The sequence below is a fragment of the Streptomyces actinomycinicus genome (assembly GCF_016741775.1).
GTDB lineage: Bacteria > Actinomycetota > Actinomycetes > Streptomycetales > Streptomycetaceae > Streptomyces > Streptomyces actinomycinicus.
Genome location: NZ_JAERRK010000010.1, coordinates 57672 through 115342, shown reverse-complemented (window position 1 = coordinate 115342; position 57671 = coordinate 57672). Strand labels below are relative to the sequence as shown.

Below are 57671 nucleotides of genomic sequence, written 5' to 3'. Positions count from 1 at the left end.
TCGAGGGCGACGTCTGCGACGCCGCCCTGGTCGACAAGCTCATGGCCGACGCCGACCAGGTGGTGCACTTCGCCGCCGAGTCGCACGTGGACCGGTCCATCGAGGGGGCGGGAGAGTTCGTCCGCACCAACGTCCTCGGCACCCAGACCCTGCTGGACGCGGCCGTGCGGCACGGCACCGGCCCGTTCGTCCACGTCTCCACCGACGAGGTCTACGGCTCGACGGAGACCGGCTCCTGGCCCGAGACGCACCCGCTCGCCCCGAACTCCCCGTACTCCGCGTCCAAGGCCTCCGCCGACCTGCTCGCCCTCGCCCAGCACCGCACCCACGGGCTGGACGTCCGGATCACCCGCTGCTCCAACAACTACGGCCCGCACCAGTTCCCCGAGAAGCTGATCCCGCTCTTCGTCACCAACCTCCTCGACGGCCTGCCAGTCCCGCTGTACGGCGACGGACGCAACGTCCGCGACTGGCTGCACGTGGACGACCACTGCCGGGGCATCGACCTCGTGCGCACCGGGGGCCGCCCCGGCGAGGTCTACAACCTCGGCGGCGGAACGGAGTTGAGCAACAAGGAGCTGACCGGACTGCTCCTGGAGGCGTGCGGTGCGGACTGGGACGCGGTGGCGTACGTCCCCGACCGCAAGGGCCACGACCTGCGGTACTCGGTCGACTGGAGCAAGGCCCGCGACGAACTCGGATACCGCCCGCGCCACGACTTCGCCACCGGCCTCGTTGAGACGGTCGCCTGGTACCGCGACCACCGGGACTGGTGGGAGCCGCTGAAACGGCGCAGCGCGCGCTGAGACGCCCCGGTTTTGCCTGGCCGGCTGTCGGGTACTCGCCGGTCTTCGGACAGGGCAGCACGTCGGGAACTCGAGGAGCGCAGATGACCCCTCCGGACACGTCCGGCCTGGAGGCGGCCCTCCGCGCCGAGGTGGACGGCGAAGTCCGCTTCGACGCGGGCAGCCGCGGTGCCTACGCCACGGACGGTTCCAACTACCGTCAGGTCCCCCTCGGCGTCGTCGTGCCCCGCACCGTGGAGGCGGGCGCGCGGGCGCTGTCGGTGTGCGCGCGCTTCGCCGCACCCGTCCTGTCCCGGGGCGGCGGCACCAGCCTGGCCGGGCAGTCCACCAACACCGCGGTGGTGATCGACTGGAGCAAGTACTGCACCAGGGTGCTGTCCGTCGACCCGGAACAGCGCAGCTGCGTGGTGGAGCCCGGCATCGTCCTGGACGAACTCAACCGTCAACTCGCCCGACACAAGCTGCAGTTCGGGCCCAAGCCGTCCACTCACAGCCACTGCGCGCTGGGCGGCATGATCGGCAACAACTCCTGCGGGGCCTCCGCCCAGGCGTACGGCAAGACCGTCGACAACGTCCGCCGCCTGGAGATCCTCACCTACGACGGCCAGCGCGCCTGGGTCGGCCCCACCCCGCCCGACGAGCGCGCCCGGATCATCGCCGGCGGCGGCCGGCTCGCCGAGATCTACACCGGCCTGGACCGCATCGTCACCGAGTACCTCGCCGACATCCGCCACGGCTACCCCAGAATCCCGCGCAGGGTCTCCGGCTACAACCTCGACTCCCTGCTGCCCGAGAACGGTTTCGACGTCGCCAGGGCGCTCGTCGGCAGCGAGGGCACCCTGGTCACCGTCCTGCGCGCCGAACTCGACCTCGTGCCCGTGCCGCCGTACCAGTCGCTGCTCGTCCTCGGCTACGAGGACATCTGCGCCGCCGCCGACGACGTGCCCCGCCTCCTCGAGCACTGCTCGCCCAGCCAGCTGGAGGCCCTGGACGGGCGCATGGCCCAGCTGATGCGGGAGGAGGGCGCCTACCTCGACTCGCTCGACGTCCTGCCGTCGGGGGACAGCTGGCTCATGGTGCAGTACAGCGGCGACTCCCAGGACGCCGTCGACGAACAGGCGCACGCGCTGCTGCGGGCCGTCGGCCGTCACGAGAAGGACGACGACGTCGCCTTCTCCGACAACCCCGAACGCGAGCAGAAGATGCTCAGGGCACGGGAGGCCGGGCTCGGCGTGACCGCGCGTCCGCCGGACGACCGTGAGACCTGGGAGGGCTGGGAGGACTCCGCCGTACCGCCCGAGCGCCTCGGCGACTATCTGCGCGACCTCAGGAAGCTGTTCCAGGAGTTCGACTACGACCACCCGTCCCTGTACGGCCACTTCGGACAGGGCTGCGTCCACACCCGTATCCCCTTCGGGCTGAAGACCGCCGAGGGCGTGGCCGACTTCCGGCGGTTCGTGGAGCGCGCCGCCGACCTCGTCGCCTCCTACGGCGGCTCGCTCTCCGGCGAGCACGGGGACGGCCAGTCGCGCGGCGAGCTGCTGACCCGGATGTTCGGGGAGCGGCTCGTGACCGCCTTCGGCGAGCTGAAGGCGCTGTTCGACCCCGGCAACCGGATGAACCCCGGAAAGATCGTCCGTCCGAACCCCGTCGACGGGCAACTGCGGCTCGGCCCGGCCTGGCGGCCCACCACCCCCGCCACCCACTTCGGCTTCCCCGAGGACGACCACTCCTTCAACCGCGCGGTGATGCGCTGCGTCGGCATCGGCAACTGCCGCGCCCACTCCGGCGGCGTCATGTGCCCCTCCTACCGGGCCACCATGGAGGAGGAGCACTCCACCCGCGGCCGGGCCCGGCTGCTGTTCGAGATGCTCGACGGCCACGCGGACTCCGCCGTCCAGGACGGCTGGCGCTCCACCGCCGTGAACGACGCCCTCGACCTGTGCCTGGCCTGCAAGGGCTGCAAGTCGGACTGCCCCACCGGCGTCGACATGGCCACCCTCAAGGCCGAGTTCCTCTCCCACCACTACGAGGGCCGCATCCGCCCCGCCGCCCACTACTCCATGGGCTGGCTGCCGGTGTGGGCGCGGCTCTCCCGGCTCGCCCCCGCCCTGGTCAACTCCGCGCTGCACGCCCCCGGTCTGGCCGGCGCGGGCAAGCGGCTGGCCGGCATCGACGAGGCCCGCTCGGCACCCCTCTTCGCCGAGCGATCCTTCCTCCAGTGGTGGCGGGCCCGCGACCGGACGGAGCCCGACCCCGCCGACCCGCGCACCGTCGTCCTGTGGCCCGACACCTTCAGCACCTACTTCCACCCCGCGATCGCGGTCTCGGCCGTACGAGTCCTGGAGGACGCCGGCTTCCGGGTCGCCGTCCCCGACAAGCCGGTGTGCTGCGGCCTGACCTGGATCTCCACCGGCCAGCTCCCCGTCGCCAAGAAGGTGCTGCGCCGCACCCTCGACGCACTGCACCCCTACCTGGAGGCCGGCACCCCGGTCATCGGCCTGGAACCCTCCTGCACGGCCGTGTTCCGCTCCGACGCCCCCGAACTGCTGCCCGGCGACCAGGACGTGCAGCGGCTGGCCGGGCAGACGCGCACCTTCGCCGAACAGCTCGTCCACCACGCCCCGGACGACTGGCGGCCACCGCAGCTCGCCCGGCAGGCGACCGTGCAGACCCACTGCCACCAGCACGCCGTCATGAAGTTCGACGCCGACCGCGAACTGATGCGCCGCGCCCACCTGGACGCCGAGGTGCTCGACGAGGGCTGCTGCGGACTGGCCGGCAACTTCGGCTTCGAACGCGGCCACCACGACGTCTCCATGGCCGTCGCCGAACAGGGTGTCCTGCCCGCGGTCCGCGGGGCCGCACCGGACAGCCTGGTCCTCGCCGACGGCTTCAGCTGCCGTACCCAGATCGAGGAGGGCGGCACCGGCCGCCGCGCCCTGCACCTCGCCGAGGTCCTGGCCCTCGCCCTGGACGGCAACCTGCCCAGCGACCACCCCGAGCGCCTGGCCGACCGCCCGGCCGGGCCCTCCAGGACGGCCCGCTGGGCGACCACCGTGTCCGCCGCCGCCCTGACCGCGGGCGCCGTGTGCGGGCTGCGGCGGCTGAGGAGGAGGGCATGAGCGACCAGCCGGCCGTCGAAGCGGTCGGCACCGCCGTCTACACCGTGCCCACCGACGCCCCCGAGGCGGACGGCACCCTCGCCTGGGACAGGACCACCCTCGTCCTGGTCACCGTCCGCTCCGGCACCACCACCGGACTCGGCTACACCTACGCGCCCGCCGCCACCGCCCACGTCGTACGCGACCTGCTCGCCGGCACCGTCACCGGCCTTCCGGCGCACGACGTGCCACGCGCCAACGAGCGCATGTGCCGGGCCGTCCGCAACGCCGGACTGCCCGGCGTGGCCGCCCAGGCCATCGCCGCCGTCGACATCGCCCTGTGGGACTGCAAGGCCCGCCTGCTCGGCCTGCCCCTCGTCCGGCTCCTCGGCGCCGCCCGCGACGACGTGCCCGTCTACGGCAGCGGAGGCTTCACCACCTACGACGCGGACCGGCAGGACCGGCAGCTGCGCGGCTGGGCGGAGGAACAGGGCATCCCCCGCGTCAAGATCAAGATCGGGGAGTCCTGGGGCACCCGCGAGGACCGCGACCTGGAACGCGTCGCCCGCGCACGGGCCACCGTCGGCGACGGCACCGAGCTGTACGTGGACGCCAACGGCGGCTACACCGGCGGCCAGGCCGTACGCGTCGCCGGCCGGCTCGCCGGACACGGCGTCACCTGGTTCGAGGAGCCCGTCTCCTCCGACCACCTCACCACCCTCGCCGACGTCCGCGGCCGGGTCCCGATGGACGTCACGGCCGGCGAATACGGCTACACCCTCCCGTACTTCGAGCACATGCTGGCCGCCGGGGCCGTCGACTGCCTCCAGGCCGACGTCACCCGCTGCGGCGGCATCACCGTCTGGCTGCGCGCGGCCGCACTCGCCCACGCGCGCGGCACGGACGTCTCCGGGCACTGCGCACCCCACGCCCACGCGCACGTGGCCGCCGCGGTGCCCAACCTGCGCCACCTCGAGTGGTTCCACGACCACGTCCGCATCGAACGGCTCCTCTTCGACGGGGTCCTCGACCCCGCCGGCGGCAGCGTCACACCGGGCGCCGACGGAACACCGGGCCTGGGGCTGACCCTGGTGGAGGAGCGGGCGGCGCCGTACCGGGCGGGGTGAACCACCGCACGTTCAGCAGTCACGTCCCCGAGGCCTTCCGGAGGAGAGGACCATGCCCCCCACCGTCGTCATCACCGGTGCCAGCGCCGGCATCGGACGCGCCACCGCCCGCCTGTACGCCCGGCGCGGCGCCGACGTCGTCCTGGTCGCACGAGGCGAGGGCGGTCTGGAAGCGGCGGCCGACGAGGTCGCGGCGCTCGGCGGACGCCCGCTGGTCCACCCCGCCGACGTGGCCGACCCGGCCCAGACGGACGCCGTCGCCGAGGCCGCGGAGAAGGAGTTCGGCCCGGTCGACGTCTGGATCAACTGCGCCTTCGCCAGCGTGTTCGCGCCGTTCGAGGAGATCACGCCCGAGGAGTACCGGCGGATCACGGACGTGACCTACCTCGGCTTCGTCAACGGCACCCGCTCGGCCCTGAAGCGCATGCTGCCCCGCGACCGCGGCACGATCGTGCAGGTCGGCTCCGCACTCGGGGAACGGTCGATCCCGCTGCAGTCGGCGTACTGCGGCGCCAAGCACGCCATCAACGGCTTCACCTCGTCCCTGCGCACGGAACTGCTGCACCGCGGCAGCCACGTGCACGTCACCGTCGCCCAGATGCCCGCCGTGAACACGCCCCAGTTCGAGTGGGTCCGCTCCCGGCTGTCCCGGCACCCCATGCCGGTCCCGCCGATCTACCAGCCCGAGGTCGCCGCCCGGGGCGTGGTGTACGCCGCCGACCATCCGCGCCGCAAGCAGTACTACGTCGGGGCCACCACGGTGGCCACCATCTGGGCCAACCGGCTCGCCCCGGCCCCCCTCGACCGCTACCTGGCCCGCACCGGCTTCGACTCCCAGCAGACCGACCGCGTCCCGCCCGCCGGACTGGACAACCTCTTCGCACCGGCCGACCGGGACCCCGCGGACGACCAGGGCGCCCATGGCTCCTTCGACGACAGCGCGCACGCCCGCTCCTGGCAGGAGGTCCTGGTCCGGCACCCCGCCGCCACCGCCCTCGGCACCGGTGCCGCCCTGCTCGGCACCGTGGCCGGCCTGCGCCGCCTGACCTCGCGGGCCGCCTAGGGCCTCTCCTTCGGACCGTGCCGGGGTCGAAAGACCCTAGGCTGGCCACGTGCGCCTCCTGCTCATGTCCGACACGCACCTGCCCCGGCGTGCCAAGCGGCTCCCGGACCAGTTGCTCGCCGAAATCCCGCACGCCGACGTGGTGTTCCACGCCGGCGACTGGGTGGACACCGCCACCCTCGACCTGCTGGAGAGCCGCAGCCACCGGCTCGTCGGCGTGTACGGCAACAACGACGGCCCCGACCTGCGCGCCCGGCTCCCCGAGGTGGCCCGTGCCGAACTGGGCGGCCTGCGCTTCGGTGTCGTCCACGAGACCGGCCCCGCCCAGGGCCGCGAGGCCCGCTGCGCCGCCCGCTTCCCGGACCTCGACGTCCTGGTCTTCGGACACAGCCACATCCCCTGGGACACCACCGCCCCCGGCGGGCTGCGCCTGCTCAACCCCGGCTCCCCGACCGACCGCCGCCGCCAGCCGCACTGCACCTACCTCACGGTCACGGTCGCCGGCGGTGCGCTCACCGAGGTGACCCTGCACCGGCTGCCGCAGCGGCCGTGACATCATCCCTGGATGATCAACACTCCCGGCATACCCGCCGTCGTACCCGCCGGCCGCCTCGCCGACCACGACCAAGCCGTGCTGCCGCTGCCCGGCGGCCTCGAACTGCGGCCCTGGCGCCTGGACGACGCCGACGCCGACGCCCTGCACTCGGCAGGGCAGGACCCGGCGATCAGCCACTGGAACCTCTTCTCCGTCGGCAGCCGTGACGAGGCCCGCGCGCGGATCGGGCGCCTGCACGCGCGCCGGCAGGCCGAGACGGGGGTGATCTGGGCCGTCGCCCCGACCGGCGGCGCTGCCGTGGGGCTCGCCGGCCTCAACGACGTCGACCTGGCGGGCGGCACCGCCGAGGTCGTCTACTGGGTGCTGCCCGAGGCCCGCGGCGGCGGCCTCGCGGTCGCGGCGACCCGCCGGCTCAGCCGCTGGGCCCTGGACGACCTCGGCCTGCACCGCCTGACGCTGTGCCACTCCACGGCCAACCCCGCCTCCTGCCGGGTCGCAGAGAAGGCCGGCTACACCGCCGAGGGCACCCTGCGCAGCGCACTCCTGCACGCCGACGGCTGGCACGACCAGCATGTGCACGCGCGCGTGGCGGGTGATCCAGCGTAGCCACCGGGAGCCCGACGGGCTGCGCCGCCGGGCGTGTACGCGGCCCTGGTACGTGCCCGGCCCCCGGCCGGGCCGCCCGGTGGGCCGGCCCGCGCGCGGACCATCGGGCGGAGGCGGGCCGGAGGCCGCCGGCGGGGCCTGTGCCCGTCCTGGCGGGGCCGTGTCTCACACCGCGCCCCGAGGGTGGATCGCCCCGCTCGTGCTGCTGAGCGGTGTCCCGGTGCCGCCCCAGCGCACCGCAACGATCTCCGCCGCCACCGACACCGCCACCTCCTGCGGCGTACGGGCGCCGAGGTCCAGGCCGACCGGGGAGCGCAGGCGGGCCAGCTCCTCGTCCGTGAGGCCGGACTCGACCAGACGGCGCAGCCGGTCGTCGTGGGTACGGCGGCTGCCCATCGCCCCGATGTACGCCGCCGGGCGCCGCAGCGCCTCCCGCAGCAGCGGCACGTCGAACTTGGGGTCGTGGGTGAGGACACAGATCGCCGTGCGCTCGTCGGTGTGGGTGCCGCGCAGATACCGGTGCGGCCAGTCCACCACGACCTCGACGCCCTCCGGGAACCGGCGGGGCGTGGCGAACACCGGGCGGGCGTCGCACACGGTCACCCGGTAGCCGAGGAAGTCCCCGATCCGGGCCACCGCGGCGGCGTAGTCGATGGCCCCGAACACCAGCATGCGCGGCGGCGGCGCGAAGGACTGCAGGAACACCGTGACGGTGTCCTCGCGCCGCTCCCCGTGCGGCCCGTAGTGCCGCAGGCCCGTCGCGCCGAGGGCGAGTTCGCCGCGTGCGTCGGCGGCGACCGCCGCGTCGAGCCCCCGTGTGCCCAGACCGCCGGCCGCCGTGTCCGGCCACACCGCGAGGGTGGCTCCGCGCGGCGCCGGCCCGTCGATCACGGTGGCCACGGTGACCGGTTCTCCGCCCGCGACGGACGCGGCGACCGCCCCGAACGACGGATCCAGGGCCTGGGTCACCGGACGTACCAGCACGGTGATCTCACCGCCGCAGGTGAGCCCGGCCGCGAAGGCGTCCTCGTCGCTGTAGCCGAAGGTCTCCAGCCGGGCCGCGCCGCTCGCGACCGCCTCCTGGGCCAGCTCGAACACCGCGCCCTCCACGCAGCCCCCGGAGACGCTGCCGACCACCTCGCTGTCAGGGCCGACCGCCAGCGCGGCGCCGGGCCCGCGCGGCGCACTGCGGCTGACCGCTACGACCGTGGCCAGCCCGAACGGCACCCGGGCCGCGTACCAGCGGTCCAGCACGGCGAGAATCTCACGCATCGTCCGCTCCTCGGCTCACCCGGCACGGCACCTGGTTGAACGTTAATCCGTTGGTGCCGCGGTCGCCGGTCTGCTGCACTGCACCGGTCGAGTTCCCCAGAGCACCAGGAGTGATCATGCGCGCACCGTCCATGTCCCGCCCGGAAGGAATCGCCCGCTCTCTCAAGGACATGACGCTTCGTGCAATTGATCAACCTGGGAATCCTCGCGCACGTCGACGCAGGTAAGACCAGCCTGACCGAACGGCTGCTGCACACCGCCGGTGTGATTGACGAGGTCGGCAGCGTCGACGCCGGCAGCACCACCACCGACACCCTCGCGCTGGAGCGGCAGCGCGGCATCACCATCAAGTCCGCCGTCGTCTCGTTCCCGCTGGACGGCGTCACCGTCAACCTGATCGACACCCCCGGTCACCCCGACTTCATCGCCGAGGTGGAGCGGGTGCTCGGCGTCCTCGACGGTGCCGTCCTGGTCGTCTCCGCCGTCGAGGGCGTCCAGGCGCAGACCCGGGTGCTCATGCGGACCCTGCGCCGGCTGCGCATCCCCACCCTGGTCTTCGTGAACAAGATCGACCGGCGTGGGGCACGGGAGACGGCCGTGCTCCGCCAGATGGCCGAACGGCTGGCCGTACCGCTCGTCCCGATGGGCACGGCCACCGGCCTGGGCACCCGCAGCGCCCGCTTCCTGCCAGGCCTCGGCCCCGCCGCGCTGGAGGCACTGGCGGACCAGGACGACCGCCTGCTCGCCGCCTACCTCGACGGCCGTGTCCCCGAGGGCCGTCTGGACGCCGCCCTGGCCGACCTGACCCGGCGGGCAGCGGCCCATCCGGTCTACCTCGGCTCGGCCCTCACCGGTGCCGGGGTGCCCGAACTGATCGCCGGTGTCGAACGGCTGCTGCCCAGGGCCGCCGGCGACCCGGACGGCCCCCTGTCGGGCACGGTGTTCAAGGTCGAGCGGGGCCCGGCGGGGGAGAAGGTGGCCTACGCCCGGCTCTTCTCCGGCACCCTGCGCATCCGCGACCGCATCCCCTTCGGGGACGGCCGGGACACCGGCGGCGACGGCGGACGCCGGACCACGCACGGCCGTGTCACGGCGCTCACCGTCTTCGACCACGGCAGCGACACCCGGGCGGACAGCGCCCCGGCGGGCCGGATCGTCAGGATGTGGGGCCTCGGCGGCGTCCGGATCGGCGACGCGGTGGGCGCGCCGGCGCGCGCCTGCGAGCACCACTTCGCGCCGCCCACCCTGGAGACCGTCGTCGTGCCCGGCCCCGGGACGGACCGGCGCTCCCTGCACCTGGCGCTCACCCAGCTCGCCGAGCAGGACCCGCTCATCGGCGTCCGCCACGACGAGCGGCGCAGGGAGACTTCCGTGTCCCTCTACGGCGAGGTGCAGAAGGAGGTCGTCCAGGCCACCCTCGCCGACGAGTACGGCCTGGACGTCACCTTCCGCGAGACGACCACGCTGTGCATCGAACGGCCGGCCGGCACCGGGCACGCGGTGGAGTTCAACAAGAAGGAGCCCAACCCGTTCCTCGCCACCGTCGGCCTGCGCGTCGACCCGGCCCCGCCCGGCTCCGGCGTGGACTTCCGGCTGGAGGTGGAGCTGGGCTCGATGCCGTACGCCTTCTTCAAGGCGGTCGAGGACACCGTCCGGGAAGCGCTGGGCCAGGGGCTGCACGGCTGGCAGGTCACCGACTGCACGGTCACCATGACCCACTCGGGCTACTCGCCCCGGCAGAGTCACGCTCACCAGGGTTTCGACAAGAGCATGTCGAGCACTGGCTACGACTTCCGGGGCCTGACCCCGCTGGTCCTGACCGACGCGCTGCGCCGGGCCGGCACCCTGGTGCACGAGCCGGTGCACCGCTTCCGGCTGGAGGCACCGGCGGACACGCTCGGCGCGCTGCTGCCGGTGCTGGCCCGGCTCGGGGCGATCCCGGAGAGCACCGGCACGCACGCCACGGCCTGTCTGCTGGAGGGCACCGTGCCGGCCGGCCGGGTGCACGAGCTGGAGCAGCGGCTGCCGGGGCTCACCCGGGGCGAGGGGGAGCTGGAGTCGGCCTTCGACCACTACGCGCCGGTCACCCGGGGCGCGGTACCGGAACGGCCGCGCACCGACCACAACCCGCTGAACCGCAAGGAGTACCTGCTGAACGTGATGCGCCGCCGGGCGGAGTGACCAGTAGAGCTGACGCCAAGTCAACTTACTGTCGGGTCAGAAGGTATTGACGCTGTCCGGGCGCCGCCGGACTGTGGTGGACATGCCGAATATCCGGGTGCGTCTGCTGGCCGTCCTGGTCGTCCTGTGCGGATCCCTGACGGTGGCGGGCGCCCCTCCCGCCACCGCCGCCACCCCCTCCGACTCCCTCTGGTTCGACGGTGCTCCGCTCACCGTGCGGGACGGCCGGCTCACCGACGGCCAGGGCCGCGAGATCGTCCTGCGCGGCTACAACGTCTCCGGCGAGACCAAACTCGAGGAGAACGGCGGCCTGCCCTTCGCCTCGGTCGCCGACGCCCGCAAGTCCGCGACCGCGCTGCGCGCCCTCGGCGGCGGCAACGCGGTCCGCTTTCTGCTCTCCTGGGCGCACGCCGAACCCGTCCGGGGCCAGGCCGGCACCGCCTACCTGGCCGCCGTCACCGAGCAGATGCGCGCGTTCCTGGACGCCGGCATCCGCGTCCTGCCCGACTTCCACCAGGACCTGTACTCCCGCTACCTGTTCGGCAAGGACAGCTGGTACACCGGCGACGGCGCCCCCGGGTGGGCCGTCCAGGCCGGGAACTACCCGAAGGAGTCCTGCGGCATCTGCCTCTTCTGGGGCCAGAACATCACCCAGAACGCGGCCGTGCAGCAGGGCCAGTACGACTTCTGGCACAACGCCCACGGCCTCCAGGACGCGTTCCTCACCACCGCCGGGACCACCATGACCTACCTGCGCGAACACCTGACCGACGCGGAGTTCGCGGGTGTCGCCGGCTTCGATCCCTACAACGAGCCGTACGCGGGCCGCTACGACTCCGGACAGACCTCGCGCACCTGGGAGCGCGACCTGCTCTGGCCGTTCTACGTGAGGTTCCGGGCCCGCATGGACGCCGCCGGCTGGCAGGACAAGCCCGCCTTCGTCGAGCCGAACCTCTTCTGGAACGCCAACATCTCCACCCAGAGGCAGCAGGGCGGCCTGCTGGACGCGGGCGCGCTCGGCCCGGGGTACGTCCTCAACACGCACTTCTACGACCAGAAGGCCATCTCCGGCATCCTCATGTGGGGCAAGGCGGCCGACGGCCGGTACGCGGCCGACTTCGCCGCCGTCCGCGACCGCGCCGCGGCCGCCGGCACCACCGCCGTGGTCAGCGAGTTCGGCCACCCGCTGTCCGGCCTGGTGTCCGACAAGGCGCCGACAGTCCTGAAGGCCATGTACCAGGCCCTCGACTCCCGTCTGCCCGGAGCGCGTTGGTGGTCCGACCCGACCGCCTCCGGCCCGGTGCTGTCCGGCACCCAGTGGCAGTGGGACCTCTACAGCGGCCGGCACCACGAGCCGATGAACGGCGACCCCGGCAAGGTGCTCACCTCCGGCGACGCCTGGAACGACGAGGACCTCTCGGCGGTCCGGCTCGACGACGCCGGTGACGTCGTCCTGCGCCAGGACGCCCACCTCCTGGACCGCGTCCACCCGAGTGCCACGGCCGGCACCGCCCTCGCCTTCACCTACGAGGACCGCTCCCGCGACGGCTCCACCACCCTCACCTGGAATCCGGTGCCGGGTTCCCTGCCGCACGTGGCCGCCTTGGTGGGGGCGGGCCAGTACGGAGTGCTCGTATGGCGCTCCGGCAGCGGCACCGCGCCCACCGAACTGCACCTTCCGGCGTCCTTCCCCACCGCCTCCACCACGGTCGTCTCCGACCTGGGCACGGTGTACGCCCCGCCCGCCCGCACCCCGGTCGCCGTGGCACCGGAGCCGGGCGGCACGGGCAGCCGCCGGCTGCTGCTCACCGACTCGGACTCCGGCGTCCTGCACTACGCGCTGGTCACCAACGGGGCGACGGTGCCTTCGGCGGACCTGCTGGACGCGGCGCGGGCCGAGCTGGCCGCGTGGGTGACGGCCCGCTTCTGACGGTGAAGTGGCCTCCGGAGGGAGTGGGGTCACCCCGGAGGCCACGCCTGATGGACCATCAACTTCCTTCGGGAGCACTCCAGTCGGCCTGGACGTGGCCCAGCCGGACGCGCTGCGGGTGGTCGCCGACCGGTACCGACGTCACCTTCCGGCCGGTGGCGAAGTCGATCGCCGTCACCTGGTCGGCACCGCTCTCGGAGACGATGCAGTCCTTGCCGTCCCCGCTGACCGTCGCCCAGTACGGCTTGGACGCGGTGACCTGCGGGCCCTCCTGGAGCGTGGCACGGTCCACCACGGTCGCGTAGTCGTCCATGGTGCCGGCGACGCACAGCTTGGTGCCCGCGGGGTTCATGGAAATGCCGTGGTGACGCGAGTCGTTGACCCAGGTGGTGCGGTCCTCGCTGGTCGCCGGGTTCTTCGGCAGGGTCTTCATCCGGGTGATCTTGTCGGTGGCGACGTCGTACTCCAGGAAGCCGTTGAAGAACGACACCTGGAAGTACAGCTTGGACTCGTCTGGTGAGAACACGGCCGGGCGGACCGCGTCCGAGTAGTTGCGCAGCCCGAACGCGTCCAGCCGCTGCCGCATGTCGATGACCTTGACCTGCTTGTACGTGGTCGCGTCGACCACGGTGATGTGCCGGTCACCCTTGGTCCAGTCCCAGCCGGGATCGTCCAGGGCGGTGTTGACGTCACCGATGGACATGTTCCAGATGTACCTGCCGTCCGCGGTGAAGATGTTCTCGTGCGGCTTGTCGCCGGTCGCGAACGACCCCAGCTGCCTGCCGGTGCCGATGTCCAGCACGTGCACGGTGTTCGCGGTCGAGGCGGACACCGCCACCCGGGTGCCGTCGGGGGAGACGGCCATGTGATCGGCGCGGTATCCGGCAACCGGGAAGCGCCAGTTGACCTTCCCGCTGGCCAGGTCGAGGGAGACGACGTCCGCGAAACTGGGCCGGGACACCACGACCGACCGGCCGTCCGGGGTGGAGTACATGTCGTCGGTGAACTGGTCGTGGCCCTCGCCGACGCTGTTGCGGATCGCCTGGAAGTAGATCCACTTGATCGGATCGGCGTTGATCTCCGCCATCCGCGCGGCCTTGTCGGGAACGACGTCGATCCGGCCGATCCTGGCGAAGTCGCCGGAGGAGCGGATGACATCGGCGGTGCCGTCCCAGTTGTTGCCGACGAACAGCACCTCGCGCAGACCCTCGGGTGCGGCGGACGCCGGGGAGGCGGCGGTCGCCGACCCGGCCACGGCCAGGGCGAGGGCGGCGGCCAGGGAGCACAGGTGCCTGGTTCTGGAGGCGGCCATGACGGCTCTCTTTCCTCGGGGGAATCTGAACACGTGCGCATTCACAGTGAACTTACTGAAAAGTAAGGAGGGGGCCGCCTTCTCGACAAGATGTGTGCACGACAAGATTGGTGACCACCGGGGTGACCGGCGGGACGACGGAGGGGGAAGCGTGGGGGGCAGGCTCAGGGCGCCGACGGGACGCTACGGCGGCCGTACCGCCGAGGAACGGCAGGCCGAGCGGCGCAGCCGCTTCCTCGCCGCGGCGCTGCAGCTGTTCGGCGACGCCCCCGGCTACCGGGGCACCACGGTCGCCGCCCTCAGCCAGGCCGCCGGCCTGTCCACACGCCAGTTCTACGAGGAGTTCCGCACCCTCGAGGACGTCCTGGCCGCGCTGCACCTCCAGGTCAACGGCTGGGCCGAACAGGCCGTCCTGGACGCCCTCGGCGACGCCGACGGCCTGCCGCTGGCCGAACGGGCCACCGTGCTCTTCCGGGCCTACGCCCGCGGCATCACCGCCGACCCGCGCCGCATCCGCATCGCCTTCGTGGAGATCATCGGCGTCAGCCCCCGGCTGGAGGAGCAGCGCCTCGCCCGCCGCGCCCGCTGGGTCGACCTCATCCGAGCCGAGGCGGACGCGGCCGCGGCCCGCGGCGAGGCGGAGCCCCGCGACTACCGCCTCGCTGCCACGGCCTTCATCGGCAGTGTCAACGGCCTGCTGCACGACTGGACCGCCGGCTGGGTCGACGCCACGCTGGACGAGGTCGTGGACGAACTTGTCCGGCTGCTCCTCGGCATGCTGCGGCCGGAGGACTGGCGCCCCCCGAGCCGGTGAGCAACCGGTCCGCCCAGGTCAGTGGCGGCGCAGCCGGTTCGGCGCGCGGTTTCGGGCCGGAACTGGTCTGCTGGGGGAGGAGCCGCCGTACCTTTCTCCGGAGAGAGCCATGACTACCTACCGAGTCGCGCAGGTGACCGCCCCGAACGGCACCTTCGAGCTGGTCGAGCGGGAGGTCCCGCAACCCGGACGCGGTCACGTGAGGATCGCCGTCGAGGCGTGCGGCGTCTGCCACAGCGACGCTCTCTTCGTCAGCGGCGGAATGCCGGGCGTCACGTTCCCCGAAGTGCCCGGACACGAGATCGCCGGCCGCATCGAGGACATGGGCGAAGGCGTGGCGGAGCGCGGCTGGCAGGCCGGTGACCGGGTCGCCGTCGGCTGGTTCGGCGGCAGCTGCGGTCACTGCAAGCCCTGCCGCTCGGGCGACTTCATCGTGTGCGTGAACCTGAAGGTCCCCGGCTGGGCCTACGACGGCGGGTTCGGCGAGAAGGTGATCGCACCCGTCGACGCGCTGGCCCGGATCCCCGACGGACTCTCGGCGAGCGATGCCGGGCCGATGGCCTGCGCGGGCGTGACCGTGTTCAACGGGCTGCGGCGCAGCTCCGCCCGGCCGGGTGACCTGGTCGCGGTGCTCGGTCTCGGCGGCCTGGGACATCTCGGGGTGCAGTACGCGGTCGCGATGGGCTTCGAGACCGTGGGCATCGCCCGGGGTGCCGAGAAGGCCGACTTCGCCAAGCAACTGGGCGCCCACCACTACGTCGACAGCACCTCCGCCACCCCGGTCGCCGAGGCGCTGCAGTCCCTCGGCGGTGCCCGTGTCGTGCTGGCCACCGCGGGCAACTCCGAGGCCGTCACGGCCACCGTGGACGGTCTGGCCCCGCGCGGCGAACTGGTGGCCATCGGTGCGGACAGCGCGCCGCTCGGCATCAGCCCGACCCAGCTGCTGCTGTCCGGCCGGCTGGTGCGCGGCCACCCGTCCGGCACCTCGCAGGACGTCGAGGACACGATGGCCTTCAGCGTCCTGCACGGCATCCGTCCCATGACCGAGAGCGTGCCGCTGGACGGCGCGGACGAGGCGTACCGGAAGATGCTCTCCGGCAGGGCCCGCTTCCGGATGGTGCTCGACCACACCTGACGCGACGGCCGGCAGCGGCGCGGGTGCCCGCCCGCCGCCGGGCGCCGGTGTCTCAGCCGTCCAGCCGGTCCAGCACGGCGATCACCGGTGCCGCGCCGTCCTCGTCCCGGATGCGGGCCCCCAGGGCCTCGGCGCGCCGCCGGCAGGCCGGGTCCCGGGTGGCCCGTTCCAGTGCCGGGGCCAGCGCGTCCACGGTGAGCCGGCGCAGCGGTACGACGGCCGGGGCGACGCCCAGTGCGACCAGTCGGGCGGACCAGAAACCCGCGTCGAACTGCACCGGCACCGGCACGGCCGGCACCCCGGCGCGCAGCCCGGCCGCCGTGGTGCCGGCCCCCGCGTGGTGCACCACGGCGGCCATGCGCGGAAACAGCAGCGCGTGCGGCACCTCACCGATGGCCAGCATGTCGTCACCGTCGGCGGTGAGCCCGCCCCAGCCGCGCTGGATCACCCCGCGCAGACCCGCCCGCCGCAGCGCCGTCACCACTCGGGCGCTGAGCCGGCCCGCGTCGGGCACGGTGGCGCTGCCCAGCCCGACGAACACCGGAGGCGAACCCGCATCGAGGAACTGCCGCACCCGCTCGGGGAGTTGTGTGTCGGTGTCGTACGGCCACCAGTAGCCGCTCACCTCCAGACCCCGCCGCCAGTCGCCGGGCCGGGGCACCACCAAGGGGCTGAAGCCGTGCAGCACCGGCCAGTACCGGCGTTCCCGCGTCCGCCGCGCGGCACCGGCCGGCAGCGGGGGCAGACCGAGCCGCTCCCGCACGGCCGGGACGGTCCCCGCGAAGACGTGCTCGACGGCCATGCTCACCCCGTGCCCGGCCAGCCGGTTCACCGGCCCTCCCCACGAGCCGCCACCGAGCACCGCTGGGGCGAACTCCCGAGTGGCGGCCAGGGGTTGGAGATACACGCCCAGGCTCGGCAGCCGTAGCCCCTCGGCGATGGTGTGCCCGAGCGGGGCCAGCGAGGAGGACAGCAGCAGCGCGTCGCTGCCCCGCGCGGCGCCGAGCAGCCCCTCGGTCATCCGCCCCACCACGCGCCGGGCCAGCTCCACCACCCGCAGCAGCTTGCCGGCACCGCTGCTGCTGCGGTGCAGCGCCCGGCCGCGCGGCGACTGAAGCTCCGCCAGCGGATCGACCGGCAGCGCATGGAACCGCAGCCCGGAACCGGCCACCAGCGCCTCGAAGCGGCCGTGCGTGACCAGGGTGACCTCGTGCCCGGCCAGGCCGAGCCGCCGGCCCAGTCCCGTGTAGGGGGCGACGTCGCCCCGGGACCCCGCCGTCATGATCGCAACGCGCACGACGGCCAGTATGGCGGGCCGGCGCCCCGCGCGGACCCGCCGACCGGCGGCACGACCGGTTCCCGCCGGTCCCGGCCGCGGACTTCACCCGCGGCGGCACTCGTCGTCGAGCGGCCGTTCGCTGCGCGGACCCCGGTTCGGGCCGCGGGCGGTCCTGATACCGGCCGGCAGCGGCCCCCGTCCCCGCCCGGAGCACCCCGCACCCCTCGGCCCGGAGCACCCCGCACCCCTCGGCCCGGAGCACCCCGCACCCCTCGGCCCGAGCAGTCCCGCACCCCCCCAGGCCGAGTAGTCCCACGCCCCGCAGGCCGAGCAGTCCCGCACCGCGGACGGCCCCGTCCTACCCGCCGGCGGTCAGTACCAGCAGGGTCGCCGCCAGCACCGCGCACCCCAGCACACAGCAGGCCAGCAGCCGCCCGCGCAGTGCCCGGTAGCGCGACTCGTACGTCTGCCGCAGCTCCTCCGCCCGCTCGGCCGTGCGGTGCCACGAGAGGCGGGCCAGCGCCAGGTACTCGGTCTCGAACTGCCGCTCCAGGTCCTCGCGCTGGGTGTCGGTGAGCCAGCCCAGGCGGGAGCCGAGGCGGGCCGCGGCGGTGCGGCCCTCCTCGCGGGCGGCGGCCAGCAGCAGATGGCCCTCGATCTGCTGGACCAGGACCCGCTCGTCGTCGGCCGTCACCGGGCCGCCAACTCCCGCTCCGCGGCCGGCACCTCGGGGTGGTGCAGGTCGAACGCCGGGGACTCGCTGCGGATCCGCGGCAGGGCGAGGAAGTTGTGCCGCGGCGGCGGGCAGGAGGTGGCCCATTCCAGCGAGCGGCCGTAGCCCCACGGGTCGTCGACACCGACGGGCGTGCCGTACTTGGCCGTCTTCCAGACGTTGTAGAAGAAGGGGAGCAGGGAGGAGCCCAGCAGGAACGAGAAGACCGAGGAGACCGTGTTGAGCGTGGTGAGCCCCTCCGCCGCGAGATAGTCGGGGATGCGGCGCTGCATGCCTTCGGCGCCCAGCCAGTGCTGCACCAGGAAGGTCCCGTGGAAGCCGACGAACAGCGTCCAGAAGGTGATCTTGCCCAGGCGTTCGTCCAGCATCTTGCCCGTGAACTTCGGCCACCAGAAGTGGAATCCCGCGAACATCGCGAAGACGACCGTGCCGAACACCACGTAGTGGAAGTGCGCCACCACGAAGTACGAGTCGGAGACGTGGAAGTCGATGGGCGGCGAGGCGAGCATCACGCCCGTCAGCCCGCCGAAGACGAACGTGATCAGGAAGCCCATCACCCACAGCATGGGTGTCTCGAAGGACAGCGAGCCCTTCCACATCGTGCCGATCCAGTTGAAGAACTTCACGCCGGTCGGGACCGCGATCAGGAACGTCATGAAGGAGAAGAACGGCAGCAGCACACCGCCGGTGACGTACATGTGGTGCGCCCACACCGTCACGGACAGACCGGCGATCGCGATGGTGGCCGCGATCAGGCCCATGTAGCCGAACATCGGCTTGCGCGAGAAGACCGGGATGACCTCGCTCACGATGCCGAAGAACGGCAGCGCGATGATGTACACCTCCGGGTGGCCGAAGAACCAGAAGAGGTGCTGCCACAACAACGCTCCGCCGTTGGCGGCGTCGAAGACATGGGCGCCGAACTTGCGGTCCGCCTCCAGGGCGAACAGCGCGGCGGCCAGCACCGGGAAGGCCAGCAGGACCAGCACACCGGTCAGCAGCACGTTCCACACGAAGACCGGCATCCGGAACATGGTCATGCCGGGCGCGCGCATGCAGATGATCGTGGTGATGAAGTTGACCGCACCGAGGATCGTGCCGAAGCCGGACAAGGCCAGCCCCATGATCCACATGTCGGCGCCGACACCTGGACTGCGGACCGCGTCCGACAGCGGCGCATAGGCGAACCAGCCGAAGTCCGCGGCGCCCTGCGGGGTGAGGAAGCCGCCCACCGCAATGAGCGAGCCGAACAGGTAGAGCCAGTAGGCGAACATGTTCAGCCGCGGGAACGCCACGTCCGGGGCGCCGATCTGCAGCGGCATGATCCAGTTCGCGAACCCGGCGAACAGCGGGGTGGCGAACATCAGCAGCATCACCGTGCCGTGCATCGTGAACGCCTGGTTGAACTGCTCGTTCGACATGATCTGCAGACCCGGCCGGGCCAGCTCGGCGCGCATCAGCAGCGCCATCACGCCACCGGTCAAGAAGAACGCGAACGCGGTGACCAAGTAGAGCGTTCCGATGGTCTTGTGATCGGTGCTGGTGAGCCACTGCACGGCCCTGGTGTCTCTGATCCTCTTCACGCCCCGCCTGTGTCCGCACGTGGCCGGCACGTCACACTTCGACGACGCGAGGAACATCACGGAAGAAGGGTGTGACGATCCGGAAGGTGCCGGACACGAACCGAGCATGAGCAACGACGATCTCTTCGCCGCTGCCTATCGCGAGCACTACTGGGCGGTCAGCCGCTATGTCGCGAGGCGACTGCAGGGGCGGGCCGACGAGGTGGAGGAAGTGGTGGCGGAGGTGTTCACGGTCGCCTGGCGGCGCCGGGCCGACCTGCCGGCCACACCGCTGCCCTGGTTGTACGGGGTGGCCCGCAACTGCCTGGCGAACGCGGTACGCGGCTACGGCCGCCGGCGCCGGCTGGTGGACCGGCTCGGCAACGACGAGGCCGCGCACGGACGGCACATCGAGGCCGGCCCCGACACGGAGGCGCCCGGCGCCTGGGTGCACGAGGCCCTCGACCGGCTGTCCCCGGCCGACCGGGAGGTACTGCGCCTCGCCGCGTGGGAGGAGCTGGGCCCCGAGGAGATCGCGGTCGCCCTCGGATGCGGCAGCCGGGCGGCCGCCATGCGCCTGCACCGGGCCCGGCACCGTCTCAGGGCCGAGATCGACCGGATACGGCCCATGACGGCAGCCGAGCCCGCGAAGCACCCCGCCCCCGCCGTCGTCCCCGCCTCCGCCGACGCGGGCCTCTGCAAGGACCACCGACATGGCTGACGAACTCGAACTGCTGCGCCGCGCCAACCCGGTGCCGGCCGACAGCCCCGCTCTCGGCGACGGTCCGCTGGACCGGCGCGCCGAGCAGGGCCTCCAGCGGCTGCTGCACGGAGAACCCCCTCGGCCCCGCAGTGGGCTGTCGCCCGAAGCCGACTCTTCGCGGCCCCGCGGTGGGCTGTCGCCCGAAGGCGATCCTTCGCGGGCTCGTGGTGGGCTGTTGCCTGAGGGCGACTCTCCACGGGCTCGTGGTGGGCTGTTGCCCGAGTTCGACTCTCCGCGGCGCCGCACCCGGCTGTTGCCCGGGCGCCGTCCGGCGCTCCCGCTTCGGCGGCCGCACGTGGAGCGTCCACCGCGCCGGATCCGGCTGTTGCCGGCACCGCCCGGCCGTACCCCGCGCGCCCGGCTCCTCTGGGGCCTCGCCGCCACCGTCGTCGTCCTCGTGATCGCCGTCGACGCCGTGCTCGGCGGCCCGAGCACCTCACCGGCCGTCGCCGCGCCGCGGCCGCTGACCGTCCACCTCCAGTCCCGGCCCGTGCCGCTGGAGGAAATGATCGCGCTGGCCGACGCGGCCACGGCGGACCACGCGCCGGGCCTGCGCAAGGGCACGCACGTGCAGTCGTGGAGCGTCGCCCTGCGCGACGACGAGCGCCCCGTCACGCTTCCCGAGGAGCGCGTGGTGCGCTGGCGGGCGGACGGCAGCCACACGGAGCTGGTCATGGCCACCGACCCGCGCAGGCCCGGCCGCCCGGTCCTCACCGACGACGGCGACGAGCCGCGCGAGGTGGCGGACGGCCATGTCGTCAGCCGCACCACCTATCCGCCGATGTGGAGCGACGCCCCGCCCGAAGGGACCCCGCCGCACACCGCGGCGGCCCTGCGCGCCTACCTCACCGAAGTCGTCCGCCCCGGGAGGCACCGCGGCACGGCCCCGCTGAGCACCCCCGAACTCCTGGAGGCCGTGGGCGAACTGCTCGACCACTGGACCCTCGGTGCCCGCGAGTCGGCGGCCCTCGTCCGGCTGCTCGCCCGGGCCGACGGGCTGCGGCCGGCCGGCGAGGTGACCGACCGCCTCGGCCGCCCCGGCCACGCCTACGAGTACCAGAGGGCAGGCATCCGCCGCCTGCTGATCCTGGAACCGCGCACCGGTGCCGTGCTCGGCATGGAGGACACCGCCACCGAAGACGATCCCGAGTACGGTGTGCGGGCCGGGGACCTCATGCAGTACCGGGCCTGGATGCGCTGATCACACGCCGAGCTGCCGGGCGGCGGCCGCCACGGTCTGCTCCAGCAACGTCGCGATCGTCATCGGACCTACCCCGCCCGGCACCGGCGTGATCAGTGAAGCCCGCTCCACGGCCGAGTCGAAGTCGACGTCGCCGACGTTGCCCGCGTTGTACCCGGCGTCGATCACCACCGCGCCGGGCTTGAGGTCCTGCCCGTGGATCAGCCGGGGCCGGCCGACGGCGGCGACGACGATGTCCGCCTCGCGGACCGCCGCCGACAGGTCCCGGGTGCGCGAGTGGCAGTACGTCACCGTCGCGTCCCGGGCCAGCAGCAGCATCCCCACCGGCTTGCCGAGGATGGCGCTGCGGCCCACCACCACGGCCCGCTTTCCGGCCGGGTCGACGCCGTACTCGTCCAGCAGTCGCAGGATGCCGCCGGGCGTGCACGAGACGAAGCCCGGCAGTCCGAAGCTCATCGTCGCGAACGACGCGAAGGTGACGCCGTCGACGTCCTTCTCCGGGGCGATGGCCTCGAACGCGGCCCGTTCGTCGACGTGGTCGCCCACCGGGTGCTGCAACAGGATCCCGTGCACACCCGGATCGGCCGACAACTCCCGCAGGGTGCCCACGAGTTCGGCGGTGCTCGTGTGTGCGGGCAGGGCCACGCGGCGGGAGGCGATGCCGGCCGCGCGGCACCGGTTCTGCTTCATGCGGACGTAGGTCACGGACGCCGGGTCCTCGCCGACCAGCACGGTCGCGAGACATGGTGCCGTACCGGTGCGTTCGGTGATGCGGGCGGCCTGCTGCGCGGTCTCCCCGACGACGCGGCGGGCGAGCGCGGTGCCGTCCATGAGGCGGGCCTGGGTCATGCTGCACACTCCTGAGCTGGATCGACTCTCGCCCAGGCGCGCGGCAACCACCACGGACCGCTCCCCGGTGGTTCTCCACCTCAGCGCCAGTCACGGCCCGCGTACAGCGTAACCGAGCGCTCGCGGCACCATCCGGCCGGTCAACACCGTCCGGTCAGCACCGTCCGGCCGGTCAACACCGTCCGGTCAGCACCGTCCGGCCGGTCAGCGCCGCCTGGCCGCCCGGTCGCCCGGTTTCGTCCGGGAGGTCAGCGCCGCCCGGCCTGCCCCGCGGGCCGCACGCGCGCCAGCGCCGGACGGTGCCGTACCCGGCCGCGTCCTACCACCTGGCCGCGTCCTACTCGTCCCAGGCCTGGATGATCAGCTGGTCGACGATCTTGCCGTCCCGCAGCCTGACCATCGACTCGGCGAGCACCCGGGTGCCGTCCGCGTACTCGCAGGACTCGCTGTAGGCGGCGCGGTCTCCCTGTACGACGCACTGCTCCAGCTTGTGCGTCATGTCGCGGCGGTAGATGTCGTCCAGCAACTCCGCGATCTTGCCCCGGCCGCGCAGGACCGTGGGGTGACTGGGCTGGTTGTCATGGTCGACGATGCGGATCTCGGCGTCGTCGGCGTAGAGCGACAGCAGGTTGTTGCCGGTGTTGCCCTCGATGGCCCGGCGCAGTGTCTCGGTGCCGAAAACGGACCCCGTCGCGGTGCCCATGGTGACCTCCTTCAGGCCCGCGGCCCGGCGCGGAGCGGGCCGCACGGACCCCTCCTCCGAGGCTCCTCCGCCCGGGCGGTCCCGGCAAGCGCAGCCGGGCCGCTCCGCCTCACGGGTGAGCGCCGACCACAGCCCGTGTCCGGCCGGGGCCCGCCGCCGTTGCACGAAGCATGATTTCAACACGACGTATCGCCGCCGCCGTCGGTCTGGCCGCCGGGATCGCCGGCCTCGCCGTACCGTCGGCGAACGCGGCCGAGGCCGGCGCACCGCTCGTCGGCAAGCTCGGCGCGCCGACCATGCTCGACACGCTCGCCGTCAGCGGTATCCCCGAGTCGCAGCAGGGCCGGGTCCCGCGGGTCAGCGAACAGATGCAGTCGCTCGAGCACCTCAAGGAGCTGAACCAGCTCAGCCAGGTGGAGCAGGTCCTCGCGCCCGCCGCGCCCCTGCTCGGCCTCGTGGGCGCCGTTCACTGACCCGGCCCCGGCCATGAGGGCCGCCCCCGCCGGGGGCGGCCCTCACCGCTGCCCGGGCCGCCCGGCACCGCCCGGCACCGCCAGGGGCGCCCCCGGCACCGACCGGGCCACCCCGAGCAGGACGGCCTGTCGCGAACGGCACACCCCGCAGCGCGAGTTCGGCAGGCGCATCCCCGGTGGCCGCGTGGCCGGAAAGATCCACGATCACCGTCGTGGCCCGTCCCGCTACCGATCGGTCGCGCGTAGTGTCGGCCACGAAGGCAATCGAAGGAAGGGGCCAGAGCATGGCGCAGGAAGTCCGCGGCGTGATCGCACCGGGGAAGGACGAGCCCGTACGCATCGAGACGATCGTGGTGCCGGACCCCGGCCCCGGCGAAGCCGTCGTACAGATCCAGGCCTGCGGCGTCTGCCACACCGACCTGCACTACAAACAGGGCGGCATCTCCGACGACTTCCCCTTCCTGCTCGGTCACGAGGCCTCCGGAGTCGTCGAGTCGGTCGGCGAAGGCGTCACCGACCTCGCCCCCGGTGACTTCGTCGTCCTCAACTGGCGTGCGGTCTGCGGACAGTGCCGGGCGTGTCTGCGCGGCCGCCCCTGGTACTGCTTCGACACCCACAACGCCCGGCAGAAGATGACCCTCGCCGCCACCGGGCAGGAACTCTCCCCGGCCCTGGGCATCGGCGCCTTCGCCGAGAAGACGCTGGTCGCCGCCGGCCAGTGCACCAAGGTCGATCCGGCCGTCTCCCCGGCGGTCGCGGGACTGCTGGGCTGTGGAGTGATGGCCGGCATCGGCGCCGCGATCAACACCGGCGGCGTCGGCCGGGGCGACTCGGTCGCCGTCATCGGCTGCGGCGGCGTCGGCGGCGCGGCGATCGCCGGATCGAACCTGGCCGGCGCGGCGAAGATCATCGCCGTGGACATCGACGACCGCAAGCTGGAGACGGCCCGGACCCTGGGCGCCACCCACACCGTCAACTCCAAGGAGACCGACCCGGTCGCGGCGATCCGCGAGCTGACCGGCGGATTCGGTGCCGACGTCGTCGTCGAGGCCGTAGGCCGCCCCGAGACCTACCAGCAGGCCTTCTACGCCCGCGACCTCGCCGGCACCGTCGTCCTCGTGGGCGTCCCCACCCCCGAGATGAAACTCGAACTGCCCCTGCTCGACGTCTTCGGCCGCGGCGGCGCCCTGAAGTCCTCCTGGTACGGGGACTGCCTGCCCACCCGCGACTTCCCCATGCTCATCGACCTCCACCTCCAAGGCCGCCTGCCCCTCGACGCGTTCGTCACCGAGACGATCCGACTGGACCAGGTGGAAGAGGCCTTCGAGCGGATGCACCACGGCGACGTGCTGCGCTCGGTGGTGGTGTTCTGATGACCGTGCGCATCGAACGTCTCGTCACCGCCGGGCAGTTCACCCTCGACGGCGGCACCTGGGACGTGGAGAACAACGTGTGGATCGTCGGCGACGAGCGGGAGGTGATCGTCATCGACGCCGCCCACGACGCCCGGGCCATCGCCGACGCCGTCGACGACCGGCGCCTGATCGCCATCGTGTGCACGCACGCGCACAACGACCACGTCAACGCCGCGCCGGAACTGGCCGACCTCACCGGCGCCACCATCTGGCTGCACCCCGACGACCTGCCGCTGTGGAAGCAGACCCACCCGGACCGCGACCCCGACCGGCACCTCCTCGACGGCCAGGTCATCGAGGCGGCCGGGGCCGACCTCACCGTGCTGCACACCCCAGGGCACGCCCCGGGCGCCGTGTGCCTGTACGACCCCGGCCTCGGCACCGTCTTCTCCGGGGACACCCTCTTCCAGGGCGGCCCGGGCGCCACCGGTCGTTCCCACTCCCACTTCCCGACGATCATCGACTCCATCCGCGACCGGCTCCTCACCCTCCCGCCGGAGACCAAGGTCCTCACCGGCCACGGGGATTCCACGACCATCGGCGCCGAGGCACCCCACCTGGAGGAGTGGATCGCACGCGGCCACTGAGCCCCGCCCGCCCCCCGGCCACGCACGTTCCGCGCGCACGACACCTGAGACGACACCCGACGCGACACCTGAGACGACACCCGACGCGACACCTGAGACAACGCCCGACGCGACACCTGAAACGACACGCGGCACGACGCCCGGCACGACACGCGGTCTCGCGGGCAAAACCCGACAGAGGATGTCCGGCTTCCTGGGGACAGTGGAGAAGCACCGCACTCGTACCGCACAGGAGGCCGGACATGTCAGGACCGCTCGAAGGCAAGGTGGCGCTGGTCGCCGGGGCGACCCGGGGCGCCGGGCGGGGCATCGCCGTGGAACTCGGCGCGGCCGGCGCCACCGTCTACGTCACCGGCCGCAGCACCCGCGCCCACCGCTCCGAGTACGACCGCCCCGAGACCATCGAGGACACCGCCGACCTCGTCACCGCGGCCGGCGGACGCGGCATCGCCGTCCCCACCGACCACCTGGACAGGTCCGCCGTACGGGACCTGGTGGACCGCATCGCCGGAGAGCAGGACGGCCTGGACGTGCTCGTCAACGACATCTGGGGCGGCGAGAAGCTCTTCGCCTGGGACACCCCCGTGTGGGAGCACGACCTCGACAACGGGCTGAGACTGCTCCGGCTCGCCGTCGAGACGCACGCCGTCACCAGCCACCACGCCCTGCCGCTCCTGCTCCGCCGCCCCGGCGGCCTGGTTGTCGAGGTCACCGACGGCACCGCCGACTACAACCGTGACACCTACCGCGTGAACTTCTTCTACGACCTCGCCAAGGCGTCCGCCCTGCGCATGGCGTTCGCCCTCGGTCACGAACTGGGCCCGCGCGGCGCCACGGCCGTGGCCCTGACCCCCGGCTGGATGCGCTCGGAGATCATGCTCGAGGCGTACGGCGTCCGCGAGGACAACTGGCGGGACGCCCTGCGCCGGGAACCGCACTTCGCCATCTCCGAGACCCCGCGCTTCACCGGTCGTGCCGTCGCGGCCCTCGCCGCCGACCCGGACGTCGCCCGTTTCAACGGGCAGTCGCTGTCCAGCGGCGGGCTCGCCCAGGTGTACGGCTACACCGACCTCGACGGCAGCCGGCCGGACGCCTGGCGGTACCTGGTCGAGGTGCAGGACACGGGCAAGCCGGCGGACGTCACCGGGTACCGCTGAACGGGCGCCGAGCCACTTGTGCAGGCCGAAGTCGTCTGCATCCCGAGACAGCTCTTTGCTCGGGGGCCATGTACGGGGGTGTGCCCACGATGAAGCCGGTCTGGGTGAGGCGGTCCGCGGTCGAGTAGGGGTCGGCCGCCCTCGCGATGCCGAAGTCGAGGACCTTCACGTTGCCGGAAGATGAGGGTGTTGGAGGGCTTGATGTCCCGGTGCATGATTCCGGCGTTGTGCGCTTCAGCGAGCGCGTCGCATATCTGCGCACCCCATCGTGCGGCGTCGGACAAGGTGACTGCGCCTCGGCGCAGTATTGCGTCCATGCCTTCACCTCGGATCAGCTCCATCACCAGGAATGGGACTTTGCTGTCCTCTGCGCCGGTCTCGCCGAGGTCGTGGATGGTCACGATGTTGGGTGCTGCAGCTGAGCGGTGATCCGTGCCTCGCGCAGGAACCTGGCGCGCGCCTCATCGCCGCGGCTTCCGCCACCGGCGAGCAGCGAAATCACCTTGACTGCGACAGGTCGGCTCAGCGTTTCGTCCTGTGCCTCCCACACCTGCCCCATTCCGCCCTCACCGAGCTGCCGCACCAACCGGTAACGGCCCCCGAGAAGCTGGTCTCGCACTACTGTGCCCCCCGTTTCGAACATGCCTGTGTCTCCCGCTGGCGAGGTCCATGCGCCGCAGCGTGGACCGTAGGCCGGCTACGTCCTCGGAGGCGGGCGCCCTGCAGTCCTGACCCGGTCGCACAGTGAAAAAGTTCACCATTTCGTCACAGCCTGGCCGGAAACACAACCATGAGCCGCCGGGCCGGGTCTAGATGTCCGATACCGCGGGAATCGCGTCGGAGAACACCCGGGGAGGCCCTGGGCCGACAAGGGGAGAAGGGGAAGAGGCACTCATGGGGGTCATACGCAGACGAGGCGTCGTCGCGCTGGGCGTCACGGGACTGGTGGCGCCGCTGGCGCTCGCCGTGACCGCGGCGCCGGCACAGGCCGCAAGCTGCACCACACAGGCCGGGCCGTACCAGAAGCAGGTCGAGAAGTTCCTGGGGCGGCCCGTCGACGGCAAGCAGTCCGCCACGGACTGCAAGGCCATCCAGGCCTTCCAGAACAAGCACGGCATCACGCCCGCCATCGGCTACGCCGGACCCGTCACCTGGGGCGTGATGGACCTCATGAACAAGCAGAAGGCCGTCGGGAACAAGCCGAACAAGGACGGCAAGTGCCCGACGAACAAGGGCCGGATCGCCTGTGTGAACCTCACGCTCCAGCTCAGCTGGATCCAGGACGGCAACCGGCTCGTCTACGGCCCGGTGCCGGTGCGCACCGGACGTGACGGCTACGAGACCCGCACCGGTCTGAAGAAGATCTACTGGCGTGACATCGACCACGTCTCGGACATCTACGACGTGCCGATGCCCTACAGCCAGTTCTTCGACGGCGGCCAGGCCTTCCACTCGGTGGGCCTGAGCATGTGGAACCCGCCGGGCTCGCACGGCTGCGTCAACATGACCACCAAGGACGCCAAGAAGTACTGGTCGCTGCTGAAGACCGGCGACGACGTCTTCGTGTACGGCCGCAAGCCGGGCACCTGAGCCCTGCCGGTCCGGTCGTCCTTCGTCGGACGTCCGAAGTCCGGGACGGCCAGCCGCACCCCGCCCTGCCGTGCCGACTCGTGCGCGACGACGCCCGGCAGGGTGTAGCGGGGGCCACGCGCGCGTTGGCCGGCGGCGGTGTGCGCCGGGTCACGGCGGCCGGACCGAGGAATGAACTCCCGCCCCCGCTTGACACATTGACGTGATGAGTAACACGGTCCGAAATGTCCGTATTGGGGATGCTTACTCACGGCGCCTTCACTTCGCTCGGCATATGCTTCACAGCATGTCCACCACTGTTGCAGCCGCCTCCGAGCGATCGGCCGCGGAGGTCAACGAGGAGATCCGGGCGCTGTGGCGCCGGTCGGGCGGGACACTGACCACCGAGCAGCGCGCCGAGTACCAGCGCCTCGTGATGGAGTGGGCCGCCGCGGCCCCGCAGTCGCACCGGGCGGCCTGACCGACCCCGCGCACACCGCGCCGTGACCACCCCGGGCACCCGTGACCGCACGGGTGCCCTTTTCGTCGTACCGGAGGCCGTTCCCCCGGCGGCAAGCCGTCGCCTCGGTCAGCCCCACGACGCCGAGTAGTGCCGCTGATACGCCTTGCGGTCCTGCTCGGCCCGGATGTACCGGGTCCCGACCAGCGCGATCAGGCTGCCCGCGACGACCAGCAGACCCGGCCCGACGTTCCGGGTGTCCGTCAGCCGCGCCAGCAGGGTGCTCCCCTCCGACGCGCCCGTGACCGGAGCCGAGGAGCCGGGCGAGGCCGCGCTGGGAGCCATCGCACCCTGGTTCGCGGCGCCCGACGGCGCGGGGGAGGGCGCGCCGTTCTGGGCGCCGCCGGCGTTCTGCCCCGACACGATCAGCCGCACCCCCAGCGCCGACAGCGCCTTGGTCACCGGCTGGAAGAACGTCGTCCCGCCGGTTGTGCAGTCACCGTTGCCGCCGGAGGTGACACCGAGCGCGATCCCCTCCGAGAACAACGGCCCACCGCTGTCGCCCGGTTCGGCACAGACATCGGTCTCGATGAGCCCGGTGACCGTCCCCTCCGGATAGTTGACGGTCGCGTTCAGCGCCTTCACCTGTCCGTCGTGCAGACCACTGGTGCTGCCGCTGCGGAACACCCGCTGGCCCACCGCCGCATCGGCTGCCCCGGTGATCCGCACCCCCTTGCCGCCGCCGATCGCCACGACGTCGGCACCCGCACCGGCCTTGCCGCCGGCGTACTGCACGAGCGAGAAGTCACCGCCCGGGAACGAACTGTTCACCGTGCTGCCGAGCTGCCGATCGCCCTGGTTGTCGGCGAACCACGTGGCACCGGCGGGCCCGCAGTGGCCGGCCGTGAGGATGAAGTCGGACTGCCCGTTGGTGACGTTGAACCCGGCAGAACAGCGGCCCCCGGTCGACAGGATCGGCTGCGCGCCGTTCAACCGCGTGCTGAACGTGCCCTTCGTACGCTCCATGTGCACGAAACTGCCGATCCTCGCGGCGACCCCGGTCAGCCGGGACCAGTCACCGGCGGACACCGTACGGTCCGCCTGCACCATCACCCGGTTCGTCCGGTAGTCCACCGCCCACGCCGTGCCCGGCACCCGCGGCGCCGAACGCAGCGTCGCCGTCGCCGACTTCAGCTCGTTCATGCTGTGCGACACGACCTTCGCCTGCGCCCCGGCCCGCCGGACCACCTGCGCCGCCGCGTCATCGGTCACCGCCACCACCGTACGCCCGTCGGCGCCCACCCAGTTCCCCGCCGTACGGCCGGTGCCCAGCCGCGCCACCAGCGCGGAACCGGTGTCTCCGGCGGAACCGAGCGTTCTGGCGGAGGCCGGCGGAGCCTCGCTCGCGAGGGCCGCCTGGGCGACCATCCCGCCGCCCAGGAGGAGTCCGCCGACCGCCGCCAGCCGTGTCACTCGCCGGACGACCCGTCGTCGTGCGTGCCGCATGCATGGCTCCCGAAGCCGAACCCGAACGCGCGATGCCCCTACCGGCACCACGGGCCCCCGGATGGTCGGGGGACCTCTCCTCCATACGGCGCCCGGGCCGGCGGCGTTCACCGACGGCGGCCCTCAGCTCTTGCGGGCCACCCCGCCGAACATGGCGACCTCCTCCGGCTCGGCCCCGTGGTCGTGCTCCGGGCGCCAGCGCGAGCACGACACCACACCCGGCTCCAGCAGTTCCAGACCGTCGAAGAACCGGGCCACGTCCGCGGGCGTGCGCTGCGTGAGCTTCGGCGTGCCGTGCTCGTTCCAGAACTTCACCGCCTCGTCCACGTCCGGCATCGACGGGCTGGTGACGGTGTGCGACAGCACCAGGTGACTGCCCGCGGGCAACCGGTCCGTCAACTGCCGCACCAGGCCGTACGGGTCCTCGTCGTCCCCGATGAAGATGACCACGCCCAGCAGTATCAGCGCCACCGGCCGGCTGAAGTCCAGCGTCTTCGAGGCGTGTTCCAGGATGGCGTCGACGTTGCGCAGATCCTCGTCCAGATAGTCCGTGCGGCCCTCGGGCGTACTGGTCAGCAGGGCCCGGGCGTGCGCCAGGACGAGGGGGTCGTTGTCCACGTACACGATCCGGGAATCCGGGGCGATCCGCTGGGCCACCTCATGGGTGTTGTCGGCGGTGGGCAGCCCGGTACCGATGTCCAGGAACTGCCGAATGCCCAGGTCACCGGCCAGGTGGCGGACCGCGCGGCCGAGGAAGAGCCGGTCGGCGCGCGCGTACTCGCCGATGCCCGGGTGCAGCCGGCGGATCTGGTCGCCGGCCGCCCGGTCGACCTCGTAGTTGTCCTTGCCGCCGAGCCAGTAGTTCCAGATCCGGGCGGTGTGCGGCTGGCCGGTGTTGATGCGGGCGCGCAGCGACACGGCCACGTCATTGGTGGCTGCCGGGTTGTCGGTCACGTGGGTCAGCTCCTGATGCCTGATGAGATGCCTGACGGGAGATACACCGTGCAAGACGCAATCTAGACGCCCCGGTTGGTCTCCGAAGCCCGCCCCGGCGATTCCCCGCGCACAGAGCCCTGCCGGACGGCTCCTCCCGGCCCCTCGCGGGCCCCGTTCCGGCACACGCCGAAGCCGCCTATCTTGAGCCCCATGACCAGCATCCCGCACGACACACCCGGCGAACCGGACCCGCTGCGCGCTCTGGACCTGGAGCGGCTGCGACGTCGTACGAGCATGAAATGGCGCACCTACCCCGAGGACGTGCTGCCCCTGTGGGTGGCCGAGATGGACGTCCCCCTCGCTGAGACCGTCGTCCGCGCCCTCACCGACGCACTCGCACTCGGCGACACCGGGTACCCCGCCGGCACCGCCTACGCCGAGGCGCTCGCCGCCTTCGCCGCCAAACGGTGGAACTGGCACGGCATCGCCCCGGAGCGCACCGCGATCGTCCCGGACGTCATGCTCGGCGTGGTCGAAATGATCAAACTGGTCACCGGAGCCGGCGACCCGGTGATCGTCAACCCGCCGGTGTACCCGCCGTTCTTCCAGTTCATCACCCACATGGACCGCCGGGTGGTCGAGGCCCCGCTCGGCGCCGGCCTGCGCCTGGACCTCGGCATCCTGGAGGAGACGTTCCGGGAGGCGACCGCACACGGCGGCCGCGCCGCCTACCTGCTGTGCAGCCCGCACAACCCCACCGGCACCGTGCACACCGCCGAGGAACTGACGGCCGTCGCCGGCCTCGCCGAACGGTACGGCGTCCGGGTCGTCGTCGACGAGATCCACGCCCCGCTCGTCGCGCCCGGCGTGACCTTCGTGCCCTATCTGAGCGTGCCCGGCGCCGAGCGCGGCCTGTCCCTGATGTCGGCGTCCAAGGGCTGGAACCTGGCCGGTCTCAAGGCCGCGCTGGCCCTCGCCGGGACCGCTGCCGCCGCCGACCTCGCCCGGATGCCCGAAGAGGTGAGCCACGGGCCCAGCCACCTCGGGATCATCGCGCACACCGCCGCCCTGTCCGAGGGCATCGGCTGGCTCGACGCCCTGCTGGCCGGCCTGCAGGACAACCGGCGGCTGCTCGACAGCCTGCTCGCCGAGCACCTGCCCGGCATCCGCGTGCACCCCGCCGAGGCCACCTTCCTCGCCTGGCTCGACTGCCGCGCCCTCGGCCTGGGCGACGACCCGGCCGAGGTCTTCCTCGGCCGCGGCCGGGTCGCGCTCAGCTCCGGACTGCCCTTCGGCACCGGCGGCGCCGGCCACGCCCGCCTGAATCTGGCGACCACGCCGGAGATCCTCACCGAGGCGGTACGGCGGATGGCCACAGCCCTGACCTGACCCCGTCGCGGCAGCCGCCCGCCGCTGCGACCAGTCCTCCCGGCCGCAGACCCCAGCCGGAACCCGGCCGTAGAACCTCGGCCGCAGACATCAGCCGGAACCCGGCTGTAGAACCTCGGCCGCAGGCCCGGTGAACCGGCGGGCCGGACCAAGTCGGTCCGGCCCGCCGCGGGCCGCACGCCGCCTCCTAGACTGCGGGCATGGACGACACGCTGCTGGACCGGCTCGGCTCCGGCAAGTACCTGCTGGTGACCAGCTACCGGAAGAACGGCACTCCCGTCGCCACCCCGGTGTGGGTGGTCATGGACGCCGGCGCGCTCGGTGTGTGGACGGCCGCCGACAGCTGGAAGGTCAAGCGGATCCGGCGCCGCCCCGACGTCCTCGTCGGCCCGTGCGACCTGCGCGGAAACCCGACCGGCGACCAGCTGCCGGCCACCGCCGAGATCGCCGGCCCCGCCACCACCGCCCGCTACCGCACCCTCATCGCCCGCAAGTACGGCGTCCTCGGCCGCCTCACCCTGCTCGGCAGCCGGCTGCGGCGCGGCCTCGACGGCACGGTCGGCATCCGGGTGACCCTCCCGCAGTGAGGGCCACCCGGCACCCGCGCCCTACGACGCGTTCAGCACCGATCCCGACAGCTCGAGACCGCCTGCCTGCGGCTTCCCGGTCTCCATGTCGACCTGCTGGAACCGCACCGACTCCGTCGACTCACGGACCCGGTCCTTCGCCGTGGGCACGGTGATGTCGGCACTGGTGCGCCCCGCCGGGACGTCCACCCACAGGTAGAGCCCCTCCACCTTGGACAGCGCGCGCTCGGGGTCGGGCGACGCCCCGGTCATGTCCCGCAGCCAGCGGGCCGGAACGTCCTTGGTGCCCAGCTCGGGTGCGGTGGCGGGCACGACCACGAACATGGCGCTCATGTCCACGTCCACCGCCTCGGACAGCGACAGCCGCCACTTCAGCTGCTGCCCCTCGGTCACCCGGCCGGCGACGGGCTTGACGGTCATCTTCGGTGCCGGATCGTCGTCGTGGACGGTGATACCGCCCCGGTGCGAGCCGACCACCGCGCCACGGACCGCCTTGACCAGAACGTCGTACGACACATCGGCGCCGTAGCGCGTGTTGCCCTTCACCTCGACCGGTACGTCGATGTCCTGGCCGCCCGGACGCACCGTCACCAGCTTGTCCTTGACCTTCCCGGTGACCGGGTCGACGACGTACACCCGGACCTGGCCGCTGCCGCCCCGGCCGGACACCTGGACCGGCACCCGGTAGGTGCGCACACCCGAGTCGCCCTCGTCCACGGTCGTACGGCCGACGTCCACACGGGGCAGCGCGTCCGTCCGCACCGCGGGCGTCCCCGGCGCCCAGCCCCAGGCGTCCATGAGCCAGGCCCGCCCCGACGCCGAACGCGGCGTCAGCTCGAGCGACTTGACCGAGCGCAGGTCGAGTCCGGCGCGTCCGGCCGAGGTCAGCGGCACCCGGATCTCCTGCGCCCAGTACGAGGCGGTCCGCTCACTGCCGGGCAGCCCGTCCGCCTTGACGCGGCCGAGCTTCGCCTTGTGGCCGGCCGCGTCGGTGAGGGACACGTCCAGCTGCGTACCGCGGGAGTTCGGCGGCACGAAGAGCCGCAGCGCCAGCGACTTCGCACCCGACAGCGACACCGGCTGCTTCACACTCACCCGCGCCGGAGTACCGGCCCGGGTCCAGTGCAGCGCGATCGCCTGCCGGCCGGCCTCGCGGTCGGTCTCCCACATCGCGAAGTGCGGCGAAGAGCCCTTCCCGCCCTGTCCCATACAGGCCTTGGCCGGGCTCGGGTCCACCGCGGCGCACAGCTTGCCGCCGGTCACCGACACCCCGCCGTCCGGCAGGAAACCGCCGCCGCGCCGGGCACCCACCGCGTGGCTCAGCACGCGCGCCGGGTCCGCGGACGGCGCCCGCTTCCCGGAACCGTCCAGGAGCGGCCGCACCCGGTCGTCGCCGCCGAGGAACAGCCGCGCGGCAGCGGCGATGTAGGTGGAACCGGCCCGGTGCTGCTGGTCGGCGGTCAGCCGGGTCGCGGCCCGCTTGGCACACACCGGGTCGTGGTGCTGCGGGTCGTCGGAGAAGTCGTCGTCGGCGGGCGCCGCGGACTGGCCGGGCGTCCACTCGGAGTTGAAGAAGTTGTGGTTGGCGCCGATCACGTACACCGCGCTGTGCAGGGCGGTGCCGTTGCTCACCGCGCGGGTGCCGTCGACATACACCTCGCCCTGCAGGTCGGAGACGTCACCGTCGCAGCCCGGCAGGATCGTCACCGACGGCACGTCGGGCACCGGGTTCTGGCCGAAGACCGTCGGGCCGATCAGCACCGTACCGCGGATCTTCCAGCGCACCGGCCCGTGGTAGCCGTCCCGGTCCGCGGGCGGCGGTACGAGACTGTCCAGCGCGGCCCGGTTGACGCCCTCGCCGCCCCGGGAGTGCCCGACCAGCAGGACACGCGACAGGTCGGCGCGGGGCGCCTCGCGGACCACCTTCGGTGCGGTCTCGGGGTGTTCGGCCCAGCCGGCCCACCGGGCGAGGTGCTGGCGCACCAGCGACGACCGCGCCTGGGCACCGCCGTCCTCCGCCAGGTGGTCCTGCCCGTTGATGCCGTTGGCCGCGATCGACACGGTCACGTAGCCCTGCGAGGCGAGCAGCTTCTGGTCGCGCAGGTACCCGCGGTGACTGGGCACCGGCTTGGTGCCGGCCTTGCAGGGCCAGTCACCGGTGATGTCCTCGCGGCCCTTGTAGCAGGTGTAGTGACGGCCGTGCAGGAACAGCGCGAGCGGGCGCTTGCCGGACGCGCCGACGGGCGCGACGACCACCGCACGCATCTCCACCGGCTCCGCGAAGCCCGGCAGTCGCACCGACTTCAGCCCGTACTCACCGGTCTTGGTCCGGTACGAACCGGGCTTGCCCGGGTCCACGCCGTTCGCGGGCAGCGGCGCCGGCAGCCGGGCCGCCGACCCGGTGGCTCCGGAGGCGTCCGGCGCGTCCAACCGGCGTCCCCCGGACCAGACTTGCAACCCGCCCAGCTGCTTCGCCTGCCGGGCGTCCAGCGACAGCCGGAACGTACGGCCGTCCGGCGCGGGCCGCGGTGTCCCCAACAGCTGCCCGTCGGAACGGAATTCCACCCGCGCGTCGCCCATCGGCACAGGCCGGTCCGAACGCCACACCAGCTGCGGCGCCGACCCCCCGCCCGTCAGTCGCCACCCCGGCGGCAGCGGACGGTCCTCCGATGCTGACAACACCCCCGTTCCCGGAGGTGGTTGAGACTGGGCGACTGCCGTCACCCCCGAGGTTCCCGCCACCGCGAGCAACGCGGCAGCGGTCACCCATATGCGCCGGGCACGGACCACTGTTCCTCCTCGAACCCCGACCACGGACGTCCCGGCCGTCCGGGCGTCCCTCGCTCCCGGAGGATGGAAAGCAGAGGCTGTGGGTTGCTTGTGAAGAGGTAGTGATCGATCACACCGGCCACGCGGACGCACGAGGCGGCGGAGGTGGGGGGTGTGCTGCGCGAGATGCGGCTGTGCGAGCTACGGCTGTGCGGGGTGCGGCTGCGCGAGGTGCTGCTGGGTGAGTGACGTCGCCGTGGGGTTCGGCTGCGGGACCCAGGGGGCTACGGCGGTCAGGTCCAGGCCCGGTACGGCTCGTCCAGCAGCTGGAAGACCGGCTCGCCGCGCACGGGGTCCTTGGCGGTGGACAGCCGGACCCGGTCGCCGCTGTGGATCCCGATCGGCGGGCCCATGACCCGGCCCCGTACGACGAAGCCCTCGGCCATCTCTATCAGCGACACGTTGCGCGCCGCGGGCGTGTTGCGGTGCACCACGCTGGAGTGGCGGACCGTGCCGGTGCCCTCGCTGCGCTCGGTGCGCAACTCGCTGCCCTGGCACACCGGACACAGCAGCCGGTGGTACATCGCGGTGCCGCACCAGGTGCAGCGCTGGAAAACGATGGCGTCCTGGGTGTCCACGGGGGCGGGATCGAGAACACCCGCCGCGGAACCGGCCGCCGGATGCGATGCGCTTGCTGAGTGGTGGTACACGCTGGTCAACTCCCTGCGCTCGGCCGGAATCCCGCGTGCCCGGCGCGGACCGCGCACGCGCGTGCGCGGTCGTCGTGCCACCACGCACGCCGACAGAGTATGGCACTGAGTGTCACTCGTAAAGGCACTCCGTACCCATAATTGTCGGCCGCGGGCCATCTGCCGGTCATACCGGCGGTCCGGAGAGCGTGCGGCCGGCGGGTGGGGCGGCTGCTCGGCAGGTGAGGGCAGCCGCCCGGTCGACGGCCGGGCGGGACCGGCCGGCGGCTCGTGCGGCCGGCCGGCACGTCAGGTGCGGCCGAGCGCCGTCTCCAGTTCCTGGACCACCCGCCACAGCGGCGCGTCCCGCCGCGTGACCAGCACCACCACGTCGTCGGGCTCCGCCGGCTGACCGCCGGCCGGCTCCGGGGCGGTCCGCACGGGCGCCGCCCAGGTCTCCGCCGTCGGCCGCCCGAAGGTCCGCTGCACATGTCCGAGCGCCTGGTCCACCGCCGCGTCCGCGTCACCCTCGCCGTCCGACCGCAGCCAGGAACGCAGGGCGTTGTTGTGCGCGGCGACGACCGCGGCCGCGATCACGTCGGCCCGCAGCGTCCCGTCCGGCCGGCCCGCGAACCGTCCGCGCAGATACTCGGCGAGCGCGCGTTCGTACCGCCACACCACCGACAGTTCGTAGGCGCGCAGGCCCGGCACCTGCCTGGTCAGGCGGTAGCGCTGCACGGAGAAGGTCGGGTTCTCGGCATACATGCGCAGCACCAGCCGGGCCGCGTCGCACACCCGTCGCACCGGCTCGTGCTCCGGACCGCCCGTCGCGAGAAAGGCGGTCATGTCGGCCAGGCAGCGCTCGTGGTCGGGGAAGACCACGTCCTCCTTGGAGGGGAAGTAGCGGAAGAACGACCGCCGCCCGACACCGGCCAGGGCCACGATGTCGTCCACGGTGGTCTGCTCGTACCCGCGTTCCAGGAAGAGCCGAAAGGCCGCCGCCACCAGGGCGTCCCGGATCGGCGGCTTCGCGGTCGGCGCCGCGCTGCTGGAGCTCATGGACGGGAACGTAGCACCGGAAACGGATTCGTGACACTCAGTGCAGCCTGAGCGCCTTTCCGAGGGAACTGAGTGCTCCTGAGGCGAACCCGCCGAACACCGGAGCGATCGGACCATCCGCGTACCCCGACTCCCCGAGACGCGCTTTGCCCCGGCCGGCGGCAGGGCAGGGGCGGCGGCAGGGGCCCCACCCCTGCGGCGTAACCTTTCTCCACCGCGGTCGGCACCGGCCCCCGCACCGGCCCGCCCCGGCCCCCGCACCGCCCCCGAGGAGATCCCCCATGCCCGCCGCCCGCCCCCGCCTGCTCTACGTCACCGACCTGGCGTACCAGGCCCGCGGGCGCCGCTACTGCGACGAGGACATCCACCTCACCTCCCGGCTGCGCGCCCACTTCGACCTGGCCCTGTGCCATCCGCTGGACGCGGCGGCGCTGATGGACGGCCACGACGCCGTCGTCGTACGCAACAGCGGGCCCGTCCTCGGCTACCAGCGGGAGTACGACGCCTTCCGCGCACAGGCGCTCGCCGCCGGCACCCGGGTCTACAACCCGCTCACCGGCAAGGCGGACATGGCCGGAAAGCAGTACCTGCTCGATCTGAGCGCCGCCGGATTCCCGGTCATCCCGACCGTTGACAGCATCGCGGACGTCCACCGGCTGCCGGCCGCCGAGCGGTACGTGGTCAAGCCGAAGCTCGGCGCGGACTCCCTCGGCCTGCGGATCGTCACCGGGAGCCGGCTCGCCGAGTCCGCCGCAGGCGACGTCCTGATCCAGCCCTGCATCGACTTCGTCCACGAAGTGTCCTTCTACTTCGTGGACGACGACTTCCAGTACGCCCTGTACGCCCCCGACCCCCGGCGCCGCTGGGAACTTCGGCCCTACGCGGCCACCGCCGCCGACCTGGAGTTCGCCCGGCGGTTCATCGACTGGAACGACCTCGGGTACGGCATCCAGCGCGTCGACGCCTGCCGCGCTCCCGACGGCAGCCTGCTGCTGGTCGAACTGGAGGACCTCAACCCCTACCTCTCCCTGGACGCGCTGCCGGAGGAGACCAGGGACGCCTTCACCGGCGCGTTCACGGCGTCCCTGAGCCGGTTCGCGCGGGGGGTGCTCAGCCCGGCCTGACCGTGATCCGGCTCGGTTCGAACCCCTTGCCGAGGTCCGGGGTGCGCCACTTCGCCCGCAGCGCCGCGCACTCGTCCGCCGCCCCGGACGCCCGGGCGGGGCCCAGCCCCGGGGCGGCAGCGGTGCCGGAACCGGCGGTCGGAAACGCACGGCGCGACCAAGGACGTGACCGAGGACGTCCCCAAGGGCGTGACCGGGGAGGCGCCATGACGGCGGTTTCCAGCATGCGTTCGCTCAAACGCTCACCGTTTCAGCCGAGTTGAGCACGTCGATCGTTCGCAGGGCGGGGGGTGGGGGCCTGAACGGGGCCGCCGTGGGCGCCGTATCTCAGCACGGGGACCGCGAAAGCACCCGTATCCGCGGGACGGAAGGAGAGCCAGGTGCCGACACCGCCCGACCCCGGTCAACCGCAGCCCGGACCGGACCTGGAGCCCATCCGGGTCCTGCGGCCCCGCCGCTTCGACGCCCTCGCGGAGCTGATGCGGGAGATCCGCCCGGACCCGGTGACCTACGAGCCCCTCGGCACGGCACCCCGCCCGCCCTCCGCTCCCCGGCGGACGGCGCACCCGGCCGAGGCGGACACCGACGAACTCCCGCCCGTGCCCGCCGCCCGTCCGCCCCGCACGCCCGCCCCGGGCGTCCCCGCATGGGACTCCGCCTCCGGCCCCGGACCGCGCCGGGCCGCCGTCGCCGTGGCCGTCGCGGCTGCCGCCCTCCTCGGCTTCACCGGTGCCCTGCTCCTGCCCGGCCGCCAGCAGGCCGCCGCCACCGCCCGGCCCTCCCCGCCGGCCACGACCGCAGTCCCCGCCACTCCCGCCACCCCGATTGCCGCCCCCGCCACCCCGGCACCGTCCGCCCCTGACGCACCGTCCGCCCCCATCGCCCCCGCCGACGCCGCAGACCCCGACGGCCCCGGCACCCTCCGCCAGGGCAACACCGGCCCCGAGGTCACCGAACTCCAGCAGCGCCTGCTGCGCATCCCGGACGTCTACCGCGACGGCTCCGCCGACGGCACCTACGACGCCACGCTCACCGAGGCGGTCGCCCGCTTCCAGCTGTGGTACGGCATCAGCGGCGACGAGACGGGTGTCTACGGCGACGACACGCGCCGCGCGCTGGAGTCCCGGACCGGCCTGGGCGACGATTCATGAGCGGTACGCGGGGAACACCGTGCAGGCGGCGACGGACGGGAGCGGAACGGCATGGCGGACGGGAACGACACGCAGGCCGGGGACGGCCGGACGAACCCGAACGGCACGCAGGACGAAGGCGGCCGTCCGGGTCCGAGCGGTGCCCGGGCCGGGGGCGGCCGGACAGGTGCGGGCGGTGCGCCGGGCGGAGGCGGCCGGACGGAGGCCGGTGGGGTGGCGGGTCGCGGCGGGCAGGGCGGGCCGGACGGCTTCTTCGACCGGCTGGACCCCGACATGTGCGTGGTCACGGCCGTGGCGGGCGGCGACCGGTCCGGCTGTCTGGTCGGCTTCGCCTCGCAGTGCTCCATCCGGCCGCCCCGGTTCGCCGTGTGGCTGTCCAAGGCCAACCACACCTACCGGGTCGCCCGGGCCGCGCAGTGCCTCGCCGTCCATCTGATCACCCGCGACCAGCGCGGCCTCGCGGAACGCTTCGGCGGCGAGACGGGCGACGAGGTCGACAAGTTCGCGGGGCTCGCCTGGCGGGAGGGGCACGGCGGGGCCGCCGTCCTCGAGGACGCGGCGGCCTGGTTCGTCGGCACCATCCTGCACCGCACCGACGGCGGCGACCACGTCGGCTTCGTGCTCGACCCCGTCCAGTGGGGCGAGGGGCACGACGGACCCCTGCTACGGCTCTCCGACGCCGTCACCATCGATGCCGGCCACCCCGTGGACTGAACCCGCCCTCCCCGTCCCCCTCGCCTGCGAAGAACCTGGCGCTCCCCGTCCGCCTCGCCCGCGAGGACCTCGGCGGTCCACATCCGCCTCGCCCGCGAGGACCTCGGCGGTCCACATCCGCCTCGCCCGCGAGGACCTCGGCGCTCCCCGTCCGCCTCGCCTGCGAAGACCTCGGCGCTCCCGTCCGCCTCGTCCGCGGAGAGCCGGCCCTACCCGTCCGCCTCGTCCGCGGCGGCCTCCTCCAGTGCGGTGTCCACCGGCATCCGGATGTCCACCACGCACACGTCGTCGCGCCGCTCGTCCGCCAGCATCGACGCGAGGAGCGCTTCGAGCGAGCCGGACTCGCCGCAGGCATGGGCGCGCACCGCCTCGGCCAGCCGCTCGAAGCCCGCGTCGAGGCCCTCGGCGGGACGCTCCACCAGGCCGTCGGTGTAGAGCAGCAGCCGGTCTCCCGGTTGCAGCTCCAGCTCCATCAACTCGTAGACGGGTGCGCCGGTCGCACCGAGGAGTATGCCGCCGGGCCGGTCGAGGTAGCGCACCTCGCCCCCGCGTACCAGCAGCGGCGGCGGATGCCCGGCCTGCGCCCAGGCCAGCACGTGCCGCTCCGGGTCGTAGCGGGCGAGGACCATGGTGGCCGTGGTCTGGCTGTCGCGGGAGTGCAGCAGCAACTGGTTGAGCCGTGCCAGCGCCCCGGTGAGCGAGGAACCGGTACTGACCATTCCCTTCGCGGTGAACCGGAGCTGGGCCATCGTGGCCACCGCGTCGAGACCGTGACCCGCCACGTCGCCGACCACGAACAGCGCCTCGTGATCGGGCAGTTCGATCGCGCTGAACCAGTCGCCGCCGACGTGGATGCCGGACTGCGCGGGCAGATAGGCGACCTCGACGCGCAGCCCCGCCAGCCGGGCCGGCTTGCTGGGCAGCGGCAGCAGGGCGTGCTGCAGCCGGGCCGCCAGCGCCCGCTCGGCCTGCAGGATGCCGCGCTGCAGCAGCATCGCGCGCTCGCTCTCCACCAGCGCGAGTTCCGCGCTGCGCTGTGCGGTGAGGTCCTGGACGAACCCGTGCACCTCGACCGGGGTGCCCTCGGGTGCCGAGACGGCCTCCGCGACCATCCGCAGATGCCGGACGCCCGCGCCGGGCGTGTCCATGCGGAACGGCACGTCGAACGGATGGCCGTGCGAGACGAGTTCGGCGATCGCGTGGGCCAGCGGCCCCGCGTCCTCCGGCACGGCGAGGCCGGGCAGCTGCTCCAGCCGCACCGGTTCCTCGCCGGAACGCAGGCCGAGTACGGCGTAGGTCTGGGCGGCCCAGGAGATCTCCTGCGTGATCAGGTTCCAGTTCGCCCAGCCGAGGTTGCCGAGCCGCTGCACGTCGGACAGGCGCTGCTCCTGCCGGTCCATCGAGTCGTGCCGCAGCCAGCTCACCACCAGGCTCTCGCCCAGCGCGGCGGCCCGCACCGAATAGGTGGCGGTCACGGTCACCTCGCCGACGACGTCCTGGTAGGCGAACGGCTCGCCCTCGAACGGCACCCCGGTCGCCAGCGCCCGCTGGTAGCCCTGCCACAGGGGTTCGCCCGCGACCGACGGATAGCTCTCCAGGACGTGCCTGCCGACCATGTCCCGGCCGGTCCGGCCGAACACGTCGACCGCGTCGGGGGTGGCGGCGTCGATGCGGTAGTCCTCGATCTCGCCGGAGGCGGTGCGCAGCGGGCTCAGCAGGATCACCGCGCCCGGCAGCACGTCGAACACCGCCTGTACCGTCTGCGAGACGGCCGCGGCCGTGCCCTCCTGCGGGCCGTCGAAGGCCCGCAGCCGGCCCGCGCACAGCCGGGCCACGGCGCGCAGCAGCTCCCGCTCGCGCGGCTCGAACGCCCCGGCGCGCCGGCGCAGTACGCCGAAGGCGACGCTCGCGGTGTCCCCGGCGGGGACCGGCAGCCAGGCCCGGCTCAGCCACCGCTCCGGAGGGTCCCCGATGAGCAGGTAGCGCGAACGGTCCGCGGGCAGGTCCTCCAGCCAGGACGGCTCCCCGGTCCGCACGGCTTCCAGCGGGGCCACGCCGGCCACCGGCGGCACATGACGCCACTGTGCGGCGAGCGTGGGGTCGACGCCCGCGTGTCCGATCAGCCCGAGCCCGCCCTCGGGCAGCCGCTCGTACAGCATCACCGCGTCCGCGCCGATCTCGCGACCGAGGTGGTCCAGCAGGCAACCGGCCAGCTCGTGCGGCGAGCCGACGTGCACCATGTCCCGGCCGACCTGCGCCAGCACCTCCGCCAGCTCGGCGGTGCCCGCGGGCGCCATCGTCCAGGGGCCGGCGGCGGGCGGCGCCGACGGCGGGGCGGGGGGCTGCTCCTTGGACGGCAGGGCGCCCAGAGTCAGCCAGCACTGTTCGAGGAGGGTCCGCTGGCCGTCCTTCGCGCGCTGCCGCAACTCCTCGTGCGCGGCGTCCGGCGTGCAGCCGGTGAGGGCCATCAGCACGCCCTTGGCCCGTTCCAGGACGGCCGACGTCGCGGCCAGGTCCCGCAGCCGCTCCATCTCGGCACGCTGCCGGGCCACGACCTTGGCCAGCGCCGCCAGGTCGGCGCCGGCACGGGGGTCCACCGGGGGGACGGGCTCGCTCGTCACGCGACGAGCATTGCACACCTCCGGCCGTTCGATCACTCGTCTGCCCGGTCCGGCTTCATCCGGGCTCCGCACCGGACGACCAGGCAGGGGCGACGGTCCGTACCCACGCCCTGACGACGGTCTGCTCGAAGATCAGTGCGACGGTCCCTCACGGGATGTACGAGGGGCCCGGGCGAAGAGGGCATGCGGGCCCCGCGGGGCGGGGTGAGCGGCCCGGGGGCGGGCGGGTCAGCGGCTCGTGCTCCGGCCGGCCAGCGCCTCGCTGACCGCCCGGACGCTGCGCGCGATGTGCTGCAGCTGCATGACCTCGGCCGCGTACATCTTGATCGTGTGCTCGATCACCGATTCCGGCAGCCCGAGCATCGGAAGTTCGGCCCGCGCGGTCTGCAGGGCGGTCCGGGCGACCCGGATCTCCTGCTGCACCTGGATCTGCGCGTGCCGGGCGAGCAGGACGGGGTGCCGGATGAGGGCCGGATAGCTGGCGTAGCGCGCCGGGATCAGCTCGCGCAGCCACTTGGCCGCCGAGCGCTCCCAGTCGTACGAGCCCGGCGTCTTGACCTGACAGGGCCAGTCAGGGCTGATACGCGTGCTGGTCAGGGTCATGATCATCGCTTCCGGTGTGCGGCGTCGTGAGGGTGATCGACGGGTTCGGGGCGGCCCCGGCCTAGGGGATGGCCGGGGCCGCCACGGGCGCCTCGCTCAGGCGATGCGCCCCGGCACACCCCCGGCGCCGACGTGGGTAGGAGACGGCGGCTGGGAGTGTCCGTACGGGTGCCCCGGGGGCCGGGGACCGGTCCTGCGTGGCGGGGTGCGTGCGCATGGTCGGTCCGTCGGCTTTCTCGGGGCGGCAGTGCGTGCGGTGAGTCCGTGGGAGCGGAGGGTGCCCGGAGCCGGCCGGGCGCGATCCGTGAGCAGTATTTATATATGCCGACCGGTTTGCAAGACGTATGAAAACATTCATGCGTGTTCTGTGGTGAAACGTCCCTGTCCGTGGCATGGGGACTGCAAGATCTTCACGATTGCCCGAGGGGCACAGAAGGAATGACCGCCGGTAACACCCGGCAGGGGAGGACCTGTTCAGTCCCTGAGGAAGAACTGGTGCTGATCGGACAGCTGCTCGTACTTTTCCAGCCGGGCCTGGGTGCGTTCCGGATCGGCGTCGGTCATGGCCTGCAGCAGCGCGGCGGCCAGCACACCGGCCGCCGCGTAGGAGTCGAAGACCAGCCGTGATCCGGTGCCGGTGGCGAACGTGACGTCGGCCTCGTCGGCCAGCGGCCCGAGCGCCAGGTCGGTCACGAGGGCGACCTTCAGACCGGCACCGCGCGCCACCCGGATCGCCTGCAGCGTCTCCTGGGAGTGCCGGGGCATGGCGAAGGCCAGCACCCAGGTGCCGCCGGCCTCGCGGCACTGCAGGAGCGCGTCGTAGGCCACGCTGCCGCCGCGGGTCACCAGCCGTACATCGGGGTGGATGCGGCGGGCGGCGTAGCCGAAGTACTCGGCGAGCGACACCGAGATGCGCAGGCCCAGCACCGTCAGCGGGGTGGAGCGGGACAGCGCGCGGCCGACCTGGATCACCCGGCCGGGGTCGGCGAAGTCGCGCCGCAGGTTCTCCAGGTTCTGGATCTCGGCGTCCACGGCCGCCTGCAGTTCGTTGGCCCGGTCCTCCTCGCCGGGTCCGCCGGCGAGACTGCTCAGCGCGATCGACTGGAGCCTCTCGCGCAGCGCCGGGTAGCCGCTGAACCCGACGGCCGCGGCGAAGCGCGTGACGGACGGCTGGCTCACCCCGACCCGGTCCGCCAGCTCCGTGATCGACAGGAACGCGGCCTCGGTGATGTGCTCGATCAGGTACTGGGCGATGCGCCGCTGCCCCGGCGACAGACGGGGGCCGTCGAAGAGTTCCCGGAGCCGGGAGGTCGGGGCGGCCTCGGCCTCGGGCACGGCCTTGCCCGACGTGATCGCTGATGCCTGTGCGCGTGCCTGCTGCGGCGAGGGCACCGGTCGGCCTCCTTTTTCTGCCACGAGCACTCAACATAGCTCACCGCCCGCCGTGACCAGGGGGTTGACGGTGCGGGGCTCACCTCCGGTAGAGGGTGATCGAATGGCCCACCTCGCCGACCGGCCGACTGCTCGCGATCAGCCGGGCGAGCGTTCCGCGTGCCTTGGCGGCCGACGAGTCCGACACCACCAGCAGCCCGTGCACCCGCTCCGCCGGCACCTTGCGCGGGTCGTCGGCGTGGATGCCGTAGTACGCGGGCACACCGCTGCCCTTGTACACGAGCCATACCCGCTCGCCCGGGTACTGCCGCCGCAGCCGGTCCGCGAGCCGGCCCAGGTCCTGCCCCCAGTCCACGTTGGCGTCGTGCAGCAGCCGGTGGGTGTTCGCCGGGCCGCCGGCCACCTCGTTCGCGTACGGCAGGTAGTACGGGAAGGTCCGCAGCGAACTCACCGCCACGAACAGCACCAGCACACCGGCCGACAGCCCCGCCCACCGCGGGCGCAGCGTGAGCACGCAGGCCGCCGCCACCGCCAGGAACATCGGCACGAACAGCGCGTAACGGGTCCCGAAGCACCGCGCCCCCGTCATCGCCACCGCCAGCAGCACCAGGGGCGGCAGCAGCAGGTACGGCGCCGCGGGCCGCAGCCGCCGGAGCACGAGCACGACGGCGACGCCGGCCGCGCCCAGCGCCAGCAGCCCGAGCGGGGTCTTCACCAGCAGGGCGGCCGGCAGGTAGTACCAGAGGGCCCCGGTGTACAGGTGCCCGAAGAGGAAGCCCTGCCAGGGATGCTCCTCCAGGAGGAACTGCACCCGCATCCCGGCCCGGTACGCCGGGGGCACCGGCAGCAGCTCCACCAGCCGCCCGCGCAGCCCGTGCAGCGTGGGCACCGGCTCGGCGGGCAGGAACCGCAGCCGGGGGTCGACGGCCAGGTACGCGGCCCATACGACGACGACCGCCACGGCCGCCACGACGACCGCGCCCCCGAGCGCCGCGGACACCTGCCGCCACCGGCAGCCGGGCGTCCAGAAGACCGCCCGCCCCCACGCCTGGGCCACGGTCACCCGCCCCCGCACACCGGTCAGCCGCCCGCGCACACCGGCCACTTGGCCCGGCACGCCGGCCGCCCCGTCCCGCCCACCGGTGACCCGGTCCCGCAAGCCGGCCGCCTGGTCCAGCAAGCCGGCCGCCCGGCCCCGGGCACCGGTCACCCGGGCCTGTTCGCCGGCCGGTGGGGACGGTGCGGGCGTCCGGTCCTGTTCGCCGGCCGGTCGGGACGGTGCGGGCGTCCGGTCCTGTGCCGGCGGCCCGGACCGACGTGCCGCCGTCACCGACACCGCCGCCAGCGTCATCAGCACCGGCACCGCCGGCAGCGCGCTCATCTTGGTGGCCACGGCCGCCCCCAGCGCGGCCCCCGCCGCCGGGAGATACAGGGCGGGCCGGCGCCGGGCCCGCCACACCAGCCAGGCCGACGTCAGCACGAACCCGGCCGCCGGGACGTCCAGCGTGGCCAGCGAGCCGTGGGCGATCAGGTCCGGCGAGAAGGTGTAGAGGGCGAGGGCCGCCAGGGCACCCCGCGCACCGGCCAGCTCCCGGGCGAAGACGAACACGACCAGCCCGAACAGCAGCGTCAGCACGATCACCGGCAGCCGAGCCCAGAACATCAGCCGCCAGGGGTCGTTGCCCGACGCGTACAGCAGATGCCGGCCCACCTGGCCCTGATTGCCGCGGTACGAGGGGTCGTAGTGCGGGTCCGCCACCGCCACCCCGGCCGCGATCAGCAGCTTGCCCAGCGGCGGGTGCTCGGGGTTGTAGCGCAGCCGGTGCTCGTGCAGGTAGTCGGCGGCCGTCGCGACGTACACCGGCTCGTCGACGGTGGGGGTCTGCTGGACGGCCGTGGTGACCATCGCCGCCGCCATCTGCGCCAGCAGCAGCACGACGAGGAGCGGCAGCAGCAGGCGCCGGTGCCGGCGCAGCCGGGCGTGCAGCCGGGCGTGGACCGTCCGTGCCTGCCTCGCGGCGGGAGCCTCGGGTGCGAGGACCAAGTGCTGTTCGCGCGCCATCATCCGCCTCGGGGTGGCACCGGCCGTACGGCGGCGGAAGCGCTCGGGGGCTTGATCATGGCCCTACTGTCGCACCGCTCCCGCCACCGGAGACGTCACCGCTGCACGAGTCGTACCGGCAGACCTTCTGCCGTGCACACGGGTACGCGCGGCAGCCGGTCGTGGTTCACCGTGATCCAGGTGAACCGCCCAGCCGGACGGACCGGAGCCGGCCACCGGCCTGCTCCCGGTCTGCGGACCGCCCTGCCCGCGGAACGGACCGGAGCCCGCCACCGGCGTACTCCCGCCACCGTCGTGCGCGGCCCGGCCACCGTCGTGCGCGGCCCGGTCACGCTCGTGCCCGGCCCCGCCACCTCGTTCCCGGCCCGGTCACCGCCGTGTCTGGCCCCGCCACCGTCGTGCCCCCGCCCGGCCACGCTCGTTCCCGGCCGGCCTCCGGCGTGGGGTGGTGCGGCGGCCGAGGCGTCAGCCTTCGGAACACGCGGCGGGCGGCAGTGCGGTGGCCGGCACCACGAGGTCCGCCCGCTCCCGTGTCGTCGCGACCAGGTCGGCGTTGCGCTGGTCGGTGCCCAGCACCCAGGCCACGGCCGCCGGACGGGCCTTGCCGAACTCCTCGTGCCGGGCGAGCAGCCGCCGGATCCGCTCCTCCTCGGCGATCTCGCAGAACCACACCTCGTCCAGGCACGGCCGCACCCGCGCCCACGAACCCCCGGAGACCAGCAGGTAGTTGCCCTCGGTCACCACCAGCCGGGCCTCGGGCGGCACCGGGACCGCGCCCGCGATCGGCTGCTCCAGCACCCGCTCGAATCCGGGCGCGTACACCACCTCGTCGGTCTCCTCGCGCAAGCGCCGCAGCAGCGCCGCGTACCCGGCCGCGTCGAAGGTGTCCGGTGCGCCCTTGCGGTCCCGGCGCTCCAGCCGGTCCAGTTCGGCGTCGGCGAGATGGAAGCCGTCCATCGGCACGTGCGCCGCCCACGGCGGCCCTTCGGCGTTCAGCGCCCGCACCAGGTGCTCGGCCAGTGTCGTCTTGCCCGCACCGGGGCTGCCCGCGATGCCGAGCAGGGCACGCCGGCCGTCCCGGGGCAGGGCGCGGGCCCGGATGAGCAGGTCGTCGAAGGTCAGCGGCACGCGGACAGTCTGTCACCGTCCGTTCGTCTCATGTGTGGCGTGCGCCACCCGCTGGGGAGCCGACGACCGGGGAACAGTCCTGGGTATGACTCAGCTCGGTCTGCCCGACACCATCCAGGCCTGTCTCTTCGACCTCGACGGCGTCGTCACCAGGACGGCCGTCGTGCACGCGGCGGCCTGGAAGGAGACGTTCGACGCGTTCCTGCAGGACTACGAGGGCGAACAGGGGCGGCCCTTCGACACCGTCACCGACTACGACGAGTACGTCGACGGACGCCCCCGCGCCGACGGCGTCCGCGCCTTCCTCGACTCGCGCGGCATCCACCTGCCCGAGGGCGGCCCCGGCGATCCACCGGACGCCCGCACCGTGCACGGCCTGGGCAACCGCAAGAACGAGCTGCTGCTGGAGAAGATCCGCACCGGCGGCGTCGAGGCCTACGAGGGCACGCTGCGCTATCTGGAGGCGGTCCGCGCCGAAGGGCTGCGCACCGCGATCGTCTCCTCCAGCGCCAACTGCCGGGACGTGCTGCGCGCCGTCGGCGCCGAGCACTTCTTCGACGTACGCATCGACGGTGTGGTCGCCGCGCAGCGGGAGCTGCCGGGCAAGCCCCGCCCCGACACCTTCCTCGCCGCCGCCCGCGACCTCGGCGTCGAGGCGTCCCGTGCGGCCGTCTTCGAGGACGCGCTGGCCGGCATGGACGCCGGCCGCGCGGGCGGTTTCGGGTACGTCGTCGGGGTCGACCGGGCCGGCCAGCGCGACGCCCTGTACGCGCACGGCGCCGACACCGTCGTCCGGGACCTCGCCGAACTGGGGGGCAAGCAGTGATCACCGACCGGTCGTACGCCGTCGAACCGTGGACCGTGCGGGAGACCTCGCTGGACCTCGGCGTACTCGCCCAGAGCGAGTCCGTGTTCGCCCTGTCCAACGGACACGTCGGCTGGCGCGGCAACCTGGACGAGGGCGAACCCCACGGCCTGCCCGGCAGCTACCTCAACGGCGTCCACGAGGTGCACCCCCTGCCGTACGCGGAAGCCGGCTACGGCTACCCGGAGTCCGGGCAGACCGTCATCGACGTCACCAACGGCAAGATCCTCCGGCTGCTGGTCGACGACGAGCCGTTCGACCTGCGCTACGGCCGGCTCGTCAGCCATGAACGCGTCCTGGACCTGCGCCGCGGGGTGCTGGAGCGGACCTGTGAGTGGACCTCCCCGGCCGGCTCGACCGTCCGGGTGCGCTCCACCCGGCTGGTCTCGCTGACCCAGCGGGCAGTGGCCGCGGTGGCGTACGAGGTGGAGGCGGTCGGCAGCCGCAGCCGGGTGGTGATCCAGTCCGAGCTGGTCGCCAACGAGAGCCTGCCCGAGCCCGACGGCGACCCGCGCGCGGCGAAGGCCCTGAAGTCACCGCTGGAGCAGGAGGACGGCTTCGCCTCCGGCGACCGGCTGCGGCTCGTGCACCGCACCCGGCGCAGCGGCCTGCGGGTCGCCGTGGCCGCCGACCACGTCGTCACCGGCCCCGAACGCACCACCAGCCGCAGCGAGAGCGGCATCGACGTGGCCCGGCTGACCGTCACCTCCGTCCTGGAGCCCGGACAGACCCTGCGGGTGGAGAAGCTCGTCGCGCACGGCTGGTCCGGCACCCGGTCCCTGCCCGCGATGGCCGACCAGGTCGACGCCGCGCTCGCCGCCGCCGCGCACGACGGCTGGCAGGGCCTGCTCGACGACCAGCGGGCCTGCCTGGACGACTTCTGGGCCCGCGCCGACGTCGAGGTCGAGGGCGACGAGGAGATCCAGCAGGCTGCCCGGTTCGCCCTCTTCCACGTCCTGCAGGCCGGCGCCCGCGCCGAGCGGCGCGCGATCCCGGCGAAGGGGCTGACCGGCTCCGGCTACGACGGCCACGCGTTCTGGGACACCGAGATGTTCGTGCTGCCCGTGCTCACCCACACCGCACCCCAGGCCGTCGCCGAAGCCCTGCGCTGGCGGCACAGCACCCTGGACGAGGCCCGCGAACGCGCCGCCCAGCTGGGGCTCGCCGGGGCCGCGTTCCCCTGGCGCACCATCGCCGGGCCCGAGGGCTCGGCGTACTGGCCGGCCGGCACCGCCGCCTTCCACGTGAACGCCGGCATAGCCGACGCCGTCGTCCGGTACGTCGAGGCCACCGGCGACAGCGCCTTCGAGCGGGAGGCCGGCGTGGAGCTTCTGGTGGAGACCGCCCGGCTGTGGCGGTCTCTGGGTCACCACGACACCCACGGCGTCTTCCACCTCGACGGCGTCACCGGCCCCGACGAGTACAGCGCGGTCGCCGACGACAACACCTACACCAATCTGATGGCCCGTCAGAACCTGCTCGCCGCGGCCGACGCCGTGGAACGCCACCCGCGTGAGGCGCGGCGGCTCGGCGTGGACGAGGAGGAGAGCGCGGCCTGGCGGGACGCCGCCGACGCCATGCACATCCCCTTCAACGCCGAACTCGGCGTCCACGAGCAGCACGCCGGCTTCACCCGCTACCAGCGCTGGGACTTCGCCGGCACCCGCGCCGACCAGTACCCGCTGCTCCTCCACTTCCCCTACTTCGACCTCTACCGCAAGCAGGTCGTCAAGCAGGCCGACCTGGTGCTGGCGATGTACACGTGCGGCGACTGGTTCGAGAGCGAGCACGACGAGGAGCAGATCGCCCGTAACTTCGCCTACTACGAGCCGCTCACCGTGCGCGACTCCTCCCTGTCCGCCTGCTGCCAGGCCGTCATCGCCGCCCAGACGGGCCACCTGGAACTCGCCCACGCCTACACGGCCGAGGCCGCGCTGATGGACCTCCAGGACCTGGAGCACAACACCCGCGACGGGCTCCACATCGCCTCGCTCGCCGGCACCTGGATGGCGCTGGTCGCCGGCTTCGGCGGCATGCGCCGCGACGGCGACCGGCTCCGCTTCGCGCCCCGCCTGCCCGAGCGGCTGCGCCGCCTGGCCTTCCACGTCCAGTTCCGCGGGCGCCGGCTGCGCGTGGACATCGGCGCCGACAAGGTGACGTACGCGCTCCTGGACGGTGAGCCGCTGACACTCCGTCACCACGGTGAGCCGGTGACGGTCGCCACGGACGAGCCGGCGGTCCGGTCCGTACCACCCGTCGCACGCCGGCCGGCACCGGAACAGCCGGTGCACCGGGCGCCGAACGGGGGCTGAGCCCCTCTTCGCCGTGGGTGGCTGAGTGCCGCGGGGGCGCGGCCGTGGCCGCTTCGCGCAGTTCTCCCCGCGCGCCTCAGGCATGCCCCATGTGGACCTGCCCGAGGGGCGCGGGGAGCCGTGCGATCAGCCATGGACGGCCCGCACCCGGGGCGCGGCCCGCACGCCTGCCGCGCGAACCTCACAAGTCACCATCGGCCAGCAACGCCCGCAGGGCCCGCTCCTCCTCGGCACTCAGGCCCCTCACGAAGTGCTGGAGCGCGGCGATCGGGTCCGGGCCCCGGTCCAGCGCCTCGTGCATCGCCTCGGCGGTCAGCTGGGCCGCGTTCTTGGCCGGCCGGTACGCGCCGCGCCGCCCGTCGGCGTCGCGCAGCACCAGGCCCTTGTCGTAGAGCCGCTTGAGGATCGTGTGCACCGTGTTGTACGCGAGGCCGCCGTCTATCCCGGCCTGGACCTCCGCCGGGGTCAGCGGCCGTTCGGTGGCCCAGAGCACGGCCAGCACCTCGTTCTCCAGCGCCCCGGCGCTGCGCCGCTCCACCCTGCCGCGGGACCCTGTGCCAGCCATGTCCCAACCTTACAGCGCGTAGGGCCGTCGGCCGGATGGCCGTACCGTCCCGGAGAACCACGCAATTCTCGATGATTTATGGGTATTTTCCCGAATCCGGGTCGCGCCTCCGCTCCGGGGAGGGGCGCGGCGAGCGGTCGCGGTCGGGAAGAGCGGTGATGATGACCGGCAGCAGATACGCCCCGCGGGCCGGCCTCCGGCGCGCGCTACCGGCGCCCGCGGACCGCACGCCGGCCCGCGCCACCGCACCCCTCGCGGCCGTCGCAGCCGCCTTCACCCTCGCCCAACTCCTCCTCGTCGGCCCGCGGATGGGCCTCGGCTGGGACGAGACGGTCTACGTCAGCCAGGTCAGCGCCCACGCCCCGGCCGCCTTCTTCAGCGCACCCCGCGCCCGGGGCGTCTCCCTGCTCGTCGCGCCCGTCGCCGCCTGGTCGTCCTCCACCGCCCTGCTGCGGATCTTCCTCGCCGTGCTGTCCGGTGTCGCCCTGTACGTGGCGCTGCGAGCCTGGCGGGGCCTGTTCCCGGGCCGCGTCCTCGCGCTCGCCGGCGCCCTCTCGGCCTCCCTGTGGGTGACACTCTTCTACGGCCCGCAGGCCATGCCCAACTACTGGGTCGCCGTGGGCGCCCTCACCGCCGTCGGCTGCTTCCTGCGCGCCGACGACGGCCGCGCACCGCTCGCGGGGCTGGCCGCGAGCGCCGCGCTGATGGCGTGGATGCGGCCCGTGGACGCGGTCTGGGCGGCCCTGCCGCTGCTCGCCCTGGGCTTGGCACGCCGCCGCCGGCGCGCGCTGCTCGTCCTGCTGGCCGGCCTCGCCGTGGGCGCCGCGCAGTGGATCGTGGAGGCGTTCACGCGCTACGGCGGCCTCGCGCGCCGGCTGTCCGACGGCTCGGCCATCCAGGGCGGACTCGGCTGGCACCTCGCCGTCGACGACCAGTTGCGCAGTCTCGCCGGGCGGACCCTGTGCCGGCCCTGCACCGGCGGCCTGCCCCACCCCCTGGTCACCGTCTGGTGGTACGCGCTGCCGCTGCTCGCCGCGCTCGGACTGGCCGTCGCGGTCCGCGCCCGGCGCACCGGGGCCACGGCGCTGCCGCTCGCCTGCGCGGCGACGGCCGCGTTCCCCTACCTGTTCCTGATCGGCTACGCGGCACCCCGCTTCCTGCTGCCCGCCTACGCCCTGCTCGCCGTCCCGGTCGCCGACGGGCTCGTCCACGTGCCGACGGCCGTCCGCCCGTCCCGGCGCCCGGCCGTCGTGGCGCTGCTCGGGGCCGCCTTCGCCGCCCACCTGGCCGGGCAACTGGCCGTGCTCGCGCACACGGTCCACGGCACCACGGCCGCCCACGCGGTCTGGTCCCGTACCGCGTCCGGGCTGCACCGCCTGGGCGTCCGCCCGCCCTGCCTGCTCACCGGGCACGAGGCGGTGCCCGTCGCCTTCTACACCGGCTGCTCCTCGGCCGCCACGAGCGGTCCCAACGCCAACGCCACGGCGGGCGGCATCGCCCGGACCGCCCTGCGGATCCCGGTCGCCACGCTGATGCGGAAGGGGGGGTCCGCCGCGCCGCCCGGATACGCCCGTGGCTGGCACGCGGCGCGGATCGGTGCGGTGCGGCTGTACTACGCCGTACCGGGCGCCGGACCATGACTCCGGGTGCCGGGTGCCGGGTGCCGGGTGCCGGGTCGCGTGGGTTGGCGGTCCGGCGGGTTGTCGGGAGCGCCGGGAGCGCCGGATTGGCGGATTGGCGGACTGGCGGGTTGTCGGGGGCTGTAGCGCCTGGCCGCCCGGTTTGCCCGGCCGCACGGCGGGTGGTTTTCCCCGCCCATGGGGAAGGTCTGCCACGGGCTTTACTGCACATGGATTGCAGCTACGAATCCAAGGCACAAGGCTGTGGGGCGCGGCACCGAAGGAGGAGACACCACCTCCTGCGGCGGCCGCCCCTGATCCCGCTCCGTCCCTCCCCGCCCGGCCGGACCAAGCCCCGGCCCGGCACCGCGTCCGCGGCTCCCTGACGCGGCAGGAGCGGGTCAGGGCCGGCCCGTACGCGAGGGCGGGGACCTGTCGGATCGGAGCTGTCCGAGCGGTCGGCGGGGTTAATGATCCGCCTGTGGGAAACGCGGACCAGGACCGCCCGCGTACCCCTAGGGAGGCGACCATGAGCGACGAGCAGGCCGAGCAGACCCCCATGGCGGACGACGCCTACCAGCCCACCGGCAACAACGAGGAGCAGGAGGACGCCGGGCCCCTGGACCTGCAGGACGCGGTCGGTGAGCGCACCTACGACGAGATGCTCGACGAGGGCTACTCCCCGCCCGAACGTCCCCTCGGGGTCACCAAGCACGGCACCACCGCCGCCGAACAGCGCGAGGGCGAGACCCTGGACGAACGGCTCGGCCAGGAGGTTCCCGACGTGAGCGCACCGGCCGGTGACGAGATCGGCGACCTCCCCGGTGGCGAGGGTGAGCCGGTCGACCCCGAGGCCGGCGCCGTTCGGGCCGGCCGGCTCGTCGCGCCGGACGAGGGCGCGCACGCCGACACGACCAAGGAGGAGGTCGCCGAGGACGTGGGTGTGGACGGGGGAGCGGCGGGGGCGGAGGAGGCGGCCGTGCATGTGGTGGAGGAGCCGGGGCGCGCAGCGCCGTAGGGGTGGTGCCGGTTCGGCGGCTGCGGGCCGTGGGTGGCTGGTCGCGCAGTTCCCCGCGCCCCTCGGGGGCCCGGCCTGCGGCCTGCTCCCGAGTCGCCCGCGCGCCCTTGGGGGCCCGGCCTGCGGCCTGCCCCCGAGTTCCCCGCGCGCCCTTGGGGGCCCGGCCTGCGGTCTGGCTCCGAGTTCGCCCTTGCGTTCCTCGGAGACCTCAGTCGGTCAGGTGGTCGAGCTGGCGGAGCTTGTTCGTGGCGTCCAGGGCGGCGACCTTGTACGACTCCGCCAGGGTCGGATAGTTGAACACCGCGTCGACCAGGTAGTCGACCGTGCCGCCGCAGCCCATCACGGACTGGCCGATGTGAATGAGTTCCGTCGCGCCCGAGCCGAAGCAGTGCACGCCGAGCAGGGTGCGGTCCGCCGGTGACACCAGGAGTTTCAGCATGCCGTGGGAGTCACCGATGATCTGGCCCCGGGCCAGCTCCCGGTACCGGGCCACGCCCACCTCGAAGGGCACCCGGTCCTCGGTGAGCTGGTCCTCGGTGCGGCCCACGAAGCTGATCTCGGGGATCGTGTAGATGCCGATCGGCTGGAGCTGGTGCATGCGCCCCACCGGCTCCCCGCACGCGTGGTACGCCGCGGCCCGGCCCTGCTCCATGGAGGTCGCCGCGAGCGCGGGGAAGCCGATGACGTCACCGACGGCGTAGATGTGCGCGACCTCGGTGCGATAGTGCTCGTCCACCCGGATCCGGCCGCGCGGGTCCGCCGTGAGGCCGGCCCGCTCCAGATCGAGGCCGGCGGTGAGGCCCTGGCGGCCCGCCGAGTACATCACCGTGTCCGCGGGTATCTTCTTGCCGCTCTCGAGCACCGTGAGCGTGCCCCGGGCATGGCGTTCGACGGCGGCGACGGTCTCCCCGAACCGGAAGGTGACGGCGAGGTCCCGCAAGTGGTACTTGAGCGACTCGACGATCTCCACGTCGCACAGGTCCAGCATCCCGGGGCGCTTCTCGACCACGGTCACCTTGCTGCCCAGCGCGGCGAACATGGAGGCGTACTCCATGCCGATCACGCCCGCGCCGACGATGACCATGGAGCGCGGCACCCGCTCCAGCGCGAGCACGTTGTCGGAGTCCATGATCGTCCGCCCGTCGAACTCGACACTGTCCGGGCGGGCCGGCCGGGTGCCGGTGGCGATGACGATGTGTTCGGCTCCGATCAGCCGTTCCCGGCCGGACTGCTCGGCCACCGCGACCGTGTGCGGGCCGGTGAAACGGGCCGTGCCGGAGTACACGGTCACGTGGTTGCGGGTGAGCTGACTGCGCACGACGTCCACCTCGCGGCCGACCACGTGCCGGGTGCGCGCGGTCAGGTCGGCGACGGTGATGTCCTCCTTCAGCCGGTAGCTCTGCCCGTACAGATCGCGCTGGGTGAGACCCGTCAGGTAGAGCACGGCCTCGCGCAGCGTCTTGGAGGGGATGGTGCCGGTGTGCAGGGAGACCCCGCCGAGCATGTCGGGGCGGTCGACGACGGCGACCCGGCGGCCGAGCTTGGCCGCGGCGATGGCGGCCTTCTGGCCGCCGGGTCCGGATCCGATGACGAGCGTGTCGAAGTCGAAGTCGGGCACCCCGGGAGTCTGACAGCCACCGGGCGTCCCGCGGAAGGCATGGGCGACCGTGGAATATCCCCGGCCTCACGGTGACGAGGAAGGCGCCGGGCGACGCCGACGGCGGCAGCGGCGAGGGCGGCAGCGGCGAGGGACGCGCCGTCGCCACCCGCCCCCGGGCACGGCACCGGCCGGGCGCGTGCTCGCCCGGCCGGCTTCCCCGTTCGGTTCCTGCCTCTACCGACTCCCCGGACCGCCCTAGGGCAGCAGCTTCTCGATGGCCGCCGGGCCCTCGGACTCCAGCTTGCGCCGCGCCCAGTCGAGGGTCTTCGGTGTGACGTCCCTGCCCGCCGCCATCACCAGGTCCTCCGGGGTGACGTCCCTCGCGGGAGCGGAGTGGAGCAGGGCGTCCGGGGTGCAGACGTCGTCGGACGACGACCGGGACTCTTCGGGTGTGGATGTCGACATGATGCCTCCTCCTCGGTCCGGATGACCGCATCCGTGCCGGTGCCTCCGAACGGGGCACACTTTCACCATTGCCCTCCTCGGCGCACCCTGCATCCGGAGGCGCCTCGGAGGCGGTGAGGAGCGGCTTCCCACGCCACGGGAATCCACTCGCTCCTAAGCTGGAAAACACCCCGCATACGGGAAGAAGCCCCGCAAGCGGAGAAACCTCATACAACCGGATAAAGTCACTGTAAGCGGGGGGAGTCACCGCACAGCTCACCGGGAGGCCGCCGATGGCCACGACGCCGTTCGCCCAGGACGTCCCCAGCCCCCGATACCTGCCCATCGCCGAGCACGGCCTCATCGGGGACCTGCGCAGTGTCGCCCTTGTCGGCACCAACGGCACGATCGACTGGTACTGCTGTCCCTCCTTCGATTCGCCCAGCGTCTTCGCGGCGATCCTCGACGCCGAGCGGGGCGGACGCTTCGAGCTGGCCGCCGCCGTACCGGCGCGCACCAAGCAGTTCTACTTCCCCGACACGAACGTGCTGATCACCCGCTTCTTCACGGAGGACGGCGTCGGCGAGGTGCAGGACTTCATGCCCGTGTGCTGCGACCGGTCGCGCGAGGTGAGCCGGCACCGGCTGATCCGCCGCGTGGTGTGCGTGCGCGGCACCGTGCCGTTCCACGCCCTGATCGCCCCGCGCTTCGACTACGGCGCCGACCCGCACACCCTGCGCGCCCTGGACGGCATGCTCGTCTTCGAGTCTCCCGAGCGGTCCCTCGCGCTCACCTCCACCGTCACCGTGGAGAACGACGGCCGCGACGCGCGCGCCGACTTCAAGCTCAGCGAGGGCGAGA

The 57671-nt window shown here is 73.1% G+C and carries 49 protein-coding genes, 1 pseudogene and 1 riboswitch (2 of these 51 cut by a window edge); of the genes and pseudogenes, 28 read left to right on the top strand and 22 right to left on the bottom strand.

The window, feature by feature from the left end; translation table 11 throughout:
* The 6 genes from rfbB to JK359_RS20875 all read left to right on the top strand — a co-directional run.
* On the top strand, positions 1 to 806 hold the 3' portion of the coding sequence (gene rfbB, locus JK359_RS20900) for a dTDP-glucose 4,6-dehydratase (protein WP_201837764.1). Its footprint begins 166 nt before the window's first position; 806 of the gene's 972 nt are visible here — the last part of the coding sequence; its start codon lies off the left edge, out of view; the stop codon is at positions 804 to 806.
* An 83-nt stretch (positions 807 to 889) separates the two neighbouring features.
* Entirely contained in the window at positions 890 to 3931 is a 3042-nt protein-coding gene (locus JK359_RS20895; protein ID WP_201837762.1) for an FAD-binding and (Fe-S)-binding domain-containing protein, read from the top strand.
* Positions 3928 to 5037: an enolase C-terminal domain-like protein gene (locus JK359_RS20890; RefSeq protein ID WP_201837760.1), complete on the top strand. Its 1110-nt coding sequence runs from the start codon at positions 3928 to 3930 to the stop codon at positions 5035 to 5037. Before JK359_RS20895 ends, JK359_RS20890 begins: the two co-directional genes overlap by 4 nt.
* Before the next feature lie 52 nt (positions 5038 to 5089).
* A complete protein-coding gene (locus JK359_RS20885) occupies positions 5090 to 6100 on the top strand; it encodes an SDR family oxidoreductase (RefSeq protein WP_201837758.1) in 1011 nt (336 codons plus the stop codon).
* 49 nt (positions 6101 to 6149) lie between these two features.
* Entirely contained in the window at positions 6150 to 6653 is a 504-nt protein-coding gene (locus JK359_RS20880) for a metallophosphoesterase family protein (RefSeq protein WP_201837756.1), read from the top strand.
* Positions 6654 to 6665: 12 nt separating this feature from the next.
* Entirely contained in the window at positions 6666 to 7262 is a 597-nt protein-coding gene (locus JK359_RS20875) for a GNAT family N-acetyltransferase (RefSeq protein WP_201837754.1), read from the top strand.
* Positions 7263 to 7427: 165 nt separating this feature from the next.
* On the opposite strand, the gene JK359_RS20870 is transcribed toward JK359_RS20875, so the two are convergent.
* Positions 7428 to 8534, bottom strand: coding sequence for an XdhC family protein (locus JK359_RS20870; RefSeq protein ID WP_201837752.1), 1107 nt, complete (start codon positions 8532 to 8534; stop codon positions 7428 to 7430).
* Between the two features lie 180 nt (positions 8535 to 8714).
* Here JK359_RS20870 and JK359_RS20865 point away from each other — a divergent pair, with 180 nt between their 5' ends.
* Together JK359_RS20865 and JK359_RS20860 are read left to right on the top strand one after the other, a co-directional pair.
* Positions 8715 to 10715 carry an elongation factor G gene (locus JK359_RS20865; protein ID WP_201837750.1) on the top strand — a complete coding sequence of 667 codons (2001 nt, stop codon included), beginning with the start codon at positions 8715 to 8717 and terminating at the stop codon, positions 10713 to 10715.
* 82 nt (positions 10716 to 10797) lie between these two features.
* The gene (locus tag JK359_RS20860; protein ID WP_201837748.1) at positions 10798 to 12645 is read left to right on the top strand and encodes an endoglycosylceramidase; all 1848 of its coding nucleotides are present in this window, start codon (positions 10798 to 10800) and stop codon (positions 12643 to 12645) included.
* A gap of 58 nt (positions 12646 to 12703) precedes the next feature.
* Here the strand turns inward: JK359_RS20860 and JK359_RS20855 are convergent, their stop codons facing one another.
* Complete coding sequence (locus tag JK359_RS20855) at positions 12704 to 13957, bottom strand: YncE family protein (protein ID WP_201837746.1); 1254 nt, start codon at positions 13955 to 13957, stop codon at positions 12704 to 12706.
* Positions 13958 to 14108: 151 nt separating this feature from the next.
* Between JK359_RS20855 and JK359_RS20850 the strand changes: the two genes are divergently transcribed.
* The gene (locus tag JK359_RS20850) at positions 14109 to 14771 is read left to right on the top strand and encodes a TetR/AcrR family transcriptional regulator (protein WP_201837744.1); all 663 of its coding nucleotides are present in this window, start codon (positions 14109 to 14111) and stop codon (positions 14769 to 14771) included.
* Between the two features lie 109 nt (positions 14772 to 14880).
* Positions 14881 to 15906, top strand: a complete 1026-nt coding sequence (locus JK359_RS20845) for an alcohol dehydrogenase (protein ID WP_201837742.1) — start codon at positions 14881 to 14883, stop codon at positions 15904 to 15906.
* A 52-nt stretch (positions 15907 to 15958) separates the two neighbouring features.
* Here JK359_RS20845 and JK359_RS20840 read toward each other — a convergent pair whose 3' ends face one another.
* The 3 genes from JK359_RS20840 to ctaD all read right to left on the bottom strand — a co-directional run bounded on the left by JK359_RS20840 (position 15959) and on the right by ctaD (position 19501).
* The gene (locus JK359_RS20840; protein ID WP_201837967.1) at positions 15959 to 17188 is read right to left on the bottom strand and encodes a glycosyltransferase; all 1230 of its coding nucleotides are present in this window, start codon (positions 17186 to 17188) and stop codon (positions 15959 to 15961) included.
* A gap of 355 nt (positions 17189 to 17543) precedes the next feature.
* A complete protein-coding gene (locus JK359_RS20835) occupies positions 17544 to 17879 on the bottom strand; it encodes a hypothetical protein (RefSeq protein WP_201837740.1) in 336 nt (111 codons plus the stop codon).
* Positions 17876 to 19501, bottom strand: coding sequence for an aa3-type cytochrome oxidase subunit I (ctaD, locus tag JK359_RS20830; protein ID WP_201837738.1), 1626 nt, complete (start codon positions 19499 to 19501; stop codon positions 17876 to 17878). Before ctaD ends, JK359_RS20835 begins: the two co-directional genes overlap by 4 nt.
* A 106-nt stretch (positions 19502 to 19607) precedes the next feature.
* Between ctaD and JK359_RS20825 the strand changes: the two genes are divergently transcribed.
* The gene (locus tag JK359_RS20825; RefSeq protein ID WP_236678187.1) at positions 19608 to 20201 is read left to right on the top strand and encodes an RNA polymerase sigma factor; all 594 of its coding nucleotides are present in this window, start codon (positions 19608 to 19610) and stop codon (positions 20199 to 20201) included.
* Positions 20194 to 21444 carry a CU044_5270 family protein gene (locus tag JK359_RS20820; protein WP_201837736.1) on the top strand — a complete coding sequence of 417 codons (1251 nt, stop codon included), beginning with the start codon at positions 20194 to 20196 and terminating at the stop codon, positions 21442 to 21444. Before JK359_RS20825 ends, JK359_RS20820 begins: the two co-directional genes overlap by 8 nt.
* Here the strand turns inward: JK359_RS20820 and JK359_RS20815 are convergent, their stop codons facing one another.
* Positions 21445 to 22293 (bottom strand): bifunctional 5,10-methylenetetrahydrofolate dehydrogenase/5,10-methenyltetrahydrofolate cyclohydrolase, encoded by an 849-nt coding sequence (locus JK359_RS20815; RefSeq protein WP_201837734.1) that lies wholly within the window; start codon positions 22291 to 22293, stop codon positions 21445 to 21447. It lies immediately after the preceding gene.
* Positions 22294 to 22316: 23 nt separating this feature from the next.
* Positions 22317 to 22397: riboswitch (ZMP/ZTP riboswitch) on the bottom strand.
* A 233-nt stretch (positions 22398 to 22630) separates the two neighbouring features.
* The gene (locus JK359_RS20810; RefSeq protein WP_201837965.1) at positions 22631 to 22996 is read right to left on the bottom strand and encodes a nuclear transport factor 2 family protein; all 366 of its coding nucleotides are present in this window, start codon (positions 22994 to 22996) and stop codon (positions 22631 to 22633) included.
* Between the two features lie 170 nt (positions 22997 to 23166).
* Between JK359_RS20810 and JK359_RS20805 the strand changes: the two genes are divergently transcribed.
* The 4 genes from JK359_RS20805 to JK359_RS20790 all read left to right on the top strand — a co-directional run bounded on the left by JK359_RS20805 (position 23167) and on the right by JK359_RS20790 (position 26628).
* Entirely contained in the window at positions 23167 to 23469 is a 303-nt protein-coding gene (locus tag JK359_RS20805) for a hypothetical protein (RefSeq protein ID WP_201837732.1), read from the top strand.
* Between the two features lie 284 nt (positions 23470 to 23753).
* Complete coding sequence (locus tag JK359_RS20800; RefSeq protein ID WP_201837730.1) at positions 23754 to 24842, top strand: S-(hydroxymethyl)mycothiol dehydrogenase; 1089 nt, start codon at positions 23754 to 23756, stop codon at positions 24840 to 24842.
* Positions 24842 to 25471 carry an MBL fold metallo-hydrolase gene (locus JK359_RS20795; RefSeq protein WP_201837728.1) on the top strand — a complete coding sequence of 210 codons (630 nt, stop codon included), beginning with the start codon at positions 24842 to 24844 and terminating at the stop codon, positions 25469 to 25471. Before JK359_RS20800 ends, JK359_RS20795 begins: the two co-directional genes overlap by 1 nt.
* 242 nt (positions 25472 to 25713) lie before the next feature.
* On the top strand, positions 25714 to 26628 hold the full coding sequence (locus tag JK359_RS20790; RefSeq protein WP_201837726.1) for an SDR family oxidoreductase: 915 nt from the start codon (positions 25714 to 25716) through the stop codon (positions 26626 to 26628).
* Here JK359_RS20790 and JK359_RS39255 read toward each other — a convergent pair.
* A complete protein-coding gene (locus JK359_RS39255) occupies positions 26532 to 27029 on the bottom strand; it encodes a protein kinase domain-containing protein (protein ID WP_307788202.1) in 498 nt (165 codons plus the stop codon). The two genes, JK359_RS20790 and JK359_RS39255, sit on opposite strands and share 97 nt — an antisense overlap.
* 493 nt (positions 27030 to 27522) lie before the next feature.
* Between JK359_RS39255 and JK359_RS20780 the strand changes: the two genes are divergently transcribed.
* The gene (locus JK359_RS20780) at positions 27523 to 28218 is read left to right on the top strand and encodes a L,D-transpeptidase (protein ID WP_201837724.1); all 696 of its coding nucleotides are present in this window, start codon (positions 27523 to 27525) and stop codon (positions 28216 to 28218) included.
* Positions 28219 to 28250: 32 nt separating this feature from the next.
* Here the strand turns inward: JK359_RS20780 and JK359_RS39250 are convergent.
* Positions 28251 to 28375 (bottom strand): annotated as a pseudogene (locus JK359_RS39250) (gfo/Idh/MocA family oxidoreductase); the annotation flags it as partial.
* A gap of 117 nt (positions 28376 to 28492) precedes the next feature.
* Between JK359_RS39250 and JK359_RS20775 the strand changes: the two are divergent.
* Positions 28493 to 28678, top strand: coding sequence for a hypothetical protein (locus JK359_RS20775; protein ID WP_201837723.1), 186 nt, complete (start codon positions 28493 to 28495; stop codon positions 28676 to 28678).
* A gap of 108 nt (positions 28679 to 28786) precedes the next feature.
* On the opposite strand, the gene JK359_RS20770 is transcribed toward JK359_RS20775, so the two are convergent.
* On the bottom strand, positions 28787 to 30163 hold the full coding sequence (locus JK359_RS20770; protein WP_201837721.1) for a S1 family peptidase: 1377 nt from the start codon (positions 30161 to 30163) through the stop codon (positions 28787 to 28789).
* Positions 30164 to 30286: 123 nt separating this feature from the next.
* Positions 30287 to 31117, bottom strand: coding sequence for an SAM-dependent methyltransferase (locus JK359_RS20765; protein WP_201837719.1), 831 nt, complete (start codon positions 31115 to 31117; stop codon positions 30287 to 30289).
* A gap of 192 nt (positions 31118 to 31309) precedes the next feature.
* On the opposite strand from JK359_RS20765, the gene JK359_RS20760 reads away from it, so the two are divergent.
* Together JK359_RS20760 and JK359_RS20755 are read left to right on the top strand one after the other, a co-directional pair.
* Positions 31310 to 32488 carry a MalY/PatB family protein gene (locus tag JK359_RS20760; protein ID WP_201837717.1) on the top strand — a complete coding sequence of 393 codons (1179 nt, stop codon included), beginning with the start codon at positions 31310 to 31312 and terminating at the stop codon, positions 32486 to 32488.
* Between the two features lie 200 nt (positions 32489 to 32688).
* The gene (locus tag JK359_RS20755) at positions 32689 to 33075 is read left to right on the top strand and encodes a PPOX class F420-dependent oxidoreductase (protein WP_201837714.1); all 387 of its coding nucleotides are present in this window, start codon (positions 32689 to 32691) and stop codon (positions 33073 to 33075) included.
* Positions 33076 to 33096: 21 nt separating this feature from the next.
* Here the strand turns inward: JK359_RS20755 and JK359_RS20750 are convergent, their stop codons facing one another.
* The 3 genes from JK359_RS20750 to JK359_RS20740 form a co-directional block, all read right to left on the bottom strand.
* A complete protein-coding gene (locus tag JK359_RS20750; protein WP_201837712.1) occupies positions 33097 to 35865 on the bottom strand; it encodes a dienelactone hydrolase family protein in 2769 nt (922 codons plus the stop codon).
* A 272-nt stretch (positions 35866 to 36137) separates the two neighbouring features.
* Positions 36138 to 36554 carry a Zn-ribbon domain-containing OB-fold protein gene (locus JK359_RS20745; protein ID WP_201837710.1) on the bottom strand — a complete coding sequence of 139 codons (417 nt, stop codon included), beginning with the start codon at positions 36552 to 36554 and terminating at the stop codon, positions 36138 to 36140.
* A 288-nt stretch (positions 36555 to 36842) separates the two neighbouring features.
* Positions 36843 to 37592 (bottom strand): TetR family transcriptional regulator, encoded by a 750-nt coding sequence (locus JK359_RS20740; RefSeq protein WP_201837708.1) that lies wholly within the window; start codon positions 37590 to 37592, stop codon positions 36843 to 36845.
* 281 nt (positions 37593 to 37873) lie between these two features.
* Here JK359_RS20740 and JK359_RS20735 point away from each other — a divergent pair, with 281 nt between their 5' ends.
* The 3 genes from JK359_RS20735 to JK359_RS20725 all read left to right on the top strand — a co-directional run bounded on the left by JK359_RS20735 (position 37874) and on the right by JK359_RS20725 (position 40581).
* Complete coding sequence (locus JK359_RS20735; protein WP_201837706.1) at positions 37874 to 38716, top strand: ATP-grasp domain-containing protein; 843 nt, start codon at positions 37874 to 37876, stop codon at positions 38714 to 38716.
* A gap of 380 nt (positions 38717 to 39096) precedes the next feature.
* Complete coding sequence (locus JK359_RS20730; RefSeq protein ID WP_201837704.1) at positions 39097 to 39867, top strand: peptidoglycan-binding domain-containing protein; 771 nt, start codon at positions 39097 to 39099, stop codon at positions 39865 to 39867.
* Between the two features lie 273 nt (positions 39868 to 40140).
* Positions 40141 to 40581 (top strand): flavin reductase family protein, encoded by a 441-nt coding sequence (locus JK359_RS20725; RefSeq protein ID WP_201837963.1) that lies wholly within the window; start codon positions 40141 to 40143, stop codon positions 40579 to 40581.
* A 209-nt stretch (positions 40582 to 40790) separates the two neighbouring features.
* On the opposite strand, the gene JK359_RS20720 is transcribed toward JK359_RS20725, so the two are convergent.
* The 5 genes from JK359_RS20720 to JK359_RS20700 all read right to left on the bottom strand — a co-directional run bounded on the left by JK359_RS20720 (position 40791) and on the right by JK359_RS20700 (position 48387).
* The gene (locus tag JK359_RS20720; RefSeq protein WP_201837961.1) at positions 40791 to 43178 is read right to left on the bottom strand and encodes a SpoIIE family protein phosphatase; all 2388 of its coding nucleotides are present in this window, start codon (positions 43176 to 43178) and stop codon (positions 40791 to 40793) included.
* Between the two features lie 252 nt (positions 43179 to 43430).
* The gene (locus tag JK359_RS20715; protein WP_201837702.1) at positions 43431 to 43811 is read right to left on the bottom strand and encodes a hypothetical protein; all 381 of its coding nucleotides are present in this window, start codon (positions 43809 to 43811) and stop codon (positions 43431 to 43433) included.
* Between the two features lie 468 nt (positions 43812 to 44279).
* Positions 44280 to 45197 carry a MurR/RpiR family transcriptional regulator gene (locus tag JK359_RS20710; protein WP_201837700.1) on the bottom strand — a complete coding sequence of 306 codons (918 nt, stop codon included), beginning with the start codon at positions 45195 to 45197 and terminating at the stop codon, positions 44280 to 44282.
* 79 nt (positions 45198 to 45276) lie between these two features.
* Positions 45277 to 47262 (bottom strand): phospholipid carrier-dependent glycosyltransferase, encoded by a 1986-nt coding sequence (locus tag JK359_RS20705; RefSeq protein WP_201837698.1) that lies wholly within the window; start codon positions 47260 to 47262, stop codon positions 45277 to 45279.
* Positions 47263 to 47724: 462 nt separating this feature from the next.
* Complete coding sequence (locus JK359_RS20700) at positions 47725 to 48387, bottom strand: nucleoside/nucleotide kinase family protein (RefSeq protein ID WP_201837690.1); 663 nt, start codon at positions 48385 to 48387, stop codon at positions 47725 to 47727.
* 85 nt (positions 48388 to 48472) lie between these two features.
* Here JK359_RS20700 and JK359_RS20695 point away from each other — a divergent pair, with 85 nt between their 5' ends.
* Both JK359_RS20695 and JK359_RS20690 read left to right on the top strand, forming a co-directional pair.
* Positions 48473 to 49213 (top strand): HAD family hydrolase, encoded by a 741-nt coding sequence (locus JK359_RS20695; protein ID WP_201837688.1) that lies wholly within the window; start codon positions 48473 to 48475, stop codon positions 49211 to 49213.
* On the top strand, positions 49210 to 51564 hold the full coding sequence (locus JK359_RS20690) for a glycoside hydrolase family 65 protein (protein ID WP_201837686.1): 2355 nt from the start codon (positions 49210 to 49212) through the stop codon (positions 51562 to 51564). The genes JK359_RS20695 and JK359_RS20690 overlap by 4 nt, the downstream gene beginning before the upstream one ends.
* A gap of 181 nt (positions 51565 to 51745) precedes the next feature.
* Here JK359_RS20690 and JK359_RS20685 read toward each other — a convergent pair whose 3' ends face one another.
* A complete protein-coding gene (locus tag JK359_RS20685) occupies positions 51746 to 52129 on the bottom strand; it encodes a BlaI/MecI/CopY family transcriptional regulator (RefSeq protein WP_201837684.1) in 384 nt (127 codons plus the stop codon).
* Positions 52130 to 52290: 161 nt separating this feature from the next.
* On the opposite strand from JK359_RS20685, the gene JK359_RS20680 reads away from it, so the two are divergent.
* On the top strand, positions 52291 to 53769 hold the full coding sequence (locus JK359_RS20680) for a hypothetical protein (RefSeq protein ID WP_201837682.1): 1479 nt from the start codon (positions 52291 to 52293) through the stop codon (positions 53767 to 53769).
* Between the two features lie 508 nt (positions 53770 to 54277).
* Positions 54278 to 54766, top strand: coding sequence for a DUF5709 domain-containing protein (locus JK359_RS20675; protein ID WP_201837680.1), 489 nt, complete (start codon positions 54278 to 54280; stop codon positions 54764 to 54766).
* Positions 54767 to 54974: 208 nt separating this feature from the next.
* Here the strand turns inward: JK359_RS20675 and sthA are convergent, their stop codons facing one another.
* Both sthA and JK359_RS20665 read right to left on the bottom strand, forming a co-directional pair.
* Positions 54975 to 56384, bottom strand: coding sequence for a Si-specific NAD(P)(+) transhydrogenase (gene sthA / locus JK359_RS20670; protein WP_201837678.1), 1410 nt, complete (start codon positions 56382 to 56384; stop codon positions 54975 to 54977).
* A 237-nt stretch (positions 56385 to 56621) separates the two neighbouring features.
* The gene (locus JK359_RS20665; RefSeq protein WP_201837676.1) at positions 56622 to 56831 is read right to left on the bottom strand and encodes a hypothetical protein; all 210 of its coding nucleotides are present in this window, start codon (positions 56829 to 56831) and stop codon (positions 56622 to 56624) included.
* Between the two features lie 272 nt (positions 56832 to 57103).
* On the opposite strand from JK359_RS20665, the gene JK359_RS20660 reads away from it, so the two are divergent.
* A protein-coding gene (locus JK359_RS20660) for a glycoside hydrolase family 15 protein (RefSeq protein ID WP_201837674.1) crosses the window boundary here: on the top strand, positions 57104 to 57671 show its 5' portion. It continues 1268 nt past the right edge of the window; only the first 568 of its 1836 coding nucleotides appear in the window; it begins with the start codon at positions 57104 to 57106; the stop codon falls past the right edge of the window.

Coding starts and splice junctions, on each gene's coding strand:
- JK359_RS20890 (WP_201837760.1), top strand. CDS start 3,928: ATGAGCGACCAGCCGGCCGTCGAAGCGGTCGGCACCGCCGTCTACACC.
- JK359_RS20845 (WP_201837742.1), top strand. CDS start 14,881: ATGACTACCTACCGAGTCGCGCAGGTGACCGCCCCGAACGGCACCTTC.
- JK359_RS20895 (WP_201837762.1), top strand. CDS start 890: ATGACCCCTCCGGACACGTCCGGCCTGGAGGCGGCCCTCCGCGCCGAG.
- JK359_RS20665 (WP_201837676.1), bottom strand. CDS start 56,831: ATGTCGACATCCACACCCGAAGAGTCCCGGTCGTCGTCCGACGACGTC.
- JK359_RS20770 (WP_201837721.1), bottom strand. CDS start 30,163: ATGCGGCACGCACGACGACGGGTCGTCCGGCGAGTGACACGGCTGGCG.
- JK359_RS20885 (WP_201837758.1), top strand. CDS start 5,090: ATGCCCCCCACCGTCGTCATCACCGGTGCCAGCGCCGGCATCGGACGC.
- JK359_RS20800 (WP_201837730.1), top strand. CDS start 23,754: ATGGCGCAGGAAGTCCGCGGCGTGATCGCACCGGGGAAGGACGAGCCC.
- JK359_RS20775 (WP_201837723.1), top strand. CDS start 28,493: ATGCTTCACAGCATGTCCACCACTGTTGCAGCCGCCTCCGAGCGATCG.
- JK359_RS20840 (WP_201837967.1), bottom strand. CDS start 17,188: ATGACGGCGGGGTCCCGGGGCGACGTCGCCCCCTACACGGGACTGGGC.
- JK359_RS20810 (WP_201837965.1), bottom strand. CDS start 22,996: ATGGGCACCGCGACGGGGTCCGTTTTCGGCACCGAGACACTGCGCCGG.
- JK359_RS20875 (WP_201837754.1), top strand. CDS start 6,666: ATGATCAACACTCCCGGCATACCCGCCGTCGTACCCGCCGGCCGCCTC.
- JK359_RS20735 (WP_201837706.1), top strand. CDS start 37,874: ATGCCCGCCGCCCGCCCCCGCCTGCTCTACGTCACCGACCTGGCGTAC.
- JK359_RS20760 (WP_201837717.1), top strand. CDS start 31,310: ATGACCAGCATCCCGCACGACACACCCGGCGAACCGGACCCGCTGCGC.
- JK359_RS20695 (WP_201837688.1), top strand. CDS start 48,473: ATGACTCAGCTCGGTCTGCCCGACACCATCCAGGCCTGTCTCTTCGAC.
- JK359_RS20705 (WP_201837698.1), bottom strand. CDS start 47,262: ATGATGGCGCGCGAACAGCACTTGGTCCTCGCACCCGAGGCTCCCGCC.
- JK359_RS20715 (WP_201837702.1), bottom strand. CDS start 43,811: ATGATCATGACCCTGACCAGCACGCGTATCAGCCCTGACTGGCCCTGT.
- JK359_RS20805 (WP_201837732.1), top strand. CDS start 23,167: ATGATTTCAACACGACGTATCGCCGCCGCCGTCGGTCTGGCCGCCGGG.
- JK359_RS20790 (WP_201837726.1), top strand. CDS start 25,714: ATGTCAGGACCGCTCGAAGGCAAGGTGGCGCTGGTCGCCGGGGCGACC.
- JK359_RS20685 (WP_201837684.1), bottom strand. CDS start 52,129: ATGGCTGGCACAGGGTCCCGCGGCAGGGTGGAGCGGCGCAGCGCCGGG.
- JK359_RS20740 (WP_201837708.1), bottom strand. CDS start 37,592: ATGAGCTCCAGCAGCGCGGCGCCGACCGCGAAGCCGCCGATCCGGGAC.
- JK359_RS20755 (WP_201837714.1), top strand. CDS start 32,689: ATGGACGACACGCTGCTGGACCGGCTCGGCTCCGGCAAGTACCTGCTG.
- JK359_RS20795 (WP_201837728.1), top strand. CDS start 24,842: ATGACCGTGCGCATCGAACGTCTCGTCACCGCCGGGCAGTTCACCCTC.
- JK359_RS20680 (WP_201837682.1), top strand. CDS start 52,291: ATGACCGGCAGCAGATACGCCCCGCGGGCCGGCCTCCGGCGCGCGCTA.
- JK359_RS20815 (WP_201837734.1), bottom strand. CDS start 22,293: ATGACCCAGGCCCGCCTCATGGACGGCACCGCGCTCGCCCGCCGCGTC.
- JK359_RS20860 (WP_201837748.1), top strand. CDS start 10,798: ATGCCGAATATCCGGGTGCGTCTGCTGGCCGTCCTGGTCGTCCTGTGC.
- JK359_RS20825 (WP_236678187.1), top strand. CDS start 19,608: ATGAGCAACGACGATCTCTTCGCCGCTGCCTATCGCGAGCACTACTGG.
- JK359_RS20855 (WP_201837746.1), bottom strand. CDS start 13,957: ATGGCCGCCTCCAGAACCAGGCACCTGTGCTCCCTGGCCGCCGCCCTC.
- JK359_RS20870 (WP_201837752.1), bottom strand. CDS start 8,534: ATGCGTGAGATTCTCGCCGTGCTGGACCGCTGGTACGCGGCCCGGGTG.
- JK359_RS20725 (WP_201837963.1), top strand. CDS start 40,141: ATGTGCGTGGTCACGGCCGTGGCGGGCGGCGACCGGTCCGGCTGTCTG.
- JK359_RS20675 (WP_201837680.1), top strand. CDS start 54,278: ATGAGCGACGAGCAGGCCGAGCAGACCCCCATGGCGGACGACGCCTAC.
- JK359_RS20780 (WP_201837724.1), top strand. CDS start 27,523: ATGGGGGTCATACGCAGACGAGGCGTCGTCGCGCTGGGCGTCACGGGA.
- JK359_RS20820 (WP_201837736.1), top strand. CDS start 20,194: ATGGCTGACGAACTCGAACTGCTGCGCCGCGCCAACCCGGTGCCGGCC.